This window comes from Ureibacillus suwonensis (genome assembly GCF_042655065.1).
GTDB classification, from domain to species: Bacteria; Bacillota; Bacilli; order Bacillales_A; family Planococcaceae; genus Ureibacillus; species Ureibacillus suwonensis.
On the sequence record NZ_JBHSNQ010000191.1, the window covers coordinates 1 to 49,603 of the forward strand.

A 49,603-nucleotide genomic window follows, 5' to 3' on the forward strand; every position below is an offset into this window, starting at 1 on the left:
TTTGCCTCCAGCTTCCTTCAGATTCCGCGTCACCACGGACACCCTTGCTCTTGGCTAACCTCTACTTCTGTCTTCGGGGTTCGGGACTTACACCCTATAGTTCATGTACATGCCGGGCGCACAAAAAGAGCAAATCGGAAAATGTTGTTTTGCCGATTTGCTCTTACGATATGCGCTTTAAGTTTCATTGACGGAATGGGCATGGTTTTTCACGATTTCAACAAAAGCCGCCACTTGGCGTAATTGGAAGGAAGATTCATAGCCAATCAGCCAAGTGTCCCGTGTCAACCCGATATCATGATTGCCGGATGTCAGTGCGATTTTATTGACATTTTCCCCTCCGTTCAATGTGATGGAAGGTAAAATGGCGTAACCGATCCCATTGAGCGCCATCTGCTTGCAAGTTTCAATTTGATCCACAATAATTTGCCGTTTTGGACTGGAAGCGAAATGCTCCTGCCACCAAACTTGAATTTCCTGATAATAATTGGAATCGCTCTTGAATTGAATAAAAGGCCGTTCCGTCGTTAAAACTTCTTCCAATCTCTGTATTTCCGTATCGACCAAATACATCGTGTCCCGGAATAAGTGCATTTTTTTCCCTTTCCACTCGGATTGTCCTCTGACGATTCCCACTTGGGCTTCCCCATCGTAAATCGCTCTTACAATTTCTGAACTCCAACCGGTAATTAAAGAGATTTTTACATCCGGATAAGTTGTGACAAATTCTTTCAGCACTTTTGGCAGCCAGTTGATTCCGACAATCGATGCACAAGCGATCTTTAGTGTACCATGCACTTTTGAATCAAGGGCCTGAATCTTTTCAAGCACTTCTTCCTTCTTCTGCAATGTTTCAATGGCATACTGAATGACCAATTCTCCTGCCGGTGTCGGTGTCAAACCTTTTTGGGAGCGGATAAATAATTGCGTCCCCCAATATTTTTCAATCGACTGCAACCGCTGGGACAAGGCCGGCTGGGTGATAAACAGCCGCTCGGCAGCCTTGCGCATGTTCCGTTCTTCCGCCAATATTTTTATAATTTCTGCTTCTGTTGTTGTCATCCAATCACTCCAAAAAAATACACTACATAAAAATTCAATAAAAATCGACAAAATCCTCTTTCCTTATGGATTTTGCCGATGATTTTCAACTGTTAATCTAATGTTTGATAAATATATTTTTTCAGCTGCTTCAAAATCACTCTTCGTGTTAAAATTCCGGCGAATGTGCCATCATAATCGACAACACATAAAAATGGATGGTTAATGACCAGATCCAATGCTTTTTTAAAAGTATCATCGATTCTCAAATAAGCCACATTCCGCTCCATGCAATCATCCACTTTGATATGGGCCAACTTCTCATATTCGATGCGTTCCAGCCCAAGTATGGATTCTGTAATCATTTTGGAACTTACCAATCCATGAATCTTAAAGTTTGTATCCAGTACCGGTACTTGCGAATATCCTGTCTTTGTCAGAACCAATAGCGCATGCTCGGCGCTGTTTCCGACCAATACGTGGGCCACTTTTTCCGCCGGGATGATGAAATCACTGATTGGCGTTTCTAAAAAAGCCCGTGTCTTTGTTGAAATCAAAACCTTCAACCCCTTCCATGAGGACCGCACTTACCAATATCATATCATATTTGACAGATTTTTGACCATGACAATGGCACATGAATTTCGGGTTGAAGGTTGAAATTAAATTATTTAATAACCGTATTTTGCCCATAAGTAAAAGATCAAAATTCCTAAAAACGTAAGAAACACCACATACATTAGAATGATTGGATTCATCAAGATGGGATGATCGCGAACCATCCTGCTGATTGGCACGTCTGTCGTGGAAGCCCGCTCATCCGTTTTCTTCATGACACCGACAGTCGTCACATACGATACTCCAATTAAAATGATGCTCACGATAATGGTTAAAACTGTCCAAACACTGTTCATCCGCAAACACTCCCTTCCTAGAGTTACAAAAAGTATGTGCCGTTTCAATCTTTTTATTCCGTACCCTGAAGGGAGTGGATTGATCTTTAAAATTTAATGTCATTCTTCCACTACAACGGTTCTCATCGCTTCCAAAATAAATTGCTCCTGGCTGTTGATGATTGGTTCTCCTTCCTTGCGTTCCTTATAATGGTATTTCCCTCTGTGGTCCTGGATGCGCGCTTTCACATTATCCGCAAGTTGGGTGGATAAAATATGCATCACCCGTTTTTTGATTTCTTCCGAATAAATCGGGAACAATATTTCCACCCGTCGTACCATGTTCCGGGTCATCATATCCGCTGAAGATAAGAAGATTTTATTTTCTCCGTTATGATGGAACCAGTAGATGCGGGAATGTTCCAAGAAACGTCCGACGATGCTTGTAACGGTGATGTTTTCACTAATACCTGGAATGCCCGGCCGCAAACAGCAAATTCCGCGTATAAGCAACTCGATTTTGACTCCATTGATGGAAGCTTCATACAGTTTCATAATTAAATCTTTATCTGTCAGTGCATTCATTTTGGCGCGGATTAAACCGTTACCGTATTTCTTATGGTATTCGATTTCTTCATCAATCAATTCAATAAACTTATCCCGAATATCATAAGGGGAAACAACAATATGGTGGAATTTCGGCTTCTCCGTATAGCCGCTCAAATAATTGAAAAAGTTCGTCGCATCGGTGCCAAATTCTTTATTTGTTGTAATAATGCCCATATCCGTATAGATTTTTGCCGTCGCATCGTTATAATTGCCCGTTCCCAAATGGACAAAGCGCTCAATTTTTCCATTCTTCCGCCGAACGACAAGGGTGATTTTCGAATGGGTTTTTAAATTATGCATTCCATAAATGACAAGGCAGCCGGACTGTTCCAACTCTTTCGCCCAGTGCACGTTGTTTTCTTCATCAAACCGCGCCTTCAACTCCACTAAGACGGTCACCTGCTTGCCATTTTCAGCCGCCTGTTTCAATGCCTGGATGATCGGTGAATTGCCGCTTACCCGATACAAAGTTTGCTTGATCGCTAAAACCGATGGATCATTTGCCGCTTCCGTAATGAATTCCACAATCGGCTCAAAGGACTCATATGGATGATGGAAGAAAAGGTCTTTTTCGAGGGCCTTCTCAAAGATATCCTCATCCGACTCCAAATCCAGCGGCCGCTGAGGAATAAAGCTTTCATACAATAAATGTTCCCTTCCCTTTGACAACTCTTTCACAAAACTAAATAAAAAGGTCAAATCAAGGGGACCGTCAATTTTAAATACATCGGATTCGCTCAGTTCAAATTCGTCTAATAAATATTCCAATACGTCATCGTCCATTTCGCCTTCCCGCACTTCCAGTCTGCTTCCAGATCCCCATTTGCGCTTTTTCAATTCCTTTTCAATTTCAACGAGCAAATCTTGTGCACCTTCTTCATGAATCGTCAAATCGGCATTTCTTGTCAATCGGAATGCCTGTACCGATTTCACTCTATAGCCGTAAAATAATCGATCCACATGGGAAGTGATCACATCTTCCAATAAAACAAACACTTTTTCGTCCGTTCCGGTTGGGACTTCAATAAAGCGGTTCAATACCGACGGCACCTGGACAATCGCCACTTTCTCATTAAACTCGCTGGATGCCCTCACATCTTCCAACATGACAAGCAAATTCAGCGTTTTTCCCTGCAAAGTCGGAAACGGGCGGTAAGCATCGACCGCAATCGGCGTCAATACCGGAAAAATCGTTTCTTCAAACAGATCATTAATATAGTGGTGCTGTTCAAAGGATAATGATTTTAAATCCGCCAAGTGTATCTTTTCTTTTGGAAGCGATTCGTAAACAAGATGTTTATAGACTTCCATCTGTCTTCGCACAAGGGCTTGGGTTTTTTCCGCAATCTTTTCCAATTGTTCCTTTGGAGTCAAGCCGGCTTTATTTTCCGGTTTATGGAATCCTGCACGGACCTGATCTTGAAGTCCCGCCACCCGAACCATGAAAAACTCGTCTAAATTGGAGCTGAATATGGCCAGAAATTTCAAGCGTTCCAATAAAGGATTTGATTCATCTTCCGCCTCTTCCAGCACCCGTTCATTGAATGCAAGCCAGCTGAGTTCCCTGTTGTTGTAATATTCAGGTTTCGCAATTTCTTCCAGCATTTTCTGCCTATCGATTTCATTCACTTCATCGACTTCCGCAAAATTCTCCCTATCAGAAAAGTTTAGTCCTGTCTCAGTACTCATCACTCATTCCACCCTTCATTGTTAAACTCGATTTTTAATTTCTTCTTAAACAACCGTTCAATGTGTTTCTTTTGGTTTTCGGCCCTGTAAATTTCCGCCATCGCCCTGTTTGTTACATAGACATAAAGAATCAGTTTATCCCCTTCTAATTCCATTTTAATACTTTTTACGACATTTCTTTTGGAAACATTTAATGAATATGCAAATTTTAATAATGCCCCGAACTGGCTCAACATTTTCAATTCTTCCCGGGTAAACCATGTACGGAACGGCCGGCTTAAACGTCTAAAATAATCTCTATTCTTGTAGGACGCCAATAATGCAATCCTTACCCGATCTTTGTGGTTCAAGCCCGGAATCGATTGGTTGGCCAGCAAATAAAACGTGTGTTGATTCGATGAATCGATTTCGATGTAATCCCCAATCGAAAACACGCTTGCCGCTTTTTTTAATAATTGAAAATGTTCTTCATTATAAGGCAATAAGTTGAGTTTACAGCTTTCCAAATATAAGTTTTCCGCCAAATTCACCAAATTGGCGACTTCTTCCTCCGTTCTGCCGTATTTAAAAGCGAGGTGGTTGGCATATTCTTCAAAAATGTTGTCGAGATGAAAAGCTTCCGGATTGGATTGCATCACATTATGGATGATCAACCCTTCCCGCAGTCCGCTTTTGCTGATATAAAAGGAATCTGTATTGACAATTTCCATCAATGTTTGAAAGACGACTAAAGCAATCTCAATGATGTCCGCCCGGTCGGAGGATAATCCCTCGATTTGGATCAATTGTTCATAAGTTCGTCTTCCCAAATAATCCCCGAGATTTCTTAACGCTTCCCCGTCCATTTCATAATGGTGAAGACCGGAGATGGGATAATCGATCAAATGGTGATGGATTTGGGCAAGATTTCTTGCACTTCCACCGATTCCAACTACGGGCAATCCCACTTGGCCGATCCAGCCCAAACTTTCGAACTGTTTTTTTACATATTGGTATAGTCGGGTTTTTTCTTTTTCATTAATTTTATCCCCAGAGACAAAACTTTGTTTTAATGAAACCGTGCCAAATGGAAAGCTGAAGAAATGCTGCAGTTTTTTATTGTCATAAAGCGTGATTTCCGTTGATCCTCCGCCGATATCGATGGTTACGGCTGAAGGAAGATCCATCGAGTAAACGACCGCCAAATAGCCGAAATAGGCTTCTTCTTCTTCGGACAATAATTCGATTTTGATCCCGATTTCCTGTTCCATCCGCAAAAGGATTTCTTCATTGTTTTTTGCCTGCCGGATTGCCGCGGTTGCAACAACCTTCATTTTTGCCACATCAAAGTCTTCCAAAATATGTTTAAATGAAATCAACGTATTTTTTAATTTTTCAATGCCTTCTTCAGACATGTTTCCATCCCGTTGAATATATTTTCTTAATCTGGCAACCTTCTTTACATTGCTGATTTCATGCAATCCCGCCTTCTTGCTGTAACTGTATATCACTAAGCGGATTGTATTCGAACCAATATCGATGATGGCTGTATTGAATGTTTCCACGGAATTAAGTCCCTTCTCCCTTGTTTGAATATTGAAATATTATCAATATTTTGACATAGGAACAGTGACGGTTCAACGAATAAAAATAAAACACAAGCCGGCGCCCTTGAAGCAACCGGCTTGAAACAGTATGTATATGCAATGTAAGGGGATTACAAAATCAATTCATCAATTTTCAAAATCAAATCCGCTATTTCCGGTTTCGATACTTGATCATCCGCCCCCACTTGTTCCCCTTTATGTCGAAGATCGTCGGTAATCAAACTGGAGAAGATGACAACCGGTAACTTTTGCAATTCCGGGTGGGTTTTGATTCTCTTCGTTAAATGATGTCCATCCATTTGCGGCATTTCAATATCCGTTACAACCAATTGGACATATTTTGAAATATCTCCGCCTTTGTCCAGCAAGGACTCCAAATAATCATATGCATCTTTGCCGTTTTCGAAAAACTCCAGATTTCCATAACCCGCTTCGGATAATGTTTCATTCAACAATTTACGCAACAACGGCGAATCTTCCGCCACAACAATTCTCTTTTCGGAACGTTCGCGTTTTCCCAATTTTTTCACCGGTTCCACACTGATACCTGAATCCGGATTAATATCCATCATAATTTTTTCAAAATCCAGCAGCAAGATCATCGTTTCTCCTATCTTCACAACGCCGATCACCTGGTTTGAGCTGCCTTGATAAATATCCGAAGGCTTTTCGATCTGAGTCCATGAGATCCGGTGAATTTGGGTTACATTATCCACATGGAAAACGACTCTCAATTTGTTAAAGTCAGCCACAATATATTTTTGCTGATCGCTGTATTTCCCATTATTGATTCCAAGCACTTTCAACATATCCACAACCGGCAGCACTTCACCGCGGAGCTGAATAATCCCCTCTATGTGCGGATGGGCATGGGGAATAATTGTGACAGGAATCGGCTGGATAATTTCCTTCACCTTAATGACATTGATTCCATACTTATTGTTTGCCACCTCAAATTCGACAATTTCCAATTCATTCGTTCCAGATTCCAATAATATCCCTTTTTGCTCCATTTCAATCATCCCTTCCTTATGTAATGCTACACCAGCTTTTTTAATCGGAAATTTGCCGTTGATCTTGTTTGACTTGCAAATGGACGATCAATCCAATGACCGTCAATACAATCAACGATCCAAGGGCAACCCGTGAAGCAAGAGTGCCATAATCTTTCAATAAGAGCGTCACTGTCCCGTACAATGCCGGTCCGATGATGGATGATACTTTTCCGGAAAAAGCAAACAGTCCAAAAAATTGCCCGCGTTTTTCTTCAGGCGATAATTCAATAATCAACGTTCTTGATGTCACCCACATGGAACCCAGAGACACGCCAAACATGCTGCCTGCAATCCAAAACATCCATTCCTGTGTGGCGCAGACCGCGATAATGAGCGCAATGATCATGATGACGCTCACAATGGCAACAGATTTCCGCGCACCGATCGCTTTTGTAATGTTGCCGAACACGAACGAACCAATCACGGTGGAAATGGTGCTCACCAAATATAATAAAATAAATTGCCCGGAGGTGAAGCCGACGATGATCGTTGCATACACAGCCATCATGGCAATCGTTGTCTGAATGGCATCGTTCAAGAAAAAATAAGCAATCATGAATGTAAAAATTGCTTTGTATTTTTTCATATCTTTAAAAGTATCGACAATTTCTCTGTACCCTTTAATAAAACGGATCTTTTTTCGATTTTCTTTCGGAATCGGGGAGTCTTTAATAAAGAAAAACAATGGCAGAGAAAAGATCAAATACAGTATGGCTGTTGGAATAAAAGCCCGATGGAAACCGCCATCCTGCACGAAAAAGTAGACGAGTAAACCGACAATCGTTCCCAGATAACCAACAGCGACCCCAAATCCTGAAATTAACGGGATTTCATCTCCCTTGCCAAGATCTCCCAACATCGTATCATAAAATACTAAACTCGAATTAAAACAAAATTTTGCAATGACAAAACTGAGAACAACCAAACAAAGACTGAGGGGCAACCCTGAAAATTGAGAAGAAACATCCAGATGCGCAAATACCCCCATCATAAATGTGAAAAATATGGATATGGACGCAAACCACACGATGAATCGCTTTTTATAACCGGTTTGGTCGATCCAAACTCCATACAGAGGGGAAAACAGCACCAAAAAGAAACTCGCGCAAGCATTCGCATATGAAATGAAAGTGCTTGCCACCTGCTCCATCACCTGATCTGTACCGAGCACTTCATCCATATAAAACGGGAAAAAAACCGTATTGATATTGGATGAAAAAATTGTATTGGCAAAATCGTACAATGCCCATGAAAGAATCGGAAGGGAAAAATATAATGCCCATTGACTCCTCGCGCCCAAATGTTTTTTCAATAAAATCGCCCCTATCAGTCTATGAATTTGTAAAACTTACACTTGATAATATTTGATCAACGCCTGTGTGCCAAAATCCCCATACCCTTTCTCCAGCAACGTCTCATACATTTCTTTGGCCAGTTTCAATCCAGGCAAATCCAGCTCCATTTTTTCCGCTTCTTCCAAAGCGATTTTCATATCCTTGATGAAATGTTTAATATAAAAACCGGGATCCAAGTCCCCTTTTAATATACGCGGTCCCAAATTCGATAATGACCAGGAGCCGGCTGCACCAGTGGAAACGGATTGCAGCACTTTTTCCAAATCCAGTCCCGCTTTCATGCCGTAAGCGATACATTCGCAAACACCGATCATATTGGTCGTCACCAGCAATTGGTTGCACATTTTTGCGTGCTGGCCGGCGCCGGCGCCTCCGTGATAAACGATATTGGAACCGAACAACTCAAAAATCGGCAGCATTTCCTTAAATACTTCTTCATCTCCGCCAACCATGATGGATAGCGTGCCGTTTCTCGCCCCGATATCTCCGCCGGACACCGGTGCATCCAAACTCCGGACCCCTCTTTCCTTGGCGGCCTCATAAATTTCTTTGGCCAGACTTGGCTTTGAAGTGGTCATATCCACAACAATGGAACCTTCTTTGGCCGTCCGGAAAATCCCATGTTCCCCAAAATATACTTCTTCCACATCTTTAGGAAAACCGACCATTGTAAAAATGATATCCGCATTTTCTGAAGCAAGGGCAGGTGTATCAGCCCAGAGAGCCCCAAGCCCAATCAGAGGATCCGCCTTTGCTTTTGTCCGGTTGTACACGGTCACTTCAAAACCCGCTTTCAATAAATGTTTGACGATGCTTGATCCCATCACACCCGTGCCGATAAATGCGATCTTTTTTTGACTCATTGTCACCCAACACCCCTTTAAGATATAAATTTATGTATATTTTACACTTTCTTGTAATGTACCATATAAAAGGGGAATTGTTGATATGTAAAAAAAAGATTATTTTCCATAAAAAAAGAGCAGCAAAATTGCTGCTTGAAAAGGGGGAAAATGAGAATGTTGCTGTGTTCAAAAAATACTATTTCCCATTGACATGCATTTTATAACAAAATATTGAAAAATTTTTTATTTTTTCGCAATTAGCAGCAGGGATATTTGAACATATTGATTGATGATTTGATCCAACTGTTCGCTTAGCCGAATCGTCTTCGGAGCATGCAGGCCGTGCTCCAAACCCGAACGGATCATTTTTTCCCGAATTTGCTCCAATTGAATTAATAATTGCTCCATGTCCTGATCCCCTCTTTCTAATGAATTGAGGAAGGTTTATGCTCGCGGTTTTTCCGAATACGTATAGATGACCCTTCCCCCCTGCTTTGCTTCCCCTCGGAAATGTTTAAATTTTTCATCGTTCACAAGCACTTCTCGAAACTCCCAAAATTCCTCTTTCGTAATTTCTATACTTTCTATTTCCCCGTTTTTTAACTTTTCAATCATCATTTTATATTTATTCATCATCCTTAACCTCCTCATATTGCTTGTTGACAGAAATTATTCGAAAATCACTTTACTTTTGTTCTATTATCATGCAAACTAACTTCATAGTAGCTTAAAAGGAGGAGCATGCCTATGAAAATTGCTGAAGTGGGAGATATCATCGAATTCAAAGACGGGCTTCGCGGATTGGTGGAAAAAGTGAACGACAACTCGGTGATTGTTGATTTAACCATCATGTCCAACTATCGGGAATTGGATTTGGAAGAAAAAACGGTCGTTAATCATAAACGTTATAAAATTATAGAATCAAAAAATCATTTAGAATAAAAAAACCTTCCCCTTTTCATTGGTTATAGATGATAGGGGGAATTTTTTTTGTTAATATGATATCAAAGGAGGCAAAAAACATGAAATCATCCAAACATTTGATTGTACTCCTTCTCTCTCTTGCTTTCATCTTTATTAGCATGTATTTCACCTTCGAAGAAAAAAATATCTTCTGGCATCTATATACGTTCACTCTCCTCGTTGGCATCGCCATTTCCATCCTTTTCGGGAAATTCAAAGATGAACTCCCAACTTGGAAGTATATCTTATTTGGAATCGGATTTGGTACAATCACTTACGGAGTTGTACGGCTCAGCTACATTTTGCTAAAAACCGTGGATCACGGTTCCGTCAAAACGATCCGAAAATTCTTGGAAACTTATGGTCCAAATAATATTTGGCATTATTTACTGCTCATCTTTATTATCGTTATCGGTGAAGAAATGTTTTGGCGCGGCTATATTCAGCATGCTCTCAAACAATACGTCCCGCCAATCCTTTCATGCATCATGACAAGCGTTTTGTTTGCACTGACAATTGCGTTGAGCGGATTTATTCCGGGCGTTATTTGTGCATTCATCATCTCCCTTATTTTCGGCCTTTTATATGAGTGGAAGCAAAGCATACCTTTAGTCATTGTCGCGCATGAAATTTATGTTTTGCTGTTGTTTTTCATCTTGCCTTTTATCCATTATTGACCGGGAGATGAAACTTTTTGAAAGCAGAGACCGTCTTATTATCAAGGAGGCTGGAGAATGAAAAAATTACAACTTTTATTTACATCCCTTTTACTTATTTTATTGCTTGCCGCATGTGGAACAGCGGAAGACCAGAATGCCGAACCTGACAATACAGACCAGGAGACGGAAGAGGAAACAAACAACATTGAAGATGAAAGTGCAAAAGAGAACGGAACTCAACAAGAAGAAAATGCAAATCAAAATGAAAATCAAATTCAATACACTTCCAATAACGAAACACGCACCGCTGAAACTGCCAATGTAGAAGAAGATCTTTATACGATTCAAATTATGGAAGGCTATGAACTTACAAAAGAAGAGCCCGGAAAAGAATTGCTGTTCCTTCAAGATAACGATGCCATCAACATGCGCATTGAAGTGATGCCAAAAGAAGAGGCGGATTATGATAATCTTGTAAAAAATACACAAGAAATGATGGCAGCAATCAGCGACTATGAACCGTTCGATATCAGTGAAGCGGTGAAATCACATCCGGAAATTTCAAATTCCATTGCGTATATCGCGACAATTGAAAATGACGAAGTGGTCGGCATCGTTTACGAAAAAGGCAATCTTCTTGTCCGTTTAACGGTATATGACCAAAAAGATTACGATTTGAAAGATGCTCTTATCAAAATGGGGCTGACAATCAAAGAAAAATAATCTTCCGAAGGGTCTTGAAACCCGTTCCGTTTCCACAAAAAAGGGCTGTTCGCACAAGTCGAACAGCTCTTTATTAATTAATAAGACAAATCTTTGATCGATAACCCCAATTTTTTCAACAATTCAATGGCGGTATCCTTTTCTTCCGGGGTTAATGCATTCATCAACTCGTGCAAATTTTTTTCATGTTCCGGAAATATTTTTTCCATGAAGGCGGCACCTTTTTCGGTAATTTCCGCATAAGTGACTCTTCTATCTGAAGGACAGGATACCCGTTTGATTAAACCTCTTTTTTCAAGTTTATCGACCACATATGTGATCGAACCGCTGGCCAATAAAATTTTGCTTCCTATTTTTTGTAAGGGCTGTCTACCTTTATGATATAACAATTCCAACACAGCAAATTCTGTCGGATTGATTCCATTTTGCTGAAAAAACTGATTTGTCACTTCATTTATTGCCTTATTGGCCCTTGACAATACGATGTACAGTTTGAGCGATTGTTTGATTTCATTTGACGACAAGACAAATCATCCTCTTTTTTCTATCTCTTTAAGAGCATTATAGCTATTAGAGAAAAGATTTGTCAAAGCGGCGGCTATACAAGCGGGACAGAATTGGCCGTGCGGGATGCCAACAGTTTCTTCATTTGATTTTCATCGTAATAATACTTAGTATAATTCTCTGTATAACCCGGAAATTCCAAAATGAAAGTGGAACCGACATCAACGATGCTTTCCACCGAAATTTTTCCATGATGCTCATCCACCACTTTTTTGACGAGTGACAACCCGAGTCCTGTTCCTTCATCTTTTGTTGTAAAAAATGGCGTGAATAATTTATTTAAATTTTCTTCCGGAATCCCTGTTCCTTCATCTTTGATCAATACTTGGACTTTATTGCATATATTTTTTAATTCAATTGTAATCGTGCCGCCATTTTCCATCACTTCAATAGCGTTTTTTACCAAATTGATGAACATTTGTTTTAAATGATTGACATTGCCGGTAATCATTGAATCACATTCTTCATCGGCCTTCAATTGGATCACGACATGGTTTTTATAAGCTTGGGGCTGCATAATTTCAATCACTTCTTCGATCACATGCAGCATGGATACCTTTTCTTTAATAAATTTGGTCGGTTTTGCCAAATAGAGTATTTCTGAAAGGATGGTCTCCATTCTTTGCATTTCGGATTCAATGATTTTTATATATTTTTTTCCTTCTTCCGTCGTATTGAATTTCAATAACTCCATAAATCCTTTCAACGAGGTTACCGCATTTTTCAGCTCATGGGTAATATTTGCGGAAATCTTTCCGATTTCACTAAAATGTTCAAGTTCTTTCACTTTTTGTTTCAATTTGACCGTTTCCGTATGATCCACGATGGAAACCACAATCATGTCCAAATAATAGAAATATTTGCAATTCATTGTTAAATATCTTTCTTCATTTTGCCGATTCAAACGCTTCACTTCCAGCGTTGCATGTCCAAAAGCTTTCAGTTCGGATAAAAATTGCAGCTTTTTATAACCGTAATCGAAATACTTTGAGAGAAAAGAATCAAAAGACAAGTTTGAAATATTCCCCAAGTCGATATCCAGCAATTCAATCGCCCGTGAATTGATTTCATTAATCATTTCGTCTTTAAAGAAGAGAAGGCCATAAGGCAAATCATTCAGAAAATGTTTCCTGTACAATTGAAACTTGTTGTCCGAATCTTCGTTCAATATTTTTAAAAACACCAGGTTATTCTTTTTCAGAAACATTCCGAAAACTTTTATTTCTTTATACGCAGAATCTTTGCCTTTAATATTAAATGAAGAGAAGGAAAATTTCTCTTGCCGGATTCTTTTTATAAATGAATTCCATCTTGATTGTGATAAATCGTCCATGGGAAGGGGCTTCCCTATCTCTTCATCCAAATTTAATATCTGAGCTGCCTTGTTGCTGATTGACTCGATATTACATGAAGTATTTAATATAAGCACAGGATCATCATATTGGAACAAATCTTCCAATAGAGGTACCATTGTCGCTTTTGTCATTTTGAAACACCCATCCTTCCCCACAATCATTAAATAATTTTTTTCTCTCTCTATCTACAATTTATTCAATAAATTTTAACTTTCCGAAATTTTCTTAATATAAGTTTTATAAAAATTATTTCATAAAATTTTAAAGAATAAAATAAGCATTAAATACCGATTTTCAAAATTCAGACAATTTTTGGTGTTATTTTTTTGTTTTTTTATGTATTTTTTTAATGTATATGGTAGTATTGCTCTATATTTTTATTACTCGTTGATAAAAGATTTTGAATTATATATTATTACTTATAGACTATTTTTTGTTTCTCACATACTGTTCATTATTATTGTCTGTAAAATATTATTATTTTAATAAAAATATATCCACTTCTACACAGCATATGACATAAAAGACGAGAATATTCATATTTTTTAGAAATTATTTCGTTTTTGTCCATTTTATGACAACTTTGTACAGATCTATTTAAAAAAAATTGTTTTTCCCCTTTCTCCATTTCACCAAAATGCTACCGGAAAACGGTGGCTTGTCCACAAAAAAATCATCCATTCGCAATGAATGGATGATTTTTTTTGATTGTATACCGCACTAAAGTGGCAGGTCTCTTCCAGGAGTGTTTTTACATCAAGGAAAACCGTTCACACCTTGCGCTTTTGACATAATTACATTTTTTCTTTCCGATTATCCGATGATAATGCGTTCTTCCGGATATCGGAATTTCGGTTTTTGCGCCTTTCCGCCCAATGTATATAAGAACGAAATCAGCCCGACTCTTCCGACAAACATTAATACCATGATGACCAATTTGCCTGCGGTCGATAAACTTTCTGTGATTCCGAGGTCCATACCGCACGTACCGAATGCGGATGTGATTTCAAAGATGATTTCTGTGGTTGTTGCATCCGGCTCCGTCATCGACAACACCATTGTCGCAATCAATACCATAAACGCTGCAAGGATGATCACCACAAAGGAACGCAAAATATCCTCCAAGCAAATTTCCCGTCCAAACACTTGAATCTCTTTTCTTCCATTGGCGAAATTAATCAAAAATAACATGGCGATCGCAAATGTCGTAGTCCGGATACCCCCACCGACGGAACTTGGCGATGAACCGACAAACATCAAAAAACTCAAAAATATTTTTGTCGCCTCACTAAACATTTCCACATCCATTGTCGTCAATCCCGCTGATCTTGAAGAAATCGATTGAAACATCGAAACAAAGAGTTTCTCATGCCAAGGCATTCCTTTTAAAGTTTGAAACGACTCCAGCAAAAAGATGGCAAAAGCGCCGATAATAAACAATACACCGTATGTTACAGTGGTGATTTTCGTAAAGAGGCTGAAACGAAAAGAGGGATCTTTCTTCAATAAATAATGCTTCAATTCCACCAGCACCGGAAATCCAATGGCGCCAAGCACAATCAATATCATTGAAATAAATTGAACGAAATAGTCATTATAAAAAGGTTCGAAGCTGTGTCCGGTAATATCAAAGCCGCTGTTCGTCGTTGCGGAAATTGCGGCAAACAGCCCATTTTTGAATGCTTCCGACCAGGAATCAAAATATCTCATAAAATGGATGGTCAATATCAAAGTGCCGATCGCTTCAATAAAGAACAAAATTTTGATGATTTCTTTAAGAAGCCGTACTACCCCCGCCAACTGAGTCTGATTAAAATCGATCATGATCAGCTGTCTTTCGCGCAAGCCGATTCTTTTGCCTATCAGCAGCCAAATAAAGGTGCCGATGGACATGACCCCAATCGCACCCAATTGCACAATAATCAATAAAATGATTTCCCCAAAATCCGTAAACGTTTCTGAAATATTGAATACGGTCAATCCCGTTACACTGATGGCACTCACGGCAGTAAAAAGCGTATCAATTACGGATACTTCTTTTCCATCCTGGTATACGCCCGGAATCCGCAACAACAAAAAAGAAATCAACATGGCCAGAAAATAAAATGTGACAAGAAGTTGAAACGGTGTTATTTGTTTGTTTTTAATGGACATGTTTGCCATGGGCTTCTCCTCTTTATTTCCAAATAAACTTTTTATTAGTATAAGAAAAATTCATTAGAAAATAAAGAGGAACAGCCTTTTTACAGCCGTTCCTTCGCAGGTTAGATCTCTTTTGCTTTTTCCTTTTTTTTCTTTGCCACACTGATGATCCATCCACCGGCTGCAATAGCCACAAGCACAGCCCAGAATGTGATTTCCCAAGGTGCTGAATGCGGGAAATCATGAGGCAAGATGCCGACTTTTTCGTGGGATAATGTCAAAACCACCAATTTAATACCAACCCATCCAACAATTAAAAAGGCAGCTGTTTCAAGTTCCGGATAGTTGTTCAACAATTTGACGAACGCTTGTGCAGCAAATCGCATCAAAATCATCCCGATGATTCCGCCGAGGAACATCACCGTAAATTGTCCCGCATTGATGCCACCGATATGAAAATGGCCAATTTCCGGCAGTGTCACCGCAATTGCAACGGCAGCAAGCATTGAATCCACAGCAAAGGCGATATCCGCCAATTCAACCTTCAATACCGTAGCCCATAATCCTTTCCCTTTTTGCAGATGTTCTTCAATTTCCCGTTCTTCTTTCTCTTTTTTGAATTTCTTTTCGTAAATATTTTTAAACGCAATAAACAATAAATATGCTGCACCAATCGCTTGGATTTCCCAATAGTTCACTAAAATAGTGATTAAGAATAACGCGGTAAAACGGAAGATCAACGCTCCAAACAATCCGTAAAACAGGGCTTTTTTCTGCTGATCCACCGGCAAGTGTTTGACCATCACCGCCATAACCACCGCATTATCCGCGGCCAACAGTCCTTCCAGCGCGACGAGAACGACCAGAACCCACAAATATTCCAAAATGATTGCTTCCATGAATTACTCCTCCTTAATGTTTGTATGCCCAACCGAAACTGCTTCTACAATTCAAGGGAAATGCCATTTTTATACAATATAAAAGACCTTTGCCCTTGAAAGGCAAAGGTCTTGCTAAGCAAACGGATGAATTTGCTTTCATATCCGATGGCACCCGCCATGTAATGACGAATATGAAGTAAGTATTTGGGCGTCCAAATACTTATAGCTACTCCCCTTTGACAATGTCAATGGTTATTCATTTTTACGTAAACTAAGTATATCAGCACCAAAATTGATTTGCAATGAATTTATTTGATTTGGATATGGTACTGTTCATTGCTTTTATTTTCTTTATAAAACCGGACCATCACCGGAATCGTTTTGATAAAATCCGGACAGGTGATATTTCCTTTTGATAAAAGCGCTTTGGCCATCGTACAATCAAAAGTCGCATTCCATGTCAGATAATCGATGGTTTCCTTTTCAACCCCCAGCATTGTCCGAACTTTTTTGATTTGCAAGAACGCCTTTGCAGCGGAAAGGGGGATTCTCCCTTTAGGGAAGTGACCTGTCATTTCTTTCACCATCGTCCGGTACACTTCCTGGACCGGATGCGGGTTTGGATTGGTCAAATGCACCGTTTTGCCGATCGCATCCTCATCATGGCAAAGGAAAATCGCCGCTTCCGTTATATAGTCTATTGGCACCACATTGATTCGTGCATCGGATTTTCCGATGTAAGGTATAAACGGCAGGAAACTCAAACGATCGATCAAGTTTAAAAAGAAGTATGGACCGTCAAATTTATTCGTTTCCCCCGTTTTCGAATTCCCTATCACAATCCCTGGCCGAATGATGGTCAACGGAATCTCATCAATCAAATCTCTCACCAGCAATTCCGCTTCAAATTTCGTTTCTTCATAATGGTTTTTGAAGGATTCCGGCCGTATTAATTCCGTTTCAAGAAGCAACCCTTCCCTTCTGCCCGCCACATAGGCTGTGCTGAAGTACATATAACGCTTTAATCGAGGCAATTTTTTCACAAAATCATTCACATTGGATGTGCCGTGCACGTTGACTTTCCAGGCGGCATCCCGCGGTACGGCCAAATCGTATATGGCGGCCAGATGCCAGAAATATTGAACCTCCTCTGCCATTTTTTTCATCGTATCTTCTTGGAGGTTTAAATTCGGCAATGTAATATCGCCTTCGATGATTTCAATCTTTCTGCCAGGATACGCTTCCAAAATGCTTTCCCGCACCGTTTCCGCTTTTTCTCTTTCCGTTTTCAGCACAAGGACGTATACCGTGTCCGCTACATTATTTTCAAACATCCGGCGAATCAATTGTCTCGTGATAAACCCAGGAAAACCTGTAAAAAAATGAACTGCCATGCCCTTTTCCTCCATCCCCAATATTCCTATTAATTACTTATTCTTGATACGGTTCTTTTTTTCCTTTCACAAGTCATCCATTTGCTGTTTTGGGCAATTCCATACCCCATTATTCAACAGTTTGAACCCTTTCGAGGAATATTTATGGGGATTCTGTTCCGCCGCTTCCAAAACAATCGAAAAGAGCGAACGGAAAACAATTTTCCATTCGCTCCAGTCCAAGTATTACAACAAACTATATAATTGAATATGTTCATTTTTCTCCGAGAACCAGCGCATAGCAAATTCATTTTCGAATAAAAAGACGAGTTTGCCGAAGCGATCTTTCACCAGCATGGAACGGGATGAATTCATTGAATCCTTGACATCCTCTTCATTTTTGATCCAGCGGGCAATTTTGGATCCGATCGGCTGCATGACAACTTCCACATTATATTCATTTTTCATCCGGTGCTCGAACACTTCAAATTGCAATTGCCCCACCGCACCGAGAATGATTTCCTCTGTATGCAGCGTTTTATAATATTGGATGGCCCCTTCTTGCACAAGCTGCAAGATGCCTTTATGGAACTGTTTCGATTTCATCACGTTTTTCGGGCTGACTCTCACAAACAGTTCCGGTGTAAATTGAGGGAGTTTTTCAAATTGGAACAATTTCTTTCCACCCACAATGGTGTCTCCGATTTGATATGTTCCCGTATCATATAGCCCGATGATGTCTCCTGCCACCGCTTCGTCCACCGTTTCCCGGGTTTCCGCCAAAAATTGCGTCGATTGGGTCACTTTGAACGTTTTTCCTGTACGGGCCAATGTCACATTCATTCCCCGTTCAAATTTGCCCGAAACAATGCGCACAAAAGCGATTCGATCCCGGTGTGCCGGGTTCATGTTTGCCTGAATTTTGAAAATGAATCCGGAAAGCTCCTCATGCTCCATTGGATCAATCAGCTGCTCATCTTCTGTCAATCGCGGTTGCGGAGCAGGAGCGAATTTCAAATAAGTTTCCAAGAAAGTTTGCACGCCAAAGTTTGTCAAAGCGGAACCGAAAAACACCGGCGTCAATTCACCTTGGCGGATCTCCTCTTCCGAAAAAGCGTTCCCCGCTTCATTCAAGAGTTGAATATCGTCCAACGCCTGCTGATAATAGGAAGTTTCCTTCATCGGATGATCAGCGGCCAATTCGCCATTTTCATCCAATGGCAAAAAGCGTTCTTTATCTTCCACCCGGAACTGTTCCACCCGATGATGGTAGCGGTCATAAATGCCGTAGAATTCTTTCCCCATACCGATCGGCCAGTTCATCGGATAGGCTTTGATTTCAAGCACTTCCTCGATTTCTTCGATCAATTCAAGGGGTTCTTTCCCTTGGCGGTCCAATTTATTGATGAATGTAAAAATCGGAATGCCGCGCATACGGCAAACTTTGAACAATTTAATCGTTTGCGATTCGATCCCTTTTGCCGCGTCAATCACCATGACGGCACTGTCCACCGCCATCAGTGTACGGTACGTATCCTCCGAGAAGTCCTGGTGTCCCGGTGTGTCCAAGATATTCACCCGATAGCCGTCATAATCGAATTGCAAAACGGAGGAAGTAACGGAAATTCCCCGTTGTTTTTCGATTTCCATCCAGTCACTTGTGGCGAATTTTCCGGTCTTTTTCCCTTTGACTGTACCGGCAGCGCGGATGGCTCCGCCAAATAGCAAAAGCTTTTCCGTCAACGTGGTCTTCCCGGCATCCGGGTGGGAAATGATTGCAAACGTCCGACGGGATAATATTTCTTGTTTTAATTTTGAATCCATATTTCTGCGTCTCCTTTTTTCATACGTAAACAATAATAAAAGAATTGTCCATGTTTCGACAACCATTTTCTCATTTTAATTCACTGCCATCATTGCAATTTGAAACGCTTTTCGTACAAATACCTGTAATTATCATAATTTTAGCCGTCTCGCTATGTTTTGAGACGGCTCATTCTAAAATTCACCCTTTGACAAATTTCAATTTTGCAGCTTCCAAGGCAATATCCGCATCACTGTGAGGATATTTTTTGTTGCCGATGATTTGATAATCTTCATGTCCTTTACCGGCAAAGATGATGACATCCCCAGGCTCCGCAACCTCGATCGCATGCCGGACCGCTTCCGCCCGGTCACCGATGCAGGCATAATTCTCATGAAGCATCCCTTTTGCCAAATCGCCTGTAATGCTATCGTAATCTTCGAAGCGGGGATCATCTGTTGTTAGCACGACGTAATCCGCTCTTGAGGCTTTCTCCGCCATGGCAGGCCGTTTGGATTTATCCCGGTTTCCTCCTGTCCCCACAAGGAAAATCAATTTATTCCCCGGCTTTTTGAATGGCATTGCCGCATCGATGGCTTTTTCGATGGCATCCGGCGTGTGGGCGTAATCGATGAAAATATGTAAAGGCAAGTCCGTTTTGATTTTTTGCATCCGCCCACGAATCGGCACCAAGTCTTCAATCTGCTCGATGATCGCCTCCATCGGGTAACCGCGGGAATATAAAACGGCGGTCGCCGCCAAAATATTATAAACGTTAAATTCCCCTAACAATTGCATCGTTACCGGAAATTTTCCTTCAGGCGTAATCATATCAAAAGTCGTAAAACCTTCATTGAAACCGCAATTTTCAGCCCGGAAATGGGCATCGTTTTTCAAACCATATGTCCATATAGGGTATGGGGTCATACTTTCATATTTTTTGGACCAAGGATCATCCGCATTTAATACGGCCGCTTTATTTTTTGTCAAATCCTGGCCCAATTGGGAAAACAATAAACCTTTTGCATATCCGTATTCTTCCATCGTTCCGTGGAAATCCAAATGATCATGGGTCAAATTTGTAAACACGGCCACATCGAAATCCACCCCCGCAAGTCTTCCCAAAGCCAGGCCGTGGGAAGAGACTTCCATGACCATCGAATGGCATCCTTCCATTTTCGCACGGAATATCATTTGCTGCGTGCTTAATGCATCGCTTGTCGTATTCGCTGTTTCATAGAGCACCCCGTTCAGATTAAAACCGATGGTGCCTGATAATGCGGATTTTTCTCCCAATCCGACAAACATTTGATGAATGATGTTCGATACGCTGGTTTTCCCGTTTGTTCCTGTCACTCCAACCATCGTCAAGTCTTCAGACGGATAATCAAAAAACTTGGCGGCGATAAGCCCTAATGTCCGGTTCGTATCCGGCACGATGACTTGCGCCACATTGCCTTCCAGTTGCAACGGTCTTTCCGCGACCACCACCGTTGCCCCTTGATTGACCGCATCTTGAGCATAGTCATGGCCGTCCACCGTATATCCTTTGATGCATACAAACATGCTTTTTGGCTGAACACTTCTTGAATCATCCGAAATATCCTTGATGGTATTCGGCAACTGTCCAATCACTTGTTTCATTGGAATGACGCTCAATATTTCTTCTGTAATCATCTTTCTTCCTCCGTATTAAGCAATGGTAAGTTTCGATGAAAACGTTCCAATTTTTAACAATTGCAAAATCATATTTTCATTCGATATTTTTTCTTAATGATATCAATCATATCAAAAATAGATAAATTTCGACAAAGAGGATTCGTAGAAAAAACGAACTTTTTTCGTTATGTCGAATTTTGCCGACATGAGTTCATTTTTTTAGAATTTTCAATCAAAGTATTTTATTATATATCGTTCCCGATCACAACATCTATTCAATATTTCAAATTATCTCAACACTTTTCGCACCAATTTCACCTTTTGTTTATATGGTGGATATAATAAATTATTGGCCAATTTTGAAGATCGCTTCATGATGGATTTCGCATGGGTGAAGGTTTCGAAGCTCGCTTTGCCGTGATAGCTGTTCATTCCGGAAGGCCCGACGCCGCCAAATGGCAAATAATGATTGGCTACATGGGTCACCGTATCGTTGATGCATCCTCCGCCAAATGGGATCTCCTGTAAAAAAGCATCGATATGTTTCTCGTTTTCCGAGAAGAAGTAAGCGGCTAACGGCTTTGGAAGCTTGCGTATTTGATCAAAGGCCGAAGCGAGATTTTCGTATTTGATGATTGGAAGCAATGGCCCAAAAATTTCATCTTCCATAATCGGACTCTCCCAGCTGACATTTTCGAAAATCGTAGGTCCGATATATAAATCTTTTCTGTCCGCTCTTCCACCGAAAGTGATGTTGTCCTTTTCCGCTTGCAGCAGTTTGGCCAGGCGATCAAAATGGCGTTCATTGATGATTCGTCCGTAATCCCTGCTGGCTTGGGGATCCTTTCCATAAAATTGGACAATCGTTTTCTTCAATTTTTTGATAAACCGTTCATAGATGGAGGAATGGACCAAGACATAATCCGGTGCCACACAAGTTTGTCCGACATTGTTGAATTTCCCCCATGCTATCCGTTTAACAGCGACATCAAGATTGGCGCTTTCATCGACAATGACGGGGCTTTTCCCTCCCAGCTCAAGGGTGATTGGGGTAAGCCTTTCCGCCGCGGCGCGCATCACAATTTTCCCGACAGACACGCTGCCTGTAAAGAAAATATAATCAAAAGGGGCATGGATAAGGGCGTTTACTTCTTCCTTCTCCCCTTCCACCACCCGCACGAATTGCGGTTCAAACGTTTCTTCAATGATTGTTCTGATGATTTGCGCCGTATGGACGGAAGACTCGGAAGGTTTTACAATGGCCGTATTCCCGCCGATGATCGCACCGATTAACGGTTCCATCACCAATTGGAACGGATAATTGAAAGGTCCGATGATCAATACTGAACCATAGGGCTCACGAACGATGAAGCTCTTTGCCGGTTGAAAATGCAACGGCGTTTTCACTTCCACCGGTTTTGCCCATTCATCAATGGACTTGAGCATATATTGAATGCTGTTCAAAACGAAACCGACTTCATTTGAATATGCTTCAAACTCACTTTTTCTTAAATCCAGATTCAATGCTTTTAAAATTTCTTTTTCATGTTTTATTATGGCACTTCTTAACTTCTTCAATTGTTTTTTCCGAAACTCGATGTCCCTTGTTTGACCGGAATAAAAAAATTCTTTTTGCAGGTTGATCATCTTTTCAATTTCATGCGCTTGTAATTTCATTCTTTCCCCCCAAAGTACATAAAAAATAGTTTTCAGCCCATACTAACTACAGTAATATTACTACAATTTGTTGAAGAACTACCATTAAAAGTTTGAGAATGTGCAGTCTTCACAAAAATATTGAAGAGGGGGCAAATGATATGATTTCGACAGAATATTGGTGGGAGGAAATTTTTTCAGGACCTTTGGCGATAGGGATCAATGAAGAAAAAATCCATCAATTGGAGGACGAATCATTTTTATATTTCAACGGACAATTGCCACATGAAGATGAGGATTCTTCAAATAAGGAGACAGAAAATTGAACATTGAGATAAATGCCAACAGGCTGGGCGATTTAAACCCAGCCTGTTTATTTATCATGGCTCATCATCCACCGGCAGCATTTCACCTTCCGGACCCAATTCCTTTGGATGCACATTTCGAAATGTTTCCCCTTCTTCCTCCAGATCCCGCATTTTATGGGCAATACGGCTTGCAGCACATGCCGCGATGCTCGCCACGAGATCATCCAAAAATGTATGGACATCTTTGCCATTCTTCGTATTCAATTTTTTGATAATGCCGATTTTATTTTTATCCAAATGGCCGTACGTCGTTAATGCAATGCTGCCATAAGTCATGACAGAGCTCAATGCGATCGTTTCATCGACGCCGAATAACCCCTCATCATTTTCTACAATCGTTTGCAAAGGTTCTGAAAGCATTTTTTTCTCTGCCAATTCATCCAATTCCACGCCCACGAGCACCGCATGTTGAACTTCCCGCTTCAGAAGCACCCGTTCAATCGATTGAATGCAATGTTCCAAAGTCAATCCATGATTAAAAGGCGATTGCATTTCATACACAATTTTTGCAATGTCCTCTATATTAACCCCTCTTCTTTTCAATGCTTCCTTGGCCGCTTTTGTCACATCATCTGAATGAACACGTTTATATTCTTGCATGGTGAATCCTCTCTCTTTTATATGATTTTTTCTATTTCTAATGTAAAAATATTCTTTTATTTCATCATACATGATATTTTTTTTATATGATACAATTATGAACTACAACTTAAGGAGGACAACAAGTGGAAACAGGATCCATACAAGATATTCCATTTTACAGTAATACCTTGCAGGAGAATTTCGAATTGCTGATTTATACTCCAGCAAATTATACTCCACTTAATAAATATAACATTTTAATCGCTTCTGATGGGAAAGACTATTTCCAATTAGGTGGAATTTCCCATATTGCTGATGAATTGATTGGCAACTACGAAATTGAGAACTTGATTATCGTAGGTGTTCCTTACAAGGATGCACTGGATCGAAGAAGAAAATACATACCATCGGGAGAGCAGCATGAAGCCTATTTAAAATTTCTGGCCCATGAACTTGTACCCTTCATCGACAGCGAATTTTCGACAACCGAGCTTGGGTCAAGCCGGGGATTGATCGGCGATTCCATGGCTGCCACCGTGTCCCTTCTTGCCGCAATAAAATATCCGACTATTTTCGGCAAAGTGATTTTGCAATCGCCTTATGTGGATGAATCGGTGTTAAAGGCGGTTGAAGAAGCGCCGACACACGAATCTTTGGCCATTTATCACACGGTCGGAAAACAGGAATCGGAAGCTGTCACATTCTACAAAGAAGTGAAAGATTTCCTCACGCCGAACCGGAAATTGCATCAATTGTTAATATCCAAAAATTATCAACATATGTTTTATGATGAACTGGATGGCAATCACACTTGGAAATCTTGGAAACCTGATTTGAAAAGAGCCCTTTGCAATACTTTTGGGATTTAAAAATCGTGTATCTTTCGAGCATAATTTGCTATACTTAAGTAAAATTTGCATTTCAGGGAGGAAAGCGGATGAAGTTAAGTGTTGTGGCATTCCCATCAAAAAAACTGCAAGATTTGGCGAACACTTATCGTAAGCGATATGATTCCCACTATACGAAAATAACACCCTATATCACGATAAAAGAAGCTTTTGAAGTGGATGAATCGCAAATCGAAGACATTTCACATAAAATCAAATCCATCGCCAATAAATATGGTCCGCTAAAAATACACGCATCCAAAATCAGTTCCTTTTTTCCTACAACGAACGTCATCTATTTCAAGATTGAGCTGACAGAACAATTACAAAACATTCACGACGAACTGTATCGAGAAATCAACATCGGAAACCCGAAACATGTTTTTATTCCCCATATCACCATCGCCCGTGATTTGACAGCGACTGAGCATGATGACATTTTTCCTCAGCTGCGCATGATCGGGATTAACGAAAAGGAAGAAATTGACCGTATCCACCTCATTTATCAATTGGAAGACGGTTCTTGGACAACATATGAAACCTATAAATTGACCGGGGAAATGTAGGGTTTTTATTCGGCACCGTTTGATCCAAAAGCGAATGAAACCAGCATTCGCTTTTTCTTTTTATTCTCCGGCCTTTTTTCGATTTTCCGGGATGGGGATTCATCGCCCGCTGACCGAGTTTTTCCCGTTGGCGATTTCCGTCCCCCGGCTTTCCGTTTTTCCTTCCAATTAAGCAAGGGCTGCCCCCATTTTTGGCGAGACAGCCCGCTATCCTTTAGCCCAACATTCTTTGAATGCTATTTAAATCGATGGATTCTCCGTTTTGAAGGATTGAATTGACAATTTGATCTTCCAAATCTTTTGAAATCGGTTTGTTCGCCAATTGGCTAACCCGGCGAACAATTTTCCTTACCTGTTTTTCATTCGTAAAGTCTGCATGCTGTATTGCGTTTGCCAGTGCGAAGATTTCTTCCATGCTTACGCCGGTCTTTTTTTCGATTTGTTTAAAAAAATGATTCATGGCTCCCCTCCTTACCACTTGCTACAGCTGCCCACGATAATCAATAAAATGAATAATACAACGATCAGTACAAAAAGATCACCGTTGTATTTACATTTACCTTTATAATATGACGGACTTACATAAGATGGTCCGCAATAGTCGACAGGGCTCATTTGCATCGGTCCCATTTGCATCGGCCCCATTTGGCTGTATTGTTGGCATCCACATTTATCCCACATAAAAATTCCCCTCCTTTCTTTACTGTTGTAGTGTATGCATCACTGCAACGGTAAGGAGGGGTATTCGTCTAATTCACTTTTCCTTTTGATTTAAAAACTAGGGCGGCAATAAACCCGAAGACGATGGCAGAACTGATTCCCGAGCTTGTCACTTCGAACATTCCCGTCAAAACACCAACCCAGCCATGCTTTTCCGCTTCCGAAATCGCCCCTTGGGTTAATGAATGGCCGAAAGAAGTGATGGGAATTGTCGCTCCGCCACCCGCCAAATCAATCAATGGTTGATACCAACCTAATCCGGAAACAATGGAACCTGCAACAACAAGGATGGACAATGTTTTTCCGGGAGTCATTTTTCCCACATCCATCAGCAACTGTCCAATCGCACAAATGATACCGCCGACAATAAATGCAAGTATAAAGTCCATTATGATCATGTTATGGCCTCACTCCATCGTCACTTCGATTGCATGGGCAGTGCAAGGAATCGTTTCTCCTTGCTGGAACGTCAATGGGGAGAGGAGGGAGCCGGTTGCCACGAGCAACACCCGTTTAAAGCGCCCACCTTTCAATTGCTGTAATACATAGCTGAAATAAACGGAAGCGGAACAGCCGGCACCGCTTGCCCCAGCCAAAAAGGATGGATCTTCCCCATAAAATTCTGCCCCGGCGTCACGGAAAATATTGCAATCCGCTTCACTTGCACCTGTCTCTTGAAACATCCGTTTCAAGATTTGCAGCCCGATTTTTCCCAAATCTCCTGTCATAATCATGTCGTAATCTGTTATTTTTTGATTCCGTTTTTCCAAATGCCTTTGGATTGTATCATATGCAGCCGGCGCCATCGCAGCTCCCATATGGAATGGATCCGTTTGTCCGTAGTCGATGACTTTTCCAACCGTCGCCGCTGCAATGGAAGGGCATTTCGGGGTGTGTTCCCCAATCAAAGTGAAGCCCGCAGCGGTAACAGTCCATTGGGCAGTGGCCGGTTTTTGACCACCGTAATATACAGGGTACCGGAATTGCCGTTCCACTGAATTATGTTGACTGGAGGCACCCGCAATGGCATATTTCGAAGCTCCCAATTCCGTCAATACACTTGCAATAATGACGGAAGATACGGATGTTGCACAGGCTGAAAATAATCCGATAAATGATGCCGCAATCTCCTTGGCGGCAAAATTCGTCGGGGTCATTTGGTTCACTAAATCCCCCGCCAAAAAGAAATCGATATCCAAACGGTTCAAGTCCGCCTTTTTCAATATGATTTCGCATGCTTCTTGAATCATCTTTGCATTTCCTTGCTCATTCGTCGCCTGGTGCCAGCGTTCATCCTCCATGACAGAATCAAAATAGGAATAGAACACGCTCTTTCTTTCCAACGGCCCTGCGACAGCCGCGCTTGCAATAATGGAAGGTTTGCTCTGAAACACGATCACCATTCGATAACACCCATTGTCACAAGAATTAATTTAATCAAAGCGACGACAAATGCGGAAGCGACACCGAATAAAATGACTGAACCTGCCAATTTAAACATATTGCCTCCCACTCCAAGCACAAAACCTTCCGTTTTATGTTCAATGGCTGCCGAAATCACCGCGTTGCCAAAACCCGAAACCGGCACCGCACTTCCCGCTCCCGCAAATTGGCCGAGTTTTTGATACAAACCGAAACCTGTCAGCAGCATGGAGAGGAAAATCATGGTCGCAGCAGTCGGGTTTCCCACCGTTTTTTCCGTAAAATCAAAAAAAATGATATAAAAATATGTGATTGCATGTCCGATCGTGCATATTAGGCCGCCAACCAAAAATGCTTTCAACACATTTTTGACATAGGGGGTGCTGGGTGTGATCTGCTGTTCAATTTGCTCAAATTGTTCCTGATTCATTACGTTTCCTCCTTCTTCAGCTTCTTTAGTTTTTCCACTTTCTCCTTCACTTTTTCACTGTCTTCTTCATCCAAAAGTTTTTGGGCTTCCCAATAAAGTTTGTAATCCGAGGAAACTGTGATGTCATATTCAGGAAAACTTTCTTTCAGCTTCTTTTTTAAGTTCTTTTCAATTTTTGTTTTTTTATAATCAAGCCATGGTTTTGCCTGGACTGCAACCATCAACTGATCTTCCACAAAAATTGCTCTTCCGCTGTAGATGGACTCTTCATTTTCCATGATCGCCTTCACTTCTTCCGCTTCTTCGCCCCCAAGATTATTGACTTCCAGCGTTTTCTCATCATTGCATCCCATTAATAAAATGGCGAAGCATATGGGAAGTGCCATTTTTTTCAAGCTGCATCCCCCTTTTTAATGTCATTATGCGTTTTTATAAAAAAAACTATTCAAGAAAAATGACCTAACGTTTCCGCCCATAGACTATCGCCCGATTGTCAAGAGCACTTTTTCATATTGTAGATTGAACAAAAATAAGTGAGGTGAAAAGACAATGGGTTGTGGAAGAAAACATTCTGAAAGTTCATCTCTTGGCCGTCGTCGTCATGAAGGATGCATCTGCGAAGTAGTAGAGACAATTTTGGAACTTCAAAACCATGTTGTGGAAGAAGATGACGATACTTGCGGAACTAGCTGCTTTTTGGAACCGCTTGGAGGAATCAACAACAAGCATCGCCGAAACCATGCGGATACAAGAGTATTTATGTTATTGACAGAAGATGGATCTCCGTTTAAAGTCATGTTCTATGACAAAGAGTATGGATGGTACAAAACGCCATTCTTCAGGGTGGAAGACATGTTTGGCGATTGCTGTGCAACACTCCGGGCAATCGCTCCAACCAGCGAAGCATACGAACCAATCTCTGTTGTTGACGGGGAACTTGATGCCAGTGGAATGATGGATTTCTACCACTTCAAGAAAACAGACACATGCGTGACAGTTGATTTATCGCGCTTTACTGGAATTCAATGCGTTGCGGATGTAAATTTGCACATTCATAAGAAATAATCCGAAGGGGCCTTTCCGCTCCTTCTTTTTATTTGTTTTTCCTTAACCGAAGTTTACCCCTTATCGCCCTTCCAACCATTTAACGACACCGCCTTTCTTGGGCCAATCAGGTTGGACGGCAGTCACGAAAATGGATGAGTTGCATATTGTATGAAAAAAAGGATGTGCATCATTGGAAGAGCCATTACTATTTATTCAAACTCCGCCTTTTTATTACGTCGAGGTTGATGAAGATACGGAAGAAGCCTCTCTTGAAGAGAGCACTTCAGTGTATGAACTTTCGCGGAGAGAGCGGATCAAAAATCCGGTCATCGCAAGGCAGCTGCATTATTTTTCACAACCTGTCAACCGCAAAAATCGATGTTTGACCTTTCATCTGACAAATGGAGAAAAAATTACAGGGTTTATAGAAGGAATGGATGGAATACTGATCAAAGTCCGCACCCTCAATGAAACAAAGACCATCAATGCCAACGAGATCGAATCCATCTCGATCGCACCCAAAGGATTAAAATGACTTCTTGTCCACTCCCCCCATTCTTATTTCAATAATAAAAAGAAAAAAATCTGCCCACTATCCATTATGTAGGCAGATTTTTTTCTTTTTGCATCAGATCTGTCCGAGCAACAATGTCGCCAAGCCCAAATAAATCAAAATACTGGTAATATCATTTAACGTGGTGATGAAAGGACCTGACGCCACCGCAGGATCAATGCCCAATTTATGAATAAGAAGCGGAATGAAAGATCCTGCGATTGTCGCTACAAAAATGGAGCAACAAATGGCCGTTCCAACAAGCAATCCGATCATCAAAGACTGCTTCCATAAAAACACCACGCCAACAACAATCAAACCGCAAGCAATTCCTGTGATCAATCCGGTACCCATTTCCCGGAAGATCATTTTCAATTTGCTTTTTTCATCAATTTCTCCCGTTGCAATCCCGCGCACAACAACGGCCAATGCTTGAGTGCCGCTATTGCCGCTTGTCCCGGAAATGAGAGGGATAAATAAAGCGAGCAATGCCACCTTTTCAAGGGTTGCTTCAAACTGCCCCATCAAGGTCGCGGTGATCATGCCCAAAAACAGCAGCATCACCAGCCACGGCAATCGCTGTTTGGCCGCTTTTAACGGGCTTGCATCGATATCATCTATATCGGAAATCCCCGCCAATTTCGAATAGTCGTCGCTTGCTTCTTCATCAATGACATCGATGATATCGTCGACCGTAATAATCCCTTGTAAAACCTGCTGATCATCGACTACCGGAACAGCCACAAAATTATAATCTTTGAAAATCTGGGCAATGTCTTCCTGGTCGTCTGTCAATTTTACATAGACCACCCGATCGTTCATAATGTCCCGAAGCAAAGTATCTTCGTCCGCCAGAATGAGTTCCCTCAATGACAAAACGCCGGTTAACCGATGATTTTCATCAACAACATAAATATAATAAATGGTTTCCGCATTCGGCGCCTCTTTTCGGAGCACATTCATTGCCGAACGGATCGTGGAATTTTCTTGGATGGATACGTATTCCGTTGTCATGAGGGAACCGGCAGTATATTTTTCATACCCGAGCAATTCCGAAATTTCTTCTGCCGTTTCCTCATCCATCAGTTCAAGAAAATTATCGCGGTCATTTTCATCCAATTCATTCAAAACATCGACCACATCGTCGGTATACATGCAAGACAGCATTTCCGCCGCATAGGTCGGATCCATTTCCTTAATAAAATGTTCAATCTCTTCATCGTCCAATTCGATGGCTTCATAAATTTCAGCCATCTCTGCGGGAGACAAAAAATGATACATCGTCTTTCGTATGTCAGGTCCAACCTTTTCATAAAATTGGGCTTGATCATACGCATGCAGTGACAAAAAATGTTCACGGAATTCGTCAATATCCCCATCAATCAACCATTGGATCAATTGGTTTTCATCATAAGAAACATCCCGTTTTTCATCTTTTTCTTCGATCATTTTGTCCCCCTCCTCTCAACCTCAATTCAATGATAGGTTGCATTGATTCATACGACAATAGATTTTTTATGAATTCTTTTCCCATCAAATGAAAAAAGATGTCCGATATGTTCGAACATCTAATTATGGATTATTTTTTTCATTGAATCAACTATTTCGCTGGAAAATATGAATTTTTCCCTGGATAATGGATGAAAGAATTCCAACTGGACACAATGGAGGGCTTGACGATCGAAGAACTCTTGGTTTCCGCCATAAAGATCGTCTCCGACAAGGGGATGGCCGATATGGGACATATGGACGCGAATTTGGTGGGTTCTTCCTGTATGCAACCGCAATCGTACGTGGGAAAGGGGCTCCCGCTGATAGACGAAATGTTTTAAAACTTTCACATCCGTATGGGCGAATTGGCCGTCTTTCCTCACTTCCCGTTCAATAATGCTTGTGCTTTTCCGTCCAATGGGGAGAATGATGGACACATCCGATGACACATGCCCGTGCACAATGGCTTCATATTCTTTTCGGATCAATCCCTTTTGCAATTGCAAGCTCATTAAATGGTGGATATGGCGGTGTTTGGCAATGCAAACAAGGCCCGAAGTATCCCGATCGAGTCTTGTGACGACATGGATGGTGGAATCAATCCCGCGCTCCTGAAAATATCCGTAAACATAATTGGCAATGCTTCCCGCCGGATGTTCCCGCGATGGAATTGTGTTGATATAAGGCGGTTTATCAATGATTAATAGCGCGTCATCCTCATAAATAATATTCAAATCTCCCTGTTCGGGCTCCAAGGAATCACTGGCTTTTTCTTCCGGAAAAATGATGGTGATTTCATCTCCCTTTGAAAGGATGTGACGGACATTTCTTTCCTCGCCGTTCACTAAAATCTTGCCGCCGCGATATTTGATATCCGTCAACGCCCTGCTGGAGATTTCCTGCTTTTGAATCGCATCCCTCAATAATTCTCCATCTTTTGTGGCTTGAAACTGCATTTTAAATGGCATGAACATCACTCGCTTGCGATAAAGGAATCATGGACCCTTTCCCAAAACGGAAACGGTCGGAATCGTGCAAACCGCACTTTTTCTTTTGCCACTCTGAAAATGACATGATCCAATTCCGTATGGTCCAATTGCAGATGGTCCACCGTCATCGTAAAGGTTTGGTTTTTTACCGGTTTCAGTTTACATGTGTGATGAGCCGGCAAGACGAGAGGGGAGCCGATTGTCCGGAATACCCGGTTATTGATGGACGCCATTTCCGTCACTTGGATCGCTTGCAACGTAGGATGGATGATGGCACCGCCCAACGCTTTATTGTATGCCGTACTGCCCGATGGTGTGGAAATGCATAAACCGTCGCCGCGGAAACGTTCAAAATGCCGATCATTCAAATAAACATCCATCACGAGCGTGACACTTGGGGATTTGATCGTCGCTTCATTCAGGGCAAGATATGTGCTGATTTCCGAATGATTGTTGCACACACTCACTTCCAATAATGGATATTCGACGACCCGGTATTGATTTTTTGCAATGCATAGCACCAATTTTTCCAATTCGGAAGGTTTCCAGTCAGCGTAAAACCCTAAATGCCCTGTATGGATCCCTACAAAGGATACTTTATCCAACCGGTTGATATGATGATGGAAAGCATGGAGAAGGGTGCCGTCTCCGCCAATGGAAATGACGATGTCCGGTTCCTTTTCATCCAATACTAGTCCAAAATCTTGTAAGTAATTCGTTGCAAGTTCCTTCAATTCATTGGATTGCGAATCATTGCGTGATTGAATGGAAAACTTCAAACTATTCACGCTCCTTTTCCTCTCGGATCTTCGGATTTTGAGCTTCCTTATTTTCGCTGAAAAAAGCCTGGGCCTCCTGGATTTCATGTCTGATCGACGACATTTCTTCATCCAGTCGAAAAGCGGCTTCAGCTGCGCGCTTCAAGCGCAATTTGATTTCTTCCGGGAAGTCGCCTTTATATTTGTAATTTAAAGAATGTTCGATTGATGCCCAAAAATTCATGGCCAGCGTGCGGATTTGTATTTCGACCAGCACCGTCTTTTTGCCTTTCACCGTTTCCACCGGATATTCCGCGATCATATGATAGGAACGGTAGCCGCTCGGTTTTTTATTCGTAATATAATCCTTTTCCTCAATGACCTTTAAATCTTCCCGCCCGCGGATTAAATTGACGACCGTCGATATATCATCCACAAACTGGCACATAATGCGGATGCCGGCGATGTCTTGCAGTTCTCTTGCCAATTGTTCGGAAGGTTCAAAGGGTACGCCTTTTTCAATGCTTTTGTCGTATATGCTTGCCAGCGGTTTTACCCGGCCGGTCACAAATTCGATGGGTGAAGTCAACCCTTCTGTCGTAAACTGGGATCGCATCCCCCGGAATTTCACTTTCAACTCATCCACTGCTTGTTTATAAGGCTCCAAAAAACGTTCCCATTGCCCCATATTCATACCCCCAATACTCGCTGCAAAAACGGTTACTGCTTCTTTAAAATATCACTGAAAGTTTCTTCGACTGCTTGTACAAAGGCTTCGCCATAATTGCCGTTGCCTTCGATGTTAAACACGAGCATTTCCAATTCATTCGCAAAATTATGTAATAAAATCATTTCACCATTTATCGCCAACAGTGGATCTTTCTTCGTTTCCAAGACGGAAACAAGCCCGTTCCAGACTTTTTTCGGAAATTGCAAATAACTGTAATGGTCGCCTTCATCCACAACGTATACAAATGCAATTCCATCCGAATCCGTCAACACCTGGCCAGCCGGCTCGATTTGTATTTTCAACGGACTTTCGTTTAAACTAAAATAAAGGTTGTCATTTTCAAAACGAAAATCATCGATGACATATACATTGCGCATTTATAACAATCCCTTCCAACCATTTCTCCTCATATTTTAACACAGCAGGAGCTATTTTCGATAAAAAGCTTATGAAAAACCATAACGAAAGGGAAAAACAAATGAGCCAGGAATATGAAATTGAATATAAAAATGTTTTGACGAAAGAACAATATGAGCAATTACTGGAAGAATTCAACATACAGCCGCAACAAATCGTCCGGCAAGTGAACCATTACCTTGATACAAAACATTGGCACTTGAAAACATTATCAAGCGCCCTCCGCATCCGGGAACAAAAAGGAAAAATTGTATGCACTTTAAAGGAACAGACGGCTGAACATATCCACTTGGAAACAACGGATATTTTAACGGAAGAGCAAAGGGATGAAATACTTGAAGGAAAAAGCTTTTCGGCACCTTCCGTCAGGGAAAGACTGGTGGAGTTGCGGGTGCCGGTCGAAGAATTGCGCCTCTTTGGAACATTGACAACGGATCGGGTGGAAGTTCCATATGAAGGAGGAATCCTCGTTTTTGACCACTCCTTCTATTTGCACTGCGACGATTATGAGGTAGAATATGAAACAAAAGATTCCACACTCGGAAAAAAACTGTTTTTAACATTTTTGCGGGAGCGTAAAATAAATATTCAAACAGCCGACAAAAAAATTGCCCGCTTCATGAAGGCTTTACAGGAGAGAAAGGAGGAACAATGAATGGACGCAGCCATGATGAAAACCATTTTGGAAATCGATGCACTCCGTTCGCTGGACACCACTTCCGTCAATTCGACGGATGGAGACAGCTTGTTTGCCGAAATTTTTTCGGAAATATTGGCACAAACCCAGGCAAGCGATAATGTGGAAAGTGCGCTTTTAAAAGCCATAGACAACTTTTCCGAAGAAAACGGGTTAAATGATGAAGTGAAGAACTATTTATCCAATTACTTATTATCCAATCCCAATCCTTACATAACGAAAGCGTATGAAAAAGTCATAAACAATGCCGGTTCCGCAACCGAATCAGTCGGAGCATCGGCAACGGCAACGGATGCCAAATATTTGGATATCGTGAAAAAAGCTTCCGCCCGGTTTGGGGTACCTGAAAAACTTATCCTTGCAGTGATCAAACAGGAATCGAATTTCAATCCGAATGCGGTGAGCTCTGCAGGGGCAACCGGGCTGATGCAACTCATGCCGGGCACCGCGAAATATTTGGGTGTATCCAACTTAAAGGACCCTGAGCAAAACATTATGGGCGGCACAAAGTATTTGCGCCAAATGCTTGACCAATTCAACAACAATTTTGAATTGGCGTTAGCGGCCTACAATGCGGGACCTGGAAATGTGAAAAAATACGGGGGCATTCCTCCGTTCAAAGAAACTCAAAACTATGTGAAGAAAGTGCTAACCTACTATAAAAACATGTAAATGCTTATGATTTCTATATTTCTCCTTGTTTATCAACACTTGCTGTAAGCGATTTGTTTGAGAAAATGCCTGGTCGTTGATAGAATGAATAATATCAAAGGCAGGTCTTCATATTTCGGTCACAATTACGCATATGCGGAAAAGTGGATAAAGGAGTTACACCTATGAATGAAAAATACAAGGTTCCTTATGAGGAAATAGGTGCTGAAAAATTGAAAGAACTTATTCATGCATTTTATAAACGGGTTGATGTGCATCCATTACTCCGACCTTTGTTTCCGGATGATTTGAAAGAAACCATTCGCAAACAAATTCAATTTCAAACTCAATATTTAGGCGGCCCCAATTTATTTACACAAGAACATGGCCATCCAATGATGAGAGCAAGGCATATGCGGTTTAAAATCACGCCCGATCATGCCCAGGCTTGGCTGGAATGCATGAATGAAGCAATGGATGAAGTAGGGCTTGAAGGACCGTTACGCGAACAATATTTTCAACGTCTTGTGTTGACCGCGCATCATATGATCAATGCGCCGAACGAGGATGAGGGGGGATTCGATTGAATAATATCCAACTGTTGTCAGAACCTGTTGCATCCGAGAAAACAACGAAACCGATCGAGTTATATGTTTTTATTGACCCGCTTTGTCCAAATGCCTTCAAAATGCAGTCAATGTTAAAAAAGCTCCAATTGGAGTATGAACATTATTTCACTTGGAGATACGTATTAAGCACAGAATTGACCACTTTAAACTGTGTCACACGGCGTATCAAAGGGTGTTTAACAGGTGCTGATGTGGATATTACTCATCCTGCCTTACCCTCCCTTGCAATAAAGGCAGCCGAATTGCAAGGAAAAAAAGCGGCGAACCGTTATATCCGGAAGCTGCAGGAACACGTATTATTGGAAACGAAAAACGTCCTCTCCTATACGTCTTTGATCGACATTGCCAAGGAAGCGAAGTTGGATCAGGAAGAGTTCATTAAAGACTTTGGATCAAAAGAAGCGGTGCGGGCCTTCCAATGTGATTTATACATCACACGGGAAATGGAAATCGATGAAGTTCCAAGCATCGTATTCTTCAATGAATGTATCGAAGACGAAGGGTTAAAAGTAAGCGGAATGTATTCTTACGAAATTTATGTCCAAATCTTGCAAGAGATGTTGGACGAGGAAATCGTCAGAAAACCGCTGCCAACCTTCGAAGAACTGTTCCAACGTTTTCAATATTTGACGACCGATGAAGTGGCAAGCATTTATTCCATCTCCGTGAGCGATGCGGAGCGGGAATTGAAAAAACGCATGCTGCAGCAAAAAATCGAGCGTATTTCAAACGATGCGGTGACATTATGGAGGCTTAAACAACCGACCTTTTCATTCTAGCAATTGTTTTATATAGTATCATCACAGATTTTTTCACATGTAGGCATTTCGGTGTCTACATTTTTTTTGCACCTTTTTTTGCAGGGTTGATGGTTTTGTGGATGAATGATTTTTTTCATTTTGGGAATAGATCGCATTTTGAAAAAGAAGAGGATATGAAAGTAAAAGAGGCATTTGCGAAAGCAAATGCCTCTTTACACAAAGGGGATGGGAGAAATGTTCACGTTCAAACAAAGGGGTGTATGTTTGATATGTGATTTATTTCACGTTTATAATTTATCATGGAATAATAATTAATGCAATAAATACGACGTGATTTTCACAAATTCGACATATTGTAAACACTTTCAAAAAACTTTCGAAAAATATTGAAATATTAAGAAAAATTGTCCCATTGAACGAATATTTCCATCGTCAACATTCGTTCACATTCTACAAAACTAACACACTTAAAAAAGTTATATAAGAATAATTTTTGAAAGAAGAAAAAAACGCTTCAAAAGAGAATTCAACTCCCTTTTGAAGCATTTTTACTAATTTGAGCGTGTTTATTGTGGCAAAATCACTATTTTAACAACAGAGATTCCAATTCATTTAATTTTTCTTCAAACACTTTGCAAGCTTGGGCGATCGGTTCTCTGGATTCCATGTCAACTCCTGCTTTTCTCAGCACTTCAATTGGGAAATCGGAACATCCGGCTTTCAGGAAGTTGTTGATGTAACGGTCCACCGCCGGTTTTCCTTCCTCCAATATTTGACGGCTCAAAGCGACTGCCGCACTTTGACCTGTCGCATATTGATAAACGTAGTAATTGTAATAGAAGTGCGGGATTCTCGCCCATTCCAAGCCGATTTCTTCATCCACCGTCATTTCTTCGCCAAAGTATTGTTTATTCAAATCATAATAAATTTCCGTCAACCGTTCTGCCGTGATGGCTTCCCCGTTCCGGTCCATTTCGTGGATCATATGTTCAAATTCCGCAAACATCGTTTGTCGGTAAACCGTGCTTCTGAAGCTGTCCAGCCAATGGTTGAGAAGATAAAGCTTCACTTGCTTATCATCGGTTGTTTTCAATAAATGATCGAACAACAGCTCCTCATTACATGTGGAAGCGACTTCCGCAACGAAAATGGAGTAGTCCGCATAAGGATATGGCTGGTTTTTTCTCGTATAGTAGCTGTGCATACTGTGGCCGAATTCATGGGCCAATGTGAATAAGTTGTCGATATTGTTTTGCCAGTTCATCAATACATACGGATTTGTGCCATAGGTTCCCGAAGAATAGGCCCCGCTGCGTTTTCCTTTATTCTCCAACACATCCACCCAGCGGCTGTTCAACCCTTCCTGCACAATGGATTGATATTCTTCCCCCAATGGAGCGAAACTTTTCACCATTATCTCTTTCGCCTTTTCATACGGCATGTCGATTTTCACTTTCTTTACAAGGGGAACGAACAGGTCATACATGTGCAATTCATCGAGTTCCAACGCTTTTTTGCGCACCTTTACATAACGATGCAGAGCAGGCAAATATTCATGGATCGTTTCAATCAATTGATCATACACTTTTTCCGGGATGTTGTTGCTTGCAAGTGCGCGATGGCGTGCGGAATTGTAGTTGCGGATTCTCGCATACACATTGTGCGCTTTCACGTTGCCCGCCAATGTGGAAGCAAAGGTGTTAATGAACTTGCCGTACGTGTCATACATCGCTTTGAAAGCATTTTTTCTCACGTCACGGTCTTCGCTTTCCAAAAACGTGATGTAATTGCCGTGAGTGAGCTGCACTTCTTCGCCTTCATCATTTTTTATGACCGGAAATTCCAAATCCGCATTGTTCAACGCGCTGAAAGTGGTGCCTGGAGAGCTTGTCACTTCGGAAAATTGGGCCAAAATGGCTTCTTTGTCCGCCGTCAATACATGCGGACGCTGCAAGTTCAATTCTTTGAACATTTGCGTATAAAGGCGCAATGGTTCATGTTCATCCATATATTGCTGAATTTGTTCCTCTGACAAAGATAAAATTTCCGGTGTCAAGAAAGACCAGGCGGCGTTGATTTTTGCGCCTAAAGAACGAGCGCGGCTTTCCATCCCTTGATATTTGCTTTTCGTTGTGTCTTCGTCATGTTTTAAATGGCTATAAACGTAAAGCTTACCAAAGCGTTCAGAAATTTTGTCGCTGAACTGCAATGTTTCATATAAACTTTTTGCGCTTTCTGTCGCTTTGCCCTTATATTTTTCCGCTTCTCCTATTAGTTGTTCAAGCTCTTTAAATTCTTGTTCCCATGCCTCGTCTGAAGGGAAAATCGTCGATAAATCCCAAGTCAGTTCCACTGGCACTTCTTCGCGTGTCATCAGTTTTTTTGCCATAAGAATGCCCCCGTAATGAAAATTTTTTGTCAATTCTATTTTCTCAATATTTACCTGTCGTTGCAAGAAATTGGCTGTAAAGCACCTCTTCCAGTTGCCGCTCCTCTACAGGACACTTCTCATCTTCAATGGCCAATTCATTGAGAAGTTCCACATATTGAAAGACCGTTTGAACCGCCCCATCCGTATCTGCCCGACCGGACCATTGAAAAAAATCCTTTATCATTTGTTCATTGACTGCATGTATCTTTATGCCATTCAGCCGGATGAAATACAAAAGTTCCGTTTGCCATTCAACGGCACATGCCTGGAGCGCTTCATTCCCTGAGATCGGGACTCCTAGAAAAGTTGGAAGCTGCCCTGGATTCAATCGGAGTTCATAAACACTTCTCAAAAATAAATCATTGACACCTTTTCGGCTAACTAAAACCCTGGATTTCAAAAATTGCTTTATAAAATGATGATATGCTTTAAAGACAAAGGAAAATTCATCTTTGGTCAACGGCTTTGGGATATAAAACGGGAAATGCTGTTTGAAAAGCGGGAGTCTGCTCACCTTTCCGAAAAAACTGATCCCCTTGAAATGAATAAGGTTGGACAAATAAACAAACTGTTTGTTGGCAGGGTCGTAAGTCATCAAATATTTGGGCTTTTGGGCATGGGCAATGAAAAGTTGGAGCTGATGGGAAAGGTTGATTTTTTGGAGGGGAGTTTCTTTTATTTTTTGACCGGGTGTCAGCGGAATCCAAATCGGGGCAATCCTTTTTTGGAGGTACCCCCGGTTCCGTTCAAAAAAGCGATTCTCATTGATTGGGCTGCATTGAAACTCGATGGCATAAGCCGAACCATTCTTGAAAATCAATAAATCCGGGCGCTGTTTTAACTCCTTTAGATAGGGCTCGAGTTCCGCATGGAGCTGAAGGGATTTGAACAGTTCAAACAGCTGCTGTTTTCCTGACAGATGTTCGACCGTTTCGCCTTCTGAAAAATGGGATTCACAACGGCTTTTGGAATAATGGGCAAAATGAGGGATTTTGATATTCCCGATCTTTAATTGGACCATTTCTCCACATTGGGGACAAAAAAAATTCTTTTCTTCTTTTATCCTTCTTAACGTTGCATGGGAAATCTTTGAATGGATCACAAAAGGTTCTTTGTTTTCCGTGCATGCGACCAGCATAAAAAACCCCCTTTTTGAACCATTTTATTGTAAAGACTTTTTTGTTCGCAAGGGGGTGCCGGAAAGTTTTAATTTGCACGGAAAAAGTGCCGCAAAAACAAAAAAAGTGCCATCTTTCAGGCACATGTTAATCAAAATAATGAACAATCGTTTCGAAGCAATCTTCTTCCATGATGATTGTTCCATATTCTTGCAGACGATAAATCGTCATTTTGGAGCTTGTTAAATACTCATTCAAAATGGAACGGATATTTTGACGGGTTGCACTATCATTCACACCGGCAAAATCAATGGCAATGTAGTAATAATCTTCATATTTATATAAAGAGCTGTTTAACCCATACTCGACTAATCGGTTCGCTACTGGCACGATTTCATCAATATCTTTGAATTTATATATGGACATATTGACAATTCCTTCATGATTTAACACATCATCTTCGTCGAAGGGATTGAATGGGTCTTTATGGCCAATTGTTGCTTCGTGTTCTTCAAAACTGGAGAGCAGTGAGCCTGGATCTGAATCGGAAACATTGGCACGTGTGACAATGACTTCCAAACCTTGTTCAGAGGCGTTCACATGAATCCAAATTGGACCGTCCAAATCGAAGTATTCTTCCGTGTTGATTTCACCAATCATATCCCAAAACAATTCTTCGCCTTTTGCTCTGTTATACCAGATTTCTTCACGGCTGTAACCGCGATCCTCAATATCACGATATGTGATAAAGAGCTTGATTGTATTTTCATTTACGCGTTCGATGTCCATGAGACTTCAACTCCCTTCACAGTCATTGGTTGAAAACCCGAAAGCGTGTACTTAGTATGTTTGAATCGGAGCCAAAATACACTCCAATTCGATAGTGCCTTTCCCTTATTCTTTCCCTTGGTATACAGAACAAAACGCTTATTATTATATATATGTCTATTCTATGATTCTATTGTATGATGAACTAATAGAAAATGAAAAGGAAAAACACCCTTCAAATAAAATTATTTGAATTATTCAAAATTGTAGATGACAACATCAATTAAATCAAGTATTAAGTGAAAAATGATGAATTTTCTTTGCAAATAAAAAAAGCGTAAACAAGTCAAACAAAGTTGACTGAATTTACACTTTTTCCAAGGAAAACTATATGATTAATTGACCATTTTTTGGGCTTCCATCAATTGGTAAGCACGAACTTTCCGTGGCAGGAACCGACGGATTTCATCTTCATTAAAACCGACTTGTAGACGTTTTTCGTCCAAAATAATTGGCCGGCGAAGAAGTCCTGGATGTTCCTGGATCAATTCATATAATTTTTGCAAAGGCAAGCTTTCTACATCCACATTCAACTTTTGGAACACTTTTGAGCGTGTGGAAATAATCTCGTCTGTTCCATCCTCTGTCATTCGCAAAATTTCTTTGATTTCACTGATTGTAAGAGGCTCGGAAAAAATGTTGCGTTCTCTATATGGAATATCATGCTGCTCAAGCCAAGCTTTCGCTTTTCTGCATGATGTACAGCTTGGTGATGTATATAATGTTACAATCATTGTTACACTTCCCTTCCATTTGATGAGTGTTGTCTATGTTCATGATAGGCATCTATGTCAAATTTTATTAATTTAGAATTAGTATTATTTTAAATTCTGTATCAATTATACACCATTCTTTTCATTTTGAATATAGGATATTTTAAAAAATAATATATTTTATGTTGAATTTCTAAAAAAATTCGTTATTTTTGCTTAAAACCATAAAAAAATTCTTTTGCCTCCAAAATTTGCTGAACGGGATACCTCCTTTATTCCATTCCCTTTTTATTCTCATTTAGACGACAATAACCGAGAATATTCTTAATTTATTGACAAATTTCATTCTTTATGACCTACAACAGTATTACCCAATTCTGTTTAATCTCATTCCAAATTGAAAAAATTTTCGCGTTTGATTTTTCCCATAAATTACTTTATAATTCATTCATAATTCTACGATCATAAGTTAAACAACAATGACGAAGAGTAGTACATTTGATTCCTGTGTTCAGAGAGTCTGTGGTTGGTGCAAACAGATGACAGGGCAAATGGAATGGACTTCCGAGTTGGCTTTGCGAAAATGAAGGTAGTAAAGCTCGTACACTTCACGTTACGAAGAACCAAGTGGCCTCTTTAGGCAAACTGGGTGGTACCGCGGATACACATCATTCGTCCCAATACAACTGTATTGGCCGTTTGATGTTTTTTTATGGATAAAAATAGGAGGTAATATTGATGAAAACAATCTTTTCAGGAGTTCAACCAACGGGCGTTATTACTTTGGGAAATTATATCGGCGCCTTCATGCAATTCCCTGCGCTGCAAGATGAAGGAAACGCCATTTACTGCATCGTGGACCAACATGCCATCACCGTTCCGCAAGATCCCCAAGAATTGCGGCAAAACATTCGCACTCTTGCTGCCACTTATCTTGCAACGGGCATCGATCCGAAAAAAGCGACGTTATTTATCCAATCGGAAGTTCCTGCCCACACGAAAGCCGGCTGGATGCTGCAATGCATCACATCCATTGGGGAACTGGAACGAATGACGCAATTTAAAGATAAATCGGCGAAAGTCGGAAAAGAATTCGTTTCAGTCGGTCTTTTGACATATCCTCCATTAATGGCGGCAGATATCTTGCTTTATAATACAGATATCGTCCCTGTCGGAGAGGACCAAAAACAACATCTTGAATTGACCCGCGACTTGGCGGAGCGATTTAACAAACGCTTTGGCGAAGTGTTCAAAATTCCGGAAATCCAATTGCCAAAGGCGGGAGCCCGCATTAAATCCTTGCAGGATCCGACGAAAAAAATGAGCAAGTCCGACCCGAACACAAAAGCGACCATCCGCTTATTGGATACGCCAAAAGAAATTATGAAAAAAATCAAATCCGCGGTGACGGATTCCGAAGGCCAGATTTACTTCGATGAAGAAAAGAAACCGGGCGTTTCCAACCTGCTCACCATCGAAGCGGCCATTACAAACAAATCCATCGATGAAGTCGTGAAAAAATATGAAGGGCTTGGCTATGGCGCCTTTAAAGAAGGTGTGGCGACTGCCTTGATCGAGCATTTGACGCCAATTCAAGAACGCTTCAACGAACTTATCCAAACGGATGAATTGGATAAAATTCTGGATGAAGGTGCTGAAAAGGCCAATGCGATCGCCAACGAAACCGTTAAGAGAATGGAGATCGCGATGGGAATAGGTCGAATATCAAGATAAACAGCACGGCCAGCGAAATGATCATCAAATACAGCTCCGGAACGCCTAATATGAAGGAAAAAACGGCGCGCCATGAATATCCGAGCGTCCGGAAATTCAAATATAAAAGAAGATTGCTCACCGAGATGACGCATATGCCGTAGCTGAACAGAAACAGCATAAACCGAAAAATCATGCCACCATCCTTTCATACCCTTTTTATTCATCAATGAAAATAAAAATGCGTTTAGCACCAGGCTAAACGCATTTTTATTTACCTATTTATTCTTCGATTTTTTTAAACACAAGGCTCGCATTATGTCCGCCGAATCCCAGCGAGTTGCTCATCGCATATTGAATATCCGCTTTGCGGGCCTCATTTGGCACATAGTCAAGATCACATTCAGGATCCGGATTTTGCAAGTTGATTGTCGGAGGCAAAATGCCCTCTTTCAATGCCAATACCGTAAAGATCGCTTCCACACCGCCAGCAGCGCCAAGCAAGTGCCCTGTCATTGACTTTGTGGAACTCATGGCGAGCTTGTAGGCATAATCGCCAAATACCGTTTTCACCGCCATCGTTTCATATAAATCATTGTATGGCGTACTTGTACCATGAGCGTTGATATAGCCGATTTCTGTCGGATCGATTCCCGCATCATGAATCGCACGTTTAATCGCGCGGGCGGCACCTTCCCCATTTGGCGCCGGAGCTGTAATATGGTACGCGTCACCTGTTGCGCCGTAGCCAATGATTTCCGCATAAATTTTTGCTCCGCGGGCTTTCGCAAATTCGTACTCTTCCAATACCAGAATACCTGCCCCTTCACCCATGACAAATCCGTCGCGTTCTTTATCAAATGGACGGGATGCCGTATTTGGATCCGGGTTCAATGAAAGAGCCGTGGCTGAACAGAAACCGGCAAGCGACATTTTAACGATCGGTGCTTCTGTCCCACCGGTAATCATCACATCCGCATCACCGCGCTGAATCACTTTAAACGCATCGCCGATCGAGTTTGTTCCTGATGCGCATGCAGTCACTGTACATGCATTTGGACCTTTGGCTCCCAAATAAATGGAAACTTGTCCGCTCGCCATATCCGGAATCATCATTGGGACGAAGAACGGGCTTACACGACGGGGACCCCGGTTCATGAATGTTTCAAATTGCTGTTCATAGGTTTCCATTCCGCCGATTCCGGAGCCGATCCAAACGCCGACGCGATCGGCAATTTCATCGGTAATTTTCAAATCCGCATCTTTCACCGCCATCAAAGCCGATGCGAGGGCAAAATGAGTGAACCGGTCCATTCTTCTTGCTTCTTTTCGTTCAATAAATTGTTCAATATCAAAATCTTTTACTTCCGCAGCAACTTTCGCAGGGAATAATTCAGCATCCACCCTTGTCAACGGCCCAATGCCGGATTTCCCTTCTTTGATGGCTGCCCATGTTTCATCAACTGTGTTACCAAGCGGCGTAACCGCGCCGATCCCGGTAACGACTACTCTCCTTTTCATATATCTCTAGTACCCCCTTACGAATCACTATCACCATTATAAATTACTACAACCGGTATGAAAATCTATTATTTTCCCCATCGGATGACAGCGCCGCCCCAAGTGAGCCCGCCACCGAATCCAACAAGAACTACGATATCGTCATCTTTGATTTTTCCTTCATCCAGTTCATCTTTCAAAGCGATGCCGATGGAAGAGGAGGATGTGTTTCCGTACTTATGGATGCGTTTGGACAATTTATCTTCCGAAAGTTCCAGTCTTTCCCTCGCCGCTTCCATGATGCGGATATTTGCCTGGTGCGGCACAAGGAAATCCACATCTTCTTTTGAAAGGCCCGCCTTTTCAAGGACGGACAATGCCGTCGCCCCCATTTGGCGCACCGCAAACTTGAACACTTCGCGGCCGTTCATATAAATAAAATCTTCATCGTTCATATGCAAATATTTTCCGCCAGTGCCATCCGCCCCTAATTCAAAGGCCAAAATGCCGCGTCCTTCCGACACTTTGCCGACAACCGCAGCGCTTGCGCCATCACCAAACAGAACCGCCGTATTGCGATCTTTCCAATCCGTAATTTTCGATAATTTTTCTACACCAACGATTAATACATAGTCATAAGTGTTGCTTTCAACATACAATTTCGCTGTTGCAAGGGCATAAATAAATCCGGAACAAGCGGCTGAAACATCCATGGCAGCCGCATTGATGGCCCCCAATCGATCCTGGAGTTGGCATGCCACGCTTGGGAAGGCACGATCCGGCGTAATCGTGGCAACCAAAATCAATCCGATTTGCTCCGGTGAAATTCCGGAGTTTTCAAGGGCTTGCTTGGCTGCTTCATAGGCCATGTCGGAAGAATGTTCATCCTCACGGGCAATTCTTCTTTCCTGGATTCCTGTTCGCGTGCGGATCCACTCATCGTTTGTATCTAAAATTTTTTCCAAATCCAAATTCGTCACAACTTTTTCAGGAACATATTTACCTAATCCGAGAATTCCAGCATTCATGGTCACTTAACCCCCATTTTTATACTTACGATTAGTAGTTGGTCTTAATTATAGACCATAATTTTATTTTCCACAATATAAAATTTGACTAGGTAAAAAGTTTATTGTTTATTATTGACATACTATGGTATGATTATAAAGATGAACAAGGTATATAATAGTAATTAAAGTGCAATAGAGGTGAAACGAAATGCAATATATTATGTCATTCGTTTGGGGAATCATGTTGATTTCAATGTTGAGTTACGTGGTTGGTTCCATTTTGGGCGTAACAACATTTGATATTGTCACAACTGCTGTTATTGCAGTGATCTTTATCATCCTTGTTTGGATTATAGCTGCAATCATTCCAGGCGAGTCTCCAAAAGAACTTAAATCTGATGAACATTAATATTGATGCATAGCAAAAAACCGGATGGGGCAAGGGAGCCCATCCGGTTTTTTTGTGTTCTTCAGACATTATCGGAATGATTGCCGCCATTCTCCGAAAGGTACTAGGCATTCCGGCCAGCCAATGCTTCCGGATAAAAAAAGGCGGCCGGGCCGAACAATCGGCTCAAGCCGCAGCTTTTCCAACGACCAGATGTCCATCTTTTAATGACACTCTCATCGTTTCTCCCGGAAGGATTTCCCCTTTTAACAACTCTTTGGCCACTGCCGTTTCCACATGACGTTGCACAAACCGTTTCAAAGGTCTTGCACCGAATTGCGGATCGACGCCATTTTCAACAACCCAATCCACCACTTCATCATCCACAACGAGTGTGATTTCATTTTCCGCAACCCGCTCCTGCAATTGTTTGATGTATTTTCGGGCGATGGCATTGAAATGTTCGTCCGTCAAGGCATGGAATAAAATGATGTCATCGATGCGGTTCAACAATTCCGGTTTGAAATGTTTGCGAAGTTCTCCCATCACGACTTTTTCCACGTCTTCATTGAAATGGGAACCGGCTTCCAATAAATAGTGGGAACCGATATTGGATGTCATAATGATGACTGTATTGGTGAAATTCACAAGACGTCCCTGGCTGTCGGTGATGCGTCCATCATCCAGAATTTGAAGCAAAATGTTGGCCACATCCGGATGGGCTTTTTCGATTTCATCCAATAAGACGACGGCATAAGGATTGCGGCGAACCGCTTCCGTCAATTGGCCGCCTTCTTCATAGCCGACATATCCAGGAGGGGCGCCGACAAGTCTTGATACACTGTGTTTTTCCATATATTCACTCATATCGATCCGGATAAAATGATCTTCCGAATCAAATAATTGGGCTGCCAACGCTTTGGCGAGTTCCGTTTTCCCTACGCCTGTCGGACCCAGGAAAATGAAGGAACCGATTGGTCTGTTTGGATCTTTGATGCCGGAACGGGCGCGCCATACCGCTTCTGTCACGAGTTTGACCGCCTCATCCTGTCCGACGACTCTTTCATGAAGGGTAGCTTTCAAGCGCAACAGTTTTTCCCGTTCGCCTTCCATCAATTTCGTCACCGGAATTCCGGTCCAACGGGAAACGATGGCCGCAATTTCATCCGCCGTCACTTCTTCCCGTAAAATGCGGTTTTCCGAAGCATTCGCCAACGCTTCTTCCAATTGTTTGATTTCCTTTTCCACAGCCGGGATTTTTCCATGGCGAAGTTCCGCCGCTTTATTCAAATCGTACTTGCTTTCCGCATCTTCCAACTGGCGGCGGTATTCATCCAATATTTCCCGTTTCTTTTGAAGCTGTTCCAATCCTTCTTTTTCAAACTGCCATTTCTTTTGGAGTTCCGCCTGTTCTTCTTTCAATTCTTTCAATTCTTCCCTCAGAGCTTCCAACCGTTTTTTGCTTGCTTCATCCGTTTCTTTCATCAACGCCTGTTCCTCGATTTCCAATTGCATAACTCTGCGTGTGACATCATCCAATTCTTGCGGCATGGAATCGATTTCCGTACGGATCATCGCACATGCTTCATCAATCAAATCGATGGCTTTGTCCGGCAAAAAGCGGTCCGTAATATAGCGGTTGGACAGCTGGGCGGCCGCGATAATGGCCCGGTCATGGATTCTGACCCCATGATGCAATTCAAAACGCTCTTTCAAGCCGCGCAAAATCGAAATCGTATCTTCAACGGACGGTTCCCTCACCATCACTTGTTGGAATCTACGTTCTAAAGCGGGATCTTTTTCAATATACTTTCTGTACTCATCCAATGTGGTTGCGCCGATGCAATGGAGTTCACCGCGGGCAAGCATCGGTTTTAAAATATTCCCGGCATCCATCGAACCTTCCGCTCTTCCGGCACCGACAATCGTATGAATTTCATCGATGAATAAAATGATGCGCCCTTCCGATTCCCGGATTTCTTTTAATACGCTTTTTAACCGCTCTTCAAATTGTCCGCGGAAGCTGGCACCCGCAATTAATGAGCTCATGTCCAATTCCCAAATGATGCAGTCTTTCAATCCTTCCGGCACGTCTTTCCGGACAATCCGTTGCGCCAACCCTTCAACAATCGCCGTTTTGCCGACGCCCGGTTCCCCAATCAGCACCGGATTGTTTTTCGTCTTTCTGGATAAAATACGGATCACATTCCGGATTTCTTCGTCACGACCGATCACAGGGTCAATTTTTCCTTTTTTCACTTCTTCATTTAAATTACGTCCATATTTTTCTAAAGCGTTGCGATTATCTTCCTGTTGTAATTGCATACAACCCACCTCTTCAAAACGGTTTGACCTTTTTTGACTAACTTGATTATAATTTTATTAACCGGAAAAAGCAAAAAATCTCTCCAAAAATATTCAATATTTACACGGGAGAAATGTGGTATTATATTTATAGGTTTTTTGTTCGTTTAATGGAACCTCGTGGGAAGTGTACATCAGTTATAAGGATGTGATAAATGAATGGTTTTAATGGAAAAGGTTCCGATGGATTTTCATACGTTATTTGAAGAACACGGGTTGTTGTTGAAAATCGAGAAAGGGAATTCCATTTTTCAGGAAGGCGAAAATGCGGATGATCTTTATTTGATTTTGAAAGGATCCGTCCAAATAAGCAAAGAAACGGAAAATGGGAAGGAATTGACACTCAGAATTTGCGGCCCCAACTCCATGATCGGTGAATGCACCATCTTTGGACCGCCCGCCATCCATACAATGTCAGCAAAAGCTCTGATGAATACCGAGCTTTTATCGATAAAAAAAGATAATTTGGAAATGTTGTTGACCGAGCAGCCAACATTGATGATCGAATATATCCGGTGGCTTCAAACGGAGCATTTGAAAACCCAAAGCATTTTGCGGGATTTAGTGCTGAATGGCAAAAAGGGCGCGCTCTACTCGACGCTCATCCGCCTTGCGAATACTTTCGGCAAATCAGACGATAATGATGATATCTATATTGACATCAATTTAACGAATACCGATCTTGCCAACCTTTGCTCCACAAGCCGCGAGATGGTCAATCGGATGTTGAACGATTTGAAAAAACAAGGCATTGTTTCATTTGATAAAGGCATCATCAAAATCCACGATTTGGACTATTTGAAGAAAGAAATCTGTTGCGAAGAATGCCCGCTCACTATTTGCCGCATCGATTGAACATGGGAGGCTGGGACAAAACCCCCTCTAAAATGAAAACAGCTCATGAAATTTTGGAATGAAATTTCATGGGCTGTTTTTCATTTTTTCAATAAAAAATAAGGACCTCTTCTGTTAAAATTAAGTTAGCACA

Annotated in this window: 55 protein-coding genes and 1 other annotated feature; of the genes, 16 read left to right on the top strand and 39 right to left on the bottom strand. The window is 41.4% G+C overall.

The features are described 5' to 3' along the window. Nucleotides 1–177 precede the first annotated feature (177 nt). The 10 genes from ACFPOH_RS15705 to ACFPOH_RS15750 form a co-directional block, all read right to left on the bottom strand. Nucleotides 178–1,062, bottom strand: coding sequence for a LysR family transcriptional regulator (locus ACFPOH_RS15705; RefSeq protein ID WP_342470050.1), 885 nt, complete (start codon nt 1,060–1,062; stop codon nt 178–180). A gap of 92 nt (nt 1,063–1,154) precedes the next feature. Next, on the bottom strand, nt 1,155–1,598 hold the full coding sequence (gene cbpB, locus ACFPOH_RS15710) for a cyclic-di-AMP-binding protein CbpB (protein ID WP_342470051.1): 444 nt from the start codon (nt 1,596–1,598) through the stop codon (nt 1,155–1,157). Nucleotides 1,599–1,712: 114 nt separating this feature from the next. Then, nucleotides 1,713–1,955 carry a short-chain dehydrogenase gene (locus ACFPOH_RS15715; RefSeq protein WP_342470052.1) on the bottom strand — a complete coding sequence of 81 codons (243 nt, stop codon included), beginning with the start codon at nt 1,953–1,955 and terminating at the stop codon, nt 1,713–1,715. A 99-nt stretch (nt 1,956–2,054) separates the two neighbouring features. Continuing rightward, nucleotides 2,055–4,232 carry an RNA degradosome polyphosphate kinase gene (locus ACFPOH_RS15720; RefSeq protein WP_390310575.1) on the bottom strand — a complete coding sequence of 726 codons (2,178 nt, stop codon included), beginning with the start codon at nt 4,230–4,232 and terminating at the stop codon, nt 2,055–2,057. Then, nucleotides 4,232–5,776 (bottom strand): Ppx/GppA phosphatase family protein, encoded by a 1,545-nt coding sequence (locus ACFPOH_RS15725; RefSeq protein ID WP_390310576.1) that lies wholly within the window; start codon nt 5,774–5,776, stop codon nt 4,232–4,234. The genes ACFPOH_RS15720 and ACFPOH_RS15725 overlap by 1 nt, the downstream gene beginning before the upstream one ends. Nucleotides 5,777–5,928: 152 nt before the next feature. Next, a complete protein-coding gene (locus ACFPOH_RS15730; protein ID WP_342470054.1) occupies nt 5,929–6,831 on the bottom strand; it encodes a chemotaxis protein in 903 nt (300 codons plus the stop codon). A gap of 40 nt (nt 6,832–6,871) precedes the next feature. Continuing rightward, nucleotides 6,872–8,185 carry an MFS transporter gene (locus ACFPOH_RS15735; RefSeq protein WP_390310578.1) on the bottom strand — a complete coding sequence of 438 codons (1,314 nt, stop codon included), beginning with the start codon at nt 8,183–8,185 and terminating at the stop codon, nt 6,872–6,874. A gap of 36 nt (nt 8,186–8,221) precedes the next feature. Beyond that, entirely contained in the window at nt 8,222–9,091 is an 870-nt protein-coding gene (locus ACFPOH_RS15740; protein ID WP_390310579.1) for an NAD(P)-dependent oxidoreductase, read from the bottom strand. A gap of 225 nt (nt 9,092–9,316) precedes the next feature. After that, the gene (locus ACFPOH_RS15745) at nt 9,317–9,481 is read right to left on the bottom strand and encodes an aspartyl-phosphate phosphatase Spo0E family protein (protein WP_342470056.1); all 165 of its coding nucleotides are present in this window, start codon (nt 9,479–9,481) and stop codon (nt 9,317–9,319) included. 36 nt (nt 9,482–9,517) lie between these two features. Beyond that, nucleotides 9,518–9,706 (bottom strand): hypothetical protein, encoded by a 189-nt coding sequence (locus ACFPOH_RS15750; protein ID WP_342471170.1) that lies wholly within the window; start codon nt 9,704–9,706, stop codon nt 9,518–9,520. 114 nt (nt 9,707–9,820) lie between these two features. Here ACFPOH_RS15750 and ACFPOH_RS15755 point away from each other — a divergent pair, with 114 nt between their 5' ends. From ACFPOH_RS15755 to ACFPOH_RS15765, 3 genes are all read left to right on the top strand, one after another. Continuing rightward, nucleotides 9,821–10,015, top strand: a complete 195-nt coding sequence (locus ACFPOH_RS15755; protein ID WP_342470057.1) for a YkvS family protein — start codon at nt 9,821–9,823, stop codon at nt 10,013–10,015. Nucleotides 10,016–10,095: 80 nt separating this feature from the next. Then, entirely contained in the window at nt 10,096–10,713 is a 618-nt protein-coding gene (locus ACFPOH_RS15760; protein WP_342470058.1) for a CPBP family intramembrane glutamic endopeptidase, read from the top strand. A 57-nt stretch (nt 10,714–10,770) separates the two neighbouring features. Next, the gene (locus ACFPOH_RS15765; protein WP_342581069.1) at nt 10,771–11,418 is read left to right on the top strand and encodes a hypothetical protein; all 648 of its coding nucleotides are present in this window, start codon (nt 10,771–10,773) and stop codon (nt 11,416–11,418) included. A gap of 77 nt (nt 11,419–11,495) precedes the next feature. Here the strand turns inward: ACFPOH_RS15765 and ACFPOH_RS15770 are convergent, their stop codons facing one another. The 8 genes from ACFPOH_RS15770 to ACFPOH_RS15805 form a co-directional block, all read right to left on the bottom strand. Continuing rightward, nucleotides 11,496–11,942 carry a MarR family winged helix-turn-helix transcriptional regulator gene (locus tag ACFPOH_RS15770; RefSeq protein WP_342470060.1) on the bottom strand — a complete coding sequence of 149 codons (447 nt, stop codon included), beginning with the start codon at nt 11,940–11,942 and terminating at the stop codon, nt 11,496–11,498. A gap of 74 nt (nt 11,943–12,016) precedes the next feature. Further along, nucleotides 12,017–13,468 (bottom strand): ATP-binding protein, encoded by a 1,452-nt coding sequence (locus ACFPOH_RS15775; RefSeq protein ID WP_390310581.1) that lies wholly within the window; start codon nt 13,466–13,468, stop codon nt 12,017–12,019. Nucleotides 13,469–14,150: 682 nt separating this feature from the next. Then, nucleotides 14,151–15,500 carry a TrkH family potassium uptake protein gene (locus ACFPOH_RS15780; RefSeq protein WP_390310583.1) on the bottom strand — a complete coding sequence of 450 codons (1,350 nt, stop codon included), beginning with the start codon at nt 15,498–15,500 and terminating at the stop codon, nt 14,151–14,153. A 101-nt stretch (nt 15,501–15,601) separates the two neighbouring features. Beyond that, entirely contained in the window at nt 15,602–16,378 is a 777-nt protein-coding gene (locus ACFPOH_RS15785; RefSeq protein WP_390310584.1) for a TerC family protein, read from the bottom strand. Nucleotides 16,379–16,668: 290 nt separating this feature from the next. Next, nucleotides 16,669–17,754 carry an SDR family oxidoreductase gene (locus ACFPOH_RS15790; RefSeq protein WP_390310586.1) on the bottom strand — a complete coding sequence of 362 codons (1,086 nt, stop codon included), beginning with the start codon at nt 17,752–17,754 and terminating at the stop codon, nt 16,669–16,671. Between the two features lie 225 nt (nt 17,755–17,979). After that, nucleotides 17,980–19,557 carry a peptide chain release factor 3 gene (locus ACFPOH_RS15795; RefSeq protein ID WP_342581066.1) on the bottom strand — a complete coding sequence of 526 codons (1,578 nt, stop codon included), beginning with the start codon at nt 19,555–19,557 and terminating at the stop codon, nt 17,980–17,982. A gap of 181 nt (nt 19,558–19,738) precedes the next feature. Further along, nucleotides 19,739–21,214, bottom strand: a complete 1,476-nt coding sequence (locus tag ACFPOH_RS15800) for a UDP-N-acetylmuramoyl-L-alanyl-D-glutamate--2,6-diaminopimelate ligase (protein ID WP_342470067.1) — start codon at nt 21,212–21,214, stop codon at nt 19,739–19,741. A gap of 270 nt (nt 21,215–21,484) precedes the next feature. Beyond that, a complete protein-coding gene (locus ACFPOH_RS15805) occupies nt 21,485–22,873 on the bottom strand; it encodes an aldehyde dehydrogenase (protein ID WP_342581065.1) in 1,389 nt (462 codons plus the stop codon). Between the two features lie 140 nt (nt 22,874–23,013). Here ACFPOH_RS15805 and ACFPOH_RS15810 point away from each other — a divergent pair, with 140 nt between their 5' ends. Further along, nucleotides 23,014–23,178: a hypothetical protein gene (locus ACFPOH_RS15810; protein ID WP_342470069.1), complete on the top strand. Its 165-nt coding sequence runs from the start codon at nt 23,014–23,016 to the stop codon at nt 23,176–23,178. Between the two features lie 54 nt (nt 23,179–23,232). Here the strand turns inward: ACFPOH_RS15810 and ACFPOH_RS15815 are convergent, their stop codons facing one another. Continuing rightward, on the bottom strand, nt 23,233–23,820 hold the full coding sequence (locus ACFPOH_RS15815; RefSeq protein ID WP_342470070.1) for a phosphatidylglycerophosphatase A family protein: 588 nt from the start codon (nt 23,818–23,820) through the stop codon (nt 23,233–23,235). Nucleotides 23,821–23,945: 125 nt separating this feature from the next. Here ACFPOH_RS15815 and ACFPOH_RS15820 point away from each other — a divergent pair, with 125 nt between their 5' ends. After that, nucleotides 23,946–24,671 (top strand): alpha/beta hydrolase, encoded by a 726-nt coding sequence (locus tag ACFPOH_RS15820; RefSeq protein WP_390310589.1) that lies wholly within the window; start codon nt 23,946–23,948, stop codon nt 24,669–24,671. A gap of 68 nt (nt 24,672–24,739) precedes the next feature. Then, a complete protein-coding gene (locus ACFPOH_RS15825) occupies nt 24,740–25,255 on the top strand; it encodes a 2'-5' RNA ligase family protein (RefSeq protein ID WP_342470072.1) in 516 nt (171 codons plus the stop codon). Nucleotides 25,256–25,260: 5 nt separating this feature from the next. Here the strand turns inward: ACFPOH_RS15825 and ACFPOH_RS15830 are convergent, their stop codons facing one another. The 7 genes from ACFPOH_RS15830 to ACFPOH_RS15860 form a co-directional block, all read right to left on the bottom strand. Then, a complete protein-coding gene (locus tag ACFPOH_RS15830; RefSeq protein WP_342470073.1) occupies nt 25,261–25,431 on the bottom strand; it encodes a hypothetical protein in 171 nt (56 codons plus the stop codon). A gap of 38 nt (nt 25,432–25,469) precedes the next feature. Then, the gene (locus tag ACFPOH_RS15835; RefSeq protein ID WP_342470074.1) at nt 25,470–25,715 is read right to left on the bottom strand and encodes a stage VI sporulation protein F; all 246 of its coding nucleotides are present in this window, start codon (nt 25,713–25,715) and stop codon (nt 25,470–25,472) included. Between the two features lie 11 nt (nt 25,716–25,726). Then, nucleotides 25,727–25,870 (bottom strand): YjcZ family sporulation protein, encoded by a 144-nt coding sequence (locus ACFPOH_RS15840; protein WP_342471171.1) that lies wholly within the window; start codon nt 25,868–25,870, stop codon nt 25,727–25,729. A gap of 134 nt (nt 25,871–26,004) precedes the next feature. After that, nucleotides 26,005–26,364: a stage V sporulation protein AE gene (spoVAE, locus tag ACFPOH_RS15845; RefSeq protein ID WP_390310603.1), complete on the bottom strand. Its 360-nt coding sequence runs from the start codon at nt 26,362–26,364 to the stop codon at nt 26,005–26,007. A gap of 18 nt (nt 26,365–26,382) precedes the next feature. Next, the gene (locus tag ACFPOH_RS15850) at nt 26,383–27,378 is read right to left on the bottom strand and encodes a stage V sporulation protein AD (protein ID WP_342470076.1); all 996 of its coding nucleotides are present in this window, start codon (nt 27,376–27,378) and stop codon (nt 26,383–26,385) included. Then, a complete protein-coding gene (gene spoVAC / locus ACFPOH_RS15855) occupies nt 27,372–27,827 on the bottom strand; it encodes a stage V sporulation protein AC (protein ID WP_342470077.1) in 456 nt (151 codons plus the stop codon). The genes ACFPOH_RS15850 and spoVAC overlap by 7 nt, the downstream gene beginning before the upstream one ends. Further along, nucleotides 27,827–28,222 (bottom strand): hypothetical protein, encoded by a 396-nt coding sequence (locus ACFPOH_RS15860; protein WP_342470078.1) that lies wholly within the window; start codon nt 28,220–28,222, stop codon nt 27,827–27,829. The genes spoVAC and ACFPOH_RS15860 overlap by 1 nt, the downstream gene beginning before the upstream one ends. 154 nt (nt 28,223–28,376) lie before the next feature. On the opposite strand from ACFPOH_RS15860, the gene ACFPOH_RS15865 reads away from it, so the two are divergent. Together ACFPOH_RS15865 and ACFPOH_RS15870 are read left to right on the top strand one after the other, a co-directional pair. Further along, nucleotides 28,377–28,892: a CotY/CotZ family spore coat protein gene (locus tag ACFPOH_RS15865; protein WP_342470079.1), complete on the top strand. Its 516-nt coding sequence runs from the start codon at nt 28,377–28,379 to the stop codon at nt 28,890–28,892. A 172-nt stretch (nt 28,893–29,064) separates the two neighbouring features. Beyond that, nucleotides 29,065–29,409 carry a 4-diphosphocytidyl-2C-methyl-D-erythritol kinase gene (locus ACFPOH_RS15870; RefSeq protein ID WP_342470080.1) on the top strand — a complete coding sequence of 115 codons (345 nt, stop codon included), beginning with the start codon at nt 29,065–29,067 and terminating at the stop codon, nt 29,407–29,409. A 93-nt stretch (nt 29,410–29,502) separates the two neighbouring features. Here the strand turns inward: ACFPOH_RS15870 and mgtE are convergent, their stop codons facing one another. The 5 genes from mgtE to ACFPOH_RS15895 all read right to left on the bottom strand — a co-directional run bounded on the left by mgtE (nt 29,503) and on the right by ACFPOH_RS15895 (nt 33,772). Then, on the bottom strand, nt 29,503–30,876 hold the full coding sequence (gene mgtE / locus ACFPOH_RS15875; protein WP_342470081.1) for a magnesium transporter: 1,374 nt from the start codon (nt 30,874–30,876) through the stop codon (nt 29,503–29,505). A 119-nt stretch (nt 30,877–30,995) separates the two neighbouring features. Further along, the gene (locus ACFPOH_RS15880; protein ID WP_390310592.1) at nt 30,996–31,886 is read right to left on the bottom strand and encodes an RluA family pseudouridine synthase; all 891 of its coding nucleotides are present in this window, start codon (nt 31,884–31,886) and stop codon (nt 30,996–30,998) included. Between the two features lie 5 nt (nt 31,887–31,891). After that, nucleotides 31,892–32,686 carry an NAD kinase gene (locus ACFPOH_RS15885; RefSeq protein ID WP_342471172.1) on the bottom strand — a complete coding sequence of 265 codons (795 nt, stop codon included), beginning with the start codon at nt 32,684–32,686 and terminating at the stop codon, nt 31,892–31,894. A 1-nt stretch (nt 32,687) separates the two neighbouring features. Further along, on the bottom strand, nt 32,688–33,353 hold the full coding sequence (gene yjbM / locus ACFPOH_RS15890; protein WP_342470083.1) for a GTP diphosphokinase: 666 nt from the start codon (nt 33,351–33,353) through the stop codon (nt 32,688–32,690). Nucleotides 33,354–33,385: 32 nt separating this feature from the next. After that, nucleotides 33,386–33,772: a UPF0738 family protein gene (locus ACFPOH_RS15895; protein WP_342581064.1), complete on the bottom strand. Its 387-nt coding sequence runs from the start codon at nt 33,770–33,772 to the stop codon at nt 33,386–33,388. A 101-nt stretch (nt 33,773–33,873) separates the two neighbouring features. Between ACFPOH_RS15895 and ACFPOH_RS15900 the strand changes: the two genes are divergently transcribed. From ACFPOH_RS15900 to ACFPOH_RS15920, 5 genes are all read left to right on the top strand, one after another. Beyond that, complete coding sequence (locus ACFPOH_RS15900) at nt 33,874–34,467, top strand: CYTH domain-containing protein (protein WP_342581063.1); 594 nt, start codon at nt 33,874–33,876, stop codon at nt 34,465–34,467. After that, the gene (locus tag ACFPOH_RS15905) at nt 34,468–35,181 is read left to right on the top strand and encodes a lytic transglycosylase domain-containing protein (protein WP_342470086.1); all 714 of its coding nucleotides are present in this window, start codon (nt 34,468–34,470) and stop codon (nt 35,179–35,181) included. 164 nt (nt 35,182–35,345) lie between these two features. Then, a complete protein-coding gene (locus ACFPOH_RS15910; RefSeq protein WP_342470087.1) occupies nt 35,346–35,747 on the top strand; it encodes a globin domain-containing protein in 402 nt (133 codons plus the stop codon). Continuing rightward, entirely contained in the window at nt 35,744–36,568 is an 825-nt protein-coding gene (locus ACFPOH_RS15915) for a DsbA family protein (protein ID WP_342470088.1), read from the top strand. The genes ACFPOH_RS15910 and ACFPOH_RS15915 overlap by 4 nt, the downstream gene beginning before the upstream one ends. A 95-nt stretch (nt 36,569–36,663) precedes the next feature. Continuing rightward, nucleotides 36,664–36,825, top strand: a complete 162-nt coding sequence (locus ACFPOH_RS15920; RefSeq protein ID WP_390310593.1) for a hypothetical protein — start codon at nt 36,664–36,666, stop codon at nt 36,823–36,825. Nucleotides 36,826–37,133: 308 nt separating this feature from the next. On the opposite strand, the gene pepF is transcribed toward ACFPOH_RS15920, so the two are convergent. The 4 genes from pepF to spxA all read right to left on the bottom strand — a co-directional run bounded on the left by pepF (nt 37,134) and on the right by spxA (nt 41,658). Further along, a complete protein-coding gene (pepF, locus tag ACFPOH_RS15925) occupies nt 37,134–38,939 on the bottom strand; it encodes an oligoendopeptidase F (protein ID WP_390310595.1) in 1,806 nt (601 codons plus the stop codon). A 43-nt stretch (nt 38,940–38,982) separates the two neighbouring features. Then, on the bottom strand, nt 38,983–40,119 hold the full coding sequence (locus tag ACFPOH_RS15930) for a competence protein CoiA (RefSeq protein WP_390310597.1): 1,137 nt from the start codon (nt 40,117–40,119) through the stop codon (nt 38,983–38,985). A 127-nt stretch (nt 40,120–40,246) separates the two neighbouring features. Then, nucleotides 40,247–40,888 carry an adaptor protein MecA gene (gene mecA, locus ACFPOH_RS15935; RefSeq protein WP_342470091.1) on the bottom strand — a complete coding sequence of 214 codons (642 nt, stop codon included), beginning with the start codon at nt 40,886–40,888 and terminating at the stop codon, nt 40,247–40,249. Nucleotides 40,889–41,262: 374 nt separating this feature from the next. Beyond that, nucleotides 41,263–41,658 (bottom strand): transcriptional regulator SpxA, encoded by a 396-nt coding sequence (gene spxA, locus ACFPOH_RS15940; protein WP_342471173.1) that lies wholly within the window; start codon nt 41,656–41,658, stop codon nt 41,263–41,265. A 452-nt stretch (nt 41,659–42,110) separates the two neighbouring features. Continuing rightward, nucleotides 42,111–42,323, top strand: a binding site (T-box leader). 55 nt (nt 42,324–42,378) lie between these two features. Here spxA and trpS point away from each other — a divergent pair. Next, nucleotides 42,379–43,374, top strand: coding sequence for a tryptophan--tRNA ligase (gene trpS, locus ACFPOH_RS15945; protein ID WP_342470092.1), 996 nt, complete (start codon nt 42,379–42,381; stop codon nt 43,372–43,374). Here the strand turns inward: trpS and ACFPOH_RS17120 are convergent. From ACFPOH_RS17120 to ACFPOH_RS15955, 3 genes are all read right to left on the bottom strand, one after another. Further along, the gene (locus ACFPOH_RS17120) at nt 43,328–43,549 is read right to left on the bottom strand and encodes a hypothetical protein (protein ID WP_465270745.1); all 222 of its coding nucleotides are present in this window, start codon (nt 43,547–43,549) and stop codon (nt 43,328–43,330) included. The two genes, trpS and ACFPOH_RS17120, sit on opposite strands and share 47 nt — an antisense overlap. 86 nt (nt 43,550–43,635) lie before the next feature. Next, nucleotides 43,636–44,874: a beta-ketoacyl-ACP synthase II gene (gene fabF / locus ACFPOH_RS15950; protein WP_342470093.1), complete on the bottom strand. Its 1,239-nt coding sequence runs from the start codon at nt 44,872–44,874 to the stop codon at nt 43,636–43,638. Nucleotides 44,875–44,942: 68 nt separating this feature from the next. Next, nucleotides 44,943–45,881, bottom strand: coding sequence for a beta-ketoacyl-ACP synthase III (locus ACFPOH_RS15955; protein ID WP_342470094.1), 939 nt, complete (start codon nt 45,879–45,881; stop codon nt 44,943–44,945). A gap of 190 nt (nt 45,882–46,071) precedes the next feature. Here ACFPOH_RS15955 and ACFPOH_RS15960 point away from each other — a divergent pair, with 190 nt between their 5' ends. Continuing rightward, nucleotides 46,072–46,272, top strand: coding sequence for a DUF2929 family protein (locus ACFPOH_RS15960; protein WP_342470095.1), 201 nt, complete (start codon nt 46,072–46,074; stop codon nt 46,270–46,272). A 165-nt stretch (nt 46,273–46,437) separates the two neighbouring features. Here ACFPOH_RS15960 and ACFPOH_RS15965 read toward each other — a convergent pair whose 3' ends face one another. Beyond that, on the bottom strand, nt 46,438–48,576 hold the full coding sequence (locus tag ACFPOH_RS15965; RefSeq protein ID WP_390310601.1) for an ATP-dependent Clp protease ATP-binding subunit: 2,139 nt from the start codon (nt 48,574–48,576) through the stop codon (nt 46,438–46,440). A 207-nt stretch (nt 48,577–48,783) separates the two neighbouring features. Between ACFPOH_RS15965 and ACFPOH_RS15970 the strand changes: the two genes are divergently transcribed. Continuing rightward, nucleotides 48,784–49,470, top strand: coding sequence for a Crp/Fnr family transcriptional regulator (locus ACFPOH_RS15970; protein ID WP_342471174.1), 687 nt, complete (start codon nt 48,784–48,786; stop codon nt 49,468–49,470). The last annotated feature ends 133 nt before the right edge of the window (nt 49,471–49,603 follow it).

What these genes read in the sequence shown, in the direction of transcription:
- ACFPOH_RS15705 (WP_342470050.1), bottom strand. Translation starts at nt 1,062, where the DNA reads ATGACAACAACAGAAGCAGAAATTATAAAAATATTGGCGGAAGAACGG.
- ACFPOH_RS15715 (WP_342470052.1), bottom strand. Translation starts at nt 1,955, where the DNA reads ATGAACAGTGTTTGGACAGTTTTAACCATTATCGTGAGCATCATTTTA.
- ACFPOH_RS15720 (WP_390310575.1), bottom strand. Translation starts at nt 4,232, where the DNA reads ATGAGTACTGAGACAGGACTAAACTTTTCTGATAGGGAGAATTTTGCG.
- ACFPOH_RS15730 (WP_342470054.1), bottom strand. Translation starts at nt 6,831, where the DNA reads ATGGAGCAAAAAGGGATATTATTGGAATCTGGAACGAATGAATTGGAA.
- ACFPOH_RS15740 (WP_390310579.1), bottom strand. Translation starts at nt 9,091, where the DNA reads ATGAGTCAAAAAAAGATCGCATTTATCGGCACGGGTGTGATGGGATCA.
- ACFPOH_RS15745 (WP_342470056.1), bottom strand. Translation starts at nt 9,481, where the DNA reads ATGGAGCAATTATTAATTCAATTGGAGCAAATTCGGGAAAAAATGATC.
- ACFPOH_RS15750 (WP_342471170.1), bottom strand. Translation starts at nt 9,706, where the DNA reads ATGAATAAATATAAAATGATGATTGAAAAGTTAAAAAACGGGGAAATA.
- ACFPOH_RS15755 (WP_342470057.1), top strand. Translation starts at nt 9,821, where the DNA reads ATGAAAATTGCTGAAGTGGGAGATATCATCGAATTCAAAGACGGGCTT.
- ACFPOH_RS15760 (WP_342470058.1), top strand. Translation starts at nt 10,096, where the DNA reads ATGAAATCATCCAAACATTTGATTGTACTCCTTCTCTCTCTTGCTTTC.
- ACFPOH_RS15765 (WP_342581069.1), top strand. Translation starts at nt 10,771, where the DNA reads ATGAAAAAATTACAACTTTTATTTACATCCCTTTTACTTATTTTATTG.
- ACFPOH_RS15775 (WP_390310581.1), bottom strand. Translation starts at nt 13,468, where the DNA reads ATGACAAAAGCGACAATGGTACCTCTATTGGAAGATTTGTTCCAATAT.
- ACFPOH_RS15780 (WP_390310583.1), bottom strand. Translation starts at nt 15,500, where the DNA reads ATGGCAAACATGTCCATTAAAAACAAACAAATAACACCGTTTCAACTT.
- ACFPOH_RS15785 (WP_390310584.1), bottom strand. Translation starts at nt 16,378, where the DNA reads ATGGAAGCAATCATTTTGGAATATTTGTGGGTTCTGGTCGTTCTCGTC.
- ACFPOH_RS15790 (WP_390310586.1), bottom strand. Translation starts at nt 17,754, where the DNA reads ATGGCAGTTCATTTTTTTACAGGTTTTCCTGGGTTTATCACGAGACAA.
- ACFPOH_RS15795 (WP_342581066.1), bottom strand. Translation starts at nt 19,557, where the DNA reads ATGGATTCAAAATTAAAACAAGAAATATTATCCCGTCGGACGTTTGCA.
- ACFPOH_RS15800 (WP_342470067.1), bottom strand. Translation starts at nt 21,214, where the DNA reads ATGATTACAGAAGAAATATTGAGCGTCATTCCAATGAAACAAGTGATT.
- ACFPOH_RS15805 (WP_342581065.1), bottom strand. Translation starts at nt 22,873, where the DNA reads ATGAAATTACAAGCGCATGAAATTGAAAAGATGATCAACCTGCAAAAA.
- ACFPOH_RS15810 (WP_342470069.1), top strand. Translation starts at nt 23,014, where the DNA reads ATGATTTCGACAGAATATTGGTGGGAGGAAATTTTTTCAGGACCTTTG.
- ACFPOH_RS15815 (WP_342470070.1), bottom strand. Translation starts at nt 23,820, where the DNA reads ATGCAAGAATATAAACGTGTTCATTCAGATGATGTGACAAAAGCGGCC.
- ACFPOH_RS15825 (WP_342470072.1), top strand. Translation starts at nt 24,740, where the DNA reads ATGAAGTTAAGTGTTGTGGCATTCCCATCAAAAAAACTGCAAGATTTG.
- ACFPOH_RS15835 (WP_342470074.1), bottom strand. Translation starts at nt 25,715, where the DNA reads ATGAATCATTTTTTTAAACAAATCGAAAAAAAGACCGGCGTAAGCATG.
- ACFPOH_RS15840 (WP_342471171.1), bottom strand. Translation starts at nt 25,870, where the DNA reads ATGAGCCCTGTCGACTATTGCGGACCATCTTATGTAAGTCCGTCATAT.
- spoVAE (WP_390310603.1), bottom strand. Translation starts at nt 26,364, where the DNA reads ATGGACTTTATACTTGCATTTATTGTCGGCGGTATCATTTGTGCGATT.
- ACFPOH_RS15850 (WP_342470076.1), bottom strand. Translation starts at nt 27,378, where the DNA reads ATGGTGATCGTGTTTCAGAGCAAACCTTCCATTATTGCAAGCGCGGCT.
- spoVAC (WP_342470077.1), bottom strand. Translation starts at nt 27,827, where the DNA reads ATGAATCAGGAACAATTTGAGCAAATTGAACAGCAGATCACACCCAGC.
- ACFPOH_RS15865 (WP_342470079.1), top strand. Translation starts at nt 28,377, where the DNA reads ATGGGTTGTGGAAGAAAACATTCTGAAAGTTCATCTCTTGGCCGTCGT.
- mgtE (WP_342470081.1), bottom strand. Translation starts at nt 30,876, where the DNA reads ATGATCGAAGAAAAAGATGAAAAACGGGATGTTTCTTATGATGAAAAC.
- ACFPOH_RS15880 (WP_390310592.1), bottom strand. Translation starts at nt 31,886, where the DNA reads ATGCCATTTAAAATGCAGTTTCAAGCCACAAAAGATGGAGAATTATTG.
- yjbM (WP_342470083.1), bottom strand. Translation starts at nt 33,353, where the DNA reads ATGGGGCAATGGGAACGTTTTTTGGAGCCTTATAAACAAGCAGTGGAT.
- ACFPOH_RS15895 (WP_342581064.1), bottom strand. Translation starts at nt 33,772, where the DNA reads ATGCGCAATGTATATGTCATCGATGATTTTCGTTTTGAAAATGACAAC.
- ACFPOH_RS15900 (WP_342581063.1), top strand. Translation starts at nt 33,874, where the DNA reads ATGAGCCAGGAATATGAAATTGAATATAAAAATGTTTTGACGAAAGAA.
- ACFPOH_RS15905 (WP_342470086.1), top strand. Translation starts at nt 34,468, where the DNA reads ATGGACGCAGCCATGATGAAAACCATTTTGGAAATCGATGCACTCCGT.
- ACFPOH_RS15910 (WP_342470087.1), top strand. Translation starts at nt 35,346, where the DNA reads ATGAATGAAAAATACAAGGTTCCTTATGAGGAAATAGGTGCTGAAAAA.
- pepF (WP_390310595.1), bottom strand. Translation starts at nt 38,939, where the DNA reads ATGGCAAAAAAACTGATGACACGCGAAGAAGTGCCAGTGGAACTGACT.
- ACFPOH_RS15930 (WP_390310597.1), bottom strand. Translation starts at nt 40,119, where the DNA reads ATGCTGGTCGCATGCACGGAAAACAAAGAACCTTTTGTGATCCATTCA.
- mecA (WP_342470091.1), bottom strand. Translation starts at nt 40,888, where the DNA reads ATGGACATCGAACGCGTAAATGAAAATACAATCAAGCTCTTTATCACA.
- trpS (WP_342470092.1), top strand. Translation starts at nt 42,379, where the DNA reads ATGAAAACAATCTTTTCAGGAGTTCAACCAACGGGCGTTATTACTTTG.
- ACFPOH_RS17120 (WP_465270745.1), bottom strand. Translation starts at nt 43,549, where the DNA reads ATGATTTTTCGGTTTATGCTGTTTCTGTTCAGCTACGGCATATGCGTC.
- fabF (WP_342470093.1), bottom strand. Translation starts at nt 44,874, where the DNA reads ATGAAAAGGAGAGTAGTCGTTACCGGGATCGGCGCGGTTACGCCGCTT.
- ACFPOH_RS15955 (WP_342470094.1), bottom strand. Translation starts at nt 45,881, where the DNA reads ATGAATGCTGGAATTCTCGGATTAGGTAAATATGTTCCTGAAAAAGTT.
- ACFPOH_RS15960 (WP_342470095.1), top strand. Translation starts at nt 46,072, where the DNA reads ATGCAATATATTATGTCATTCGTTTGGGGAATCATGTTGATTTCAATG.
- ACFPOH_RS15965 (WP_390310601.1), bottom strand. Translation starts at nt 48,576, where the DNA reads ATGCAATTACAACAGGAAGATAATCGCAACGCTTTAGAAAAATATGGA.
- ACFPOH_RS15970 (WP_342471174.1), top strand. Translation starts at nt 48,784, where the DNA reads ATGGAAAAGGTTCCGATGGATTTTCATACGTTATTTGAAGAACACGGG.